This is a genomic window from Pseudomonas sp. 7P_10.2_Bac1 (assembly GCF_025465935.1).
Lineage (GTDB): Bacteria > Pseudomonadota > Gammaproteobacteria > Pseudomonadales > Pseudomonadaceae > Aquipseudomonas.
In genome coordinates, this window is record NZ_JANLNV010000058.1 from 173014 (window position 1) to 230684 (window position 57671).

Here is a 57671-nt window from a genome sequence, read left to right on the forward strand (position 1 = left end):
GTCTTCCTTGTAGCAGTAGGTACAACTCAAGTTACAACCGGTGTTGACGTTGAGCACCACGGTGTTGATTGCGGTGCGCTCGACCCGCTTGGCGGCGATGTCCGGGGTCAGCGGCGAGCCATCGCTCACCAGCTCCAGGGACATCAGCTCGCGCAGGGTCTCGGTGACCTCATCACCGTTAAAGCGTGCGGCCAAGCGCTGGATCAGGTCATCCGATGAGCAACCGGGGCCGCGCAGGGTATCGATGATGGTGCCGGTCAGTTCATCGCTGGCAAACAACGATGAGCTGGGGATGTGAAACAGCATGCGGTCGGCATCCACGTGCACTTCGTGCAAGTTGCGTTCGACCAGATTCAAGATTGCGCCCATGCCAAACCTCCAGTGCAAGCCCCGACAACCGGGCTTGCGATCATTCCGAAAAGTGTCTGTAGCCAGTACGTGCTGTGCTTGCGCGTGCTTAAGGAATGGGGGGGTTATTCCAGCGTTGCACGGTCACGATCATGTGGCCCTCGCCCTTGAGCGCGTTGCCGGCGTCATCCACGGCCGCAATCACTTTGAGGTTACCGGCGTTGTTGGTAGACATTTTTCGCGCCGGGTTGGGGCCTGCATCGCCCGGCGTGAACACGCCGGTGTCGGCCTTCATGATGCCGGCGAACTTGACGTCCTCGTCTTCGCGGGCCTGCTCGTTGAAGGGCTCCACATGCCATTGCGCGGGCACGATCCCGATACGGTACGGCTTGCCATCCAGCCCTTTACCCCAGGCTTCGGCATCAAAGCGGCCTTGGACCTTGGGCGTTGATCCGCCGCCACCGCCAATACGTGCCACCGAGAACTCGGGCACCACCTTGACCTCAGAGATCTGGTTGTACACCGCCAGGGCTGGCCCCTTGAGTGCGCCCACAGTGACTTCACGCAGGCCCGGTTGGGCATCGCCGGCGGCCTTGACCATCAGCTTGATACGCGATGGGCTCTGTTCCAGTACATCAAGTACCTGTACGCCCTGCCCCAGGTCCGGGGTCCCGCTCAGCCCACTGCCGATCAGGGTGATTTCGCTTTCGCTGCCGGTTTTTACGTAGCTCGGTTGCACCGCGAGCAGGCGCTGGCTGCCCTCTTTGGCCGCGATAAAGTCCAGTCCGCGTTCGTCATGATCCGCTTCAAACATGCGCCCTTGCAGAATGTTGTCCTTGGCCGCAAACACCTGGTGCATGTTCACACCGTCGATATTGACGTTGCCGCGCCACTCATAGCCGCTGTACAGCAACGCACTGCCGCTGCCGTTGAAGGGTGCACCGTCAGCGTACTGACCTTTTACCGTGACCTTGAAGGTGTCGTGACCGTCAGCGACCACACTCATCACACCGGACACCTCACCTTTGCCCGGTAGGTGCCCGCTAAAACTCCACTCGCCTGCCAGTGCCTCACTCTTGGGTGCAGTCTTCAGCCATTGTTGCCAGGCGGGATTGTCCAGCGGATAGCGTTCGGCCAGCAGTGGCACCATTTTATTGCGGGCCAGATCAAACCAGTCACGATCGCGTGACAACGCCTGATACTCCAGCGACGGCCATTGGCCAAGATGGAAGTTCACCAGCCGCTCCCATTCCTGAGCCGGGCGACGTTGCAGGGCAATCCGCGCGCCCGAGTGGCAGCGGCTGCACATTTGCGTGGTGTCTTCGTCGAAATGTTCGACCGTGTTCAAACGCCGCTCCAGGGCATAACGCACGCCGTCGGTTTCGCTAGGCGCCAGCCCCTGGGTATCGGCCAGGTACTTGACCAGGGTGCGACGGTCTTCATCGCTGATCTGCAAACCATGCATGGTCTGCATCCGGGCAATACTCATCAGCCAGCCTTCCGGGGTTTTGCGCTGGTGACTGATGCGGCTCAGACCATTGTTGGCTTCCGGGATATGGCAGCCCATACAGTTTTGCTGAAGGATGCTCTGGGCGTCGCGGGCAGCCATAACTTCCGGCGCATGCAACGCGACGCAAGCCGCCAGGGACAACAGGCTGGCGTTCAGGCCTGATCGGAGTTTTCTGTTCATCAACGTCGAACCTCGCACGGTGCTTTCTTATTGTTGTCGCTATCGTTTTGATGGTTTCTGGCATCACTGGCGGGCCACTGACACAGGCTAGAGAAACGTCTATAGCGAGTAATACACGGAGCGTGCCAGCTTAGTTAAAACCTTTTAAATCAGCCAGATACGGCCAAAAATGGTTTTTGAGCGCGGGTATTTCGAGCCGCGGAGCGTTTAATAACGCGACAGCTGTTGCACTCTGAGACGACGCCTCTGCACACCCTGCCTGCGAAAACCGTCTCAAATTCGTCGCAGATTGCGACATTCACCCCCCTCTTTGCTCATTAACAGTCGTCCATGTCCCTTTAAACACGGGGCCACAGCAAGCTGGCACAACCGTTGCGAAGCCCTCGTCACACTAATAAGACGAGGTTTGATCATGTCGCTTGCTGCTCTGCTACCCGCCACCACGGCTTTTCTCCAACGTGCCCCGCGCATGCTCATCGGCGGCACCTGGGTCGAGGCTGCCGATGGCCAGACCATGGCCCTGCATAACCCGGCCACCGGCGACGTATTGTGCGTGGTGCCCAAAGCCACGCCGGATGATGTCGACCGCGCGGTCCTCGCTGCCCGCCAGACATTCGATGATTCTGCGTGGAGCCGTACCCGCCCGCGGGAGCGGCAAAATCTGCTGTGGAAACTGGCCGACCTGATGGAGCGCGATGCCCAACTGCTCGCGCAACTGGAGTGCTTGAACAACGGCAAAAGTGCCGCCGTGGCCCAGGCCATGGACGTGCAACTGTCCATCGACTTCCTGCGCTACATGGCGGGTTGGGCGACCAAGATCGAGGGTTCAAGTGTCGACGTGTCGTTACCGCTGATGCCCAACGATCAATTCCATAGTTTTATTCGCCGCGAAGCCGTGGGCGTTGTCGGTGCCATCGTGGCCTGGAACTTCCCGCTGCTGCTGGCCTGCTGGAAACTCGGGCCGGCATTGGCTACCGGCTGCACCGTGGTGCTCAAGCCTGCCGATGAAACCCCGTTGAGCGCCCTCAAGTTGGCCGAACTGGTGCTGGAAGCCGGGTATCCAGAAGGCGTGCTCAACGTCGTGACCGGCACCGGCATCACTGCAGGCTCTGCGCTGACCCACAATCGGCTGGTCGACAAACTCACCTTCACCGGCTCCACCGCCGTGGGCAAGCAGATCGGCAAGATCGCCATGGACTCCATGACCCGCGTGACTCTGGAACTGGGCGGCAAGTCACCGACCATCGTCATGGCCGACGCCGACCTCAAAACTGCCGCAGCCGGGGCGGCCAGCGCGATCTTTTTTAATCAGGGCCAGGTCTGCTGCGCCGGATCGCGCCTGTATGTGCAGCGCAAGCATTTCGACAATGTGGTCGCCGACATTGCGGATATCGCTAACGCCATGAAACTGGGCAATGGCCTGGATTCAAGCGTGGACATGGGCCCGCTGATTTCCGCTCGCCAGCAGGAGCGCGTGGCGCATTACATCGAAATGGGCCGCGAAAGCGGTGCGACCATTGCCTGCGGTGGTGAGCAATTTGGCCCGGGGTATTTTGTCAAACCGACGGTGATTGTCGACGTTGATCAACAACACTCGCTAGTTCAGGAAGAAATCTTCGGGCCGGTGCTGGTGGCGATTCCATTTGACGACGAGGCCGATGCCCTGCGCATGGCCAACGACAGCCCCTACGGGCTGGGTGCGAGCATCTGGTCAAACGACCTGGGCGCGGTGCACCGGATGATCCCGCGCATCAAGTCCGGTTCGGTGTGGGTCAACTGCCACAGTGCCCTGGACCCGGCATTGCCGTTTGGCGGCTACAAAATGTCCGGCGTGGGGCGCGAGATGGGTCATGCGGCAATTGAGCATTACACCGAACTGAAGTCGGTGCTGATCAAGCTCTAACCTGCTGCACACCACGTGTAGGGGCCGCAACGCACGGCGGCTCCTACAGCGAAGGACGGTAACCCTGTGCCAGTAACCACCCACGAATACTGCGCGCTTGCTCTTGGGTCAAACTCGCCAGCACCTCTTGCACCGGTTCAAACCGCAGTCGCCGTAGCAAAGGCGCGATTTCAACCCCTTGTACATGCCAGACCCCCATGGGCTGGTCCGGGGTCATCACCACATCGGCTTCATCGATAAACCCGTCACGCAACACCGGCGCCCGCTCAATGCTCAACGCGGTGAAGTCCGCTTCGGCATGGGCAAGTTGTGCATCCGGCCAGTGGCGGCGCGCCCTCCAGAATGGCTGGTCTGGCCAGCGCTGTTCCTCGGCGTAAAAGTTGCGGCCAATGCGCGCAAAGCGCATGAACAATTGTTCGACCCTTTGCTGATGAAAACGCTGAGCCAAGGCCGCGCGCTCAGGCTTGAGCAATAACGTGTTGATTACCGCAGGAGCCTGCAAGGCGGATGACAGGGACTGAAAGATTCCGTTGCCAGACAACGGGTCCACGGCCATCGCCGCATCACCGACCCGAATCCAGTTGTCGCCACACACCCGGGCACACAGAGTCGCCGTGCTACTGCGGGCCTGAAATTGCTCATGCTGGGGCTCTGTATCGGCAAAAAACACCTGCGCCAGTGGCGATGCCAAGCGCTGCTGGCGGCACAAACCCGGCAACTGCGCTTTGCCCGGCAATTGCGCACTGGCCACATCCACAGTCCATTGCCAGTAGCACTGGCCATCGGCGCGGCGTGCCATCCACGCCCAGCCCTGTGCCAGGCTTTCTATGGCACTGGCAGTAGCACCCGGTGTGGCCTGCCAGCGGGTGAGCAGGCTGAGGGTTTCTGGCCCGCGCAACCCCTTGCCCAACGCAGGTGCCTGCCGGCCTCGTGCTTCTACCAAGAAGTCTGCCTGCAACGGGGCGCGTCCTTCGACGGTGATGCCATGCCCGGTCGCGGCAGTCGTCACCGACAACACGCGCCCTTCAATCACCTCGACCCCTGCCCGCCGCAAGTCTTCGCGCAACCCTCGGTCAAAGCGCGGCCGATCCAGCAGCCACTCGACATTTTGCGCGTGCTGCTGGCCATTCCAGGCCACCTGGCGCTGGGATGGCAACAACGCATCGGTGCATGCGTGATGCAGCCCCACGGCACGCAAGGCATCCAGGACCCGTACCGAGATACCTTCCAAAGCAGCAAACCGGCGCCACTCGCTGACCAGCGTGACCGGGTAGCCAAGCCGCCGCAAACCCATGGCCACGGCAGCACCCGCGGGTCCTGCGCCCAGCACCACGATCGCACTCATGACCCGCTACGCCGTTCACGCCCGTGAAAATGGGCATGGGTTTTCAGCCACTGGATCAGTTGCTCATGGCTCGCGTGTGGTTGGACGGTCATTTGCCCTGCCAGGTGGCCGCTCAAGGCTGCACATCCCAGGCTTGCCCCTGATTGTCCGGCACTGCTTGAACGCACGCAGGCGGCAAAATCAGCTTGCTCGGTATTGAGCCATGACCACTGGTCCTCAGCACAACGGGCGTCGCCGGTCACTCGCAGTACCTGCGCATAGCTGGCCGGGAACACGCCTTCACCCTGGGCCGGGCTAGCGGCGCATACCAGCACCCCGCGCGCCACGGCCAGCGCACAGGCTTCGCGCAACAGGCTACGGTCCTGACGCACGCCCAGGCTCAAATTGATCAGTCGCACGTTGTGCGTCAGCAACCAGTCAATTGCCGCCGCAATCTGCAAGGCGCTGGTGACGCCACGTTGGTCGAACACTTGCGCCACGCAAAACACCGCCTCGGGTGCCCGCTGCGCAATGGCCTCTATCACCGCGCTTCCATGGCCCAAGTGATCAGCCTGCACATCGCTTTGCAGCAGTTGGTCGTCGAGCAGCGAAAACCGGCGCCCAGCCACAACCTTTTGCCGTTGCGCGGGCGAATATCCGCTGTCGACTACGCCTATCCGTAGATCATGCCTCATGCAGCACCTTAGTTGATGTCAGTTGGCCATCCTGCAGATACAAGCATAGATCGGCATTGATCAGGGTTGAAGGTCGGTGGCTGATCAAGACGCGCGTACGGTGGGCAAACAAGCGGTCGATGGCCTCAATCACTTCGCGCTCAGTGGCCTCGTCAACGGCTGAAGTGGCCTCGTCCAGCACCAGGATCAACGGGTCTTGCAGCAAGGCGCGGGCAATGGCAATGCGTTGCTTTTGCCCGCCAGACAATTGCTGGCCGCGCTCACCCAACGGGCTGTCGAGCCCTTGCGGCAGGTCGGCAATCAAGCTATCGAGTTGCGCCAGCCTGGCAACAGCAGCTATCGCTTCGCGACTGGCCTCCGGCACCGCGTAGGCCAGGTTATCGGCCAGGCTGCCACGAAACAGCACAATGTCCTGGCTGACCACGGCGATGGTCCGACGCAGCTCCAGCAGGTCCAATTCACGCACATCGGTGCCGCCCAGCATGACCCGCCCTGACTGCGGGTCATGATGACGTTGCAACAGGTCGACCAGTGTTGACTTGCCGACTCCCGAGCCGCCGCTGAGGGCCACTTTTGCCCCGTAGGGGATGTACGCATTGATGCCATTCAGCGTGCTGGGGCGCCCAGGATGGCTGAAGTGCACGTTATCGAAAACCAGGTCGCCATTGCCGGGGAGTGGTTTGGGCTGCGCCGGACTCACAATCGCAGGCAACTCCCCACGTAACTCCATGACCCGCCCGAGGCTGACGGTCATGCGTTGAATCGCCACATAGAGACCAAGCAGGCTTTGTACCGGGCCGATGGCCATGCCCAGATAGGTCGAGAAGGCAATCAGCGCACCGAGTTGCCAGGTGCCCTGCACCACCCAATAGCCGCCGATTAAAAACACGCACGCGCGTGACAGCGACGTCAGTGTGCCCGGCACCGCCTGAGTGAAAAACTCGGTCACTTGCAGGCGCAGCAGTTGGTTCATGTAGCCTTGGCCGAGGCTGTGCAGACGTTGTGCTTCGCGCTGCTGCTGACCGGCGGATTGGATGAATTTCATCACGGGCAATGTCTCGACCAGAAACGATGAGACATCTGCCGAACGCTCACGCAATTGCCGCACATCACGCTCCACCTTGCGCCGCATCCAGCGCAGCCACAGTACATCGAGCGGAATCAGCACCAAGGCCAGTAAAGACAGCTTCCACGACAAGGCCAGCAGCATGCCCAAGGCCACCAGCAAACCGATGACACTGGACACAGCCGAGAACAGTGAATCCACGGCAAAACGTTGGATTTCGGCGACATCACCGTCGATCCGCGACATCAGATCGCCCATACGGCGCTGGCCATAGAACGCCGGCGGCAGGGTTTGCAGGTGTCGGTAGACGTCGTCACGCAGGGCAAACAAAATCCGCCCGGAGAGCCGCGTATGCAGGTAGCGGTTGATCCCCGACAGGGCCGTCCCCAGCAGTCCGGCGATGATCATCAGGCCGGCTACCGTGGCCAGAACTGGGAAATTACGTGCCAACAAACCATCGTCGATCAATTGCTTGGTCAGCCACGGCTGCACCAGCACCAGCAATGACGCACATACCGACAACCCCAGCAGCCCGGCAATCGCCCAGCGATGCGGTCGCACAAAGCTGTAAAGCCACTGCAAAGCCCGATGCAGAGCTTGCGGGTCGGGGCTTTCGATCAGCGCGGTGATCAGGCGCCGCATCACACGCGCAACTGTTTAAGTTTGCGGTACAGCGTCGCGCGGCTGATGCCCAGCGCGTCAGCGGCGGCAGAAACGTTGCCCTGATGGTTGTCCAGCGATTGGCGAATCAGCTCCAGTTCGTTCTCGCGAATGCTCCCGGCGGGCGGGCGTTCGCTGGCCGTCAAGTCATCGAGTACGTTATCGGGCAGGTGCTCCAGGGTGAGTTCGCGTTCGCCGGGCCCGCGCATGGCCAGCACGGTGCGCAGCACCATCTCCAGTTGGCGGATGTTGCCTGGCCAGTGATACCCGTCCAGCAGCCGCTGTAAATCTGCATGCACGGTGACCTCGGGCGCGTTCAATTTGCCCAGCAGACGCGTTATCAGAGCGCCGAAATCTTCGCGCTCACGCAAGGCCGGAAGCGTCACGCTGATGCCATTGACGCGATAAAACAGGTCTTCACGAAACTGTTGCTCCTGCACCCGCTGTTTGAGGTCGCGGTGCGTAGCGCAGATGATCGCCACGTCGATGTCCTGCTCTTCCCCGGCGCCCAAGGGCGCGACTTTGCGGTCTTGCAACACGCGCAGTAAACGCGCCTGCAAGGCCAGCGGCATATCGCCGATTTCGTCGAGGAACAAGGTGCCGCCGTGCGCCTGCTGCAGCCGCCCGATCATCCCGCCGCGGCGCGAGCCGGTAAACGCCCCGTCCCGGTAGCCGAACAATTCCGACTCGATCAGGCCTTCCGGGATTGCGGCGCAATTGACCGCGACAAAAGGCTTGGCGCTGCGGCTCCCAGCCGTGTGCAGGGCGCGGGCAATGACCTCTTTGCCGGTGCCGGTTTCACCCAGCAACAATACGGGCAGCTCATTGGCCAAGCCTTGGCACGCCATGCGCAAGGCGCGGGCATAACGGGCGTTGCTGCCGGCCAGGGCGTCAAGATCCGCCGTGAGTGCCTGTACTTTAGGCGCAGGGCGTGGCGCCGAGAAAAAAGCAGCTGAACGCTGGGGCGCGCTCAGGGTTTTATAGAAAAACTCGCCCTTGGCGGTTTGCAGGCTGCCGGTGGCGCCCTGTTGCAGGCGGGCCAAAAGGTGCAAGCCATCGAGCCCGAGAAACTCTTCACAGCGATGACCGATCAGCGCCGAGCGTTCAGCGTGCAGCAATTGGCAGGCCTGGGCACTGACTGCCAGGATCTGACCGCTCAAGCTGACCGCCAACAGGCCTTGCCACGGCGACTCCAAATACTGTCGACGGCTATGGAAGGCCAGCACGATATGCTCCGAGTAATTGGCATTGAACACTCGGCTTTCAATCTGGCTGACGGCCATGCTGAGCAACGCGGTGCTGTCGTGCACACGTCCCAGCGGGCCTTCACGGGTCAGGTCGAGCACACCCAGGATGTCACCTTGCGGGCAGTGAATCGGCACCGAGGTACAAGAAAAGTCACTGAGGCGATCCAGGTAGTGCTCGCCGCAATCGATCAGCGTAGGCCGTGCTTCGACCAGCGCTGTCCCCAGCGCGTTGGTGCCGCGTGCGGCTTCACTCCAGCAGGCACCGAGGGTGATGTCTTTCACACCGCTGCCCTTGAGGCGATCGGCACGGCCTTCGACAGCGAGGATGGTGGCTTCGGCATTGGCCAAAATGATCAGACCTTCCTTGCCCTGGCGCTGGGCGAGGTAATCGATGGCTGGCAGGGCGGCATCCATCAGCAACTGATTATTGGCCAGCAACAGTTCCAGGTTCGCGCCGGTTTCCAGACTCAGCTCATGCTGAGCACTGAATTGCACACCATGGTTGAGGCTACGTCGCCAGGAAGCATCTATTTCGGCACGCAGCACACCTCTGGGCACTTGGCCTTCAAGGTGCAGTTTTTCACGGGCCAATCGGGCTTCGTGACGAGATTTGGGCTGAATTGTTTTTATAAGAGTCATCAGGCGCTCCACAGCAGTGAGCTTTGCGATTTTTATTTTAGATCTGCGCACTGTTACCAATCTTTACGTTAACGTAAGGGGAATGGCAAGATTTGAAATCTAGTTAAGGACGATCACGGTATGCACCACATCCCCCCTTCCCTGCAAGACACCGCTGCGCCCGAAGGCGTTTGTTATGGCTGCGGCAGCCAGAATGCCCATGGCCTGCACATCAAGAGCTACTGGCATGAGGACGGCGTTCATGTGGTTGCTGAGCATCTGCCGGATGCTCGCTACTGCGGCTGGCCTGACCTGGTGTACGGCGGGTTGATTGCCATGCTGGTGGATTGCCACTCGAACTGGACAGTGATGGCCTATCACTACCGAGCGGAGAATCGTGAGCCTCACAGCTTGCCAAGGATCAATTGCGTGACCGGCAACCTGGGGATCAAGTTCGTCAAACCGACACCGATGGGCGTCCCGCTGACGCTGCGGGCCTGGGTAGAAGGTGATGTCGGACGCAAGACCCGGGTGATCTGCGAGGTGTATGCAGGAGAGGTGCTGACGGCAGTCGGAGATTCAGTTTTTGTCCGGGTCGATGCCGGGAAGTTGGCGAATGAGGCGCATGATCGCGACCAATAATTCACATTAGATTTGTTACTTAAATAACTGATAAATATGAATCTCTGTAGGAGCGAGCTCGCCTCGCGATCTTTTGATGATTTAAAAGATCGCGAGGCAAGCTCGCGCCTACAGATCGAGAAATCATGAATAAATATTCATGTTCGTGGTTGACGCATTTGGCGACCAATGGTCAGATGCGCGCCTGTTTCAGGCGTCCTTGGCCATCGTGCCCAGGGTGAAACGGGAAGCCGGTACGCCTTAGAGGTCAATCCGGCGCTGCCCCCGCAACGGTATGCGAGCGAAACATTCAATCGGCCACTGTGCTCTGTGCATGGGAAGGCGAATGTTTCATGACCCTCGTGAGCCCGGAGACCGGCCTGATCCAACATATGGCACTCCGCGGTGGGCGGATGCAGGCCTTGGCGCGCGCGAAGTCCTTCCGTGCCCGTCATTTTTCTGCGTTCACTTGCGTGCGTGTCCGTTTTGGCTCAACCCGACGGCTCACCCATGAACTCTTCAACTCTGTCGCCCCCTCCCGCCCCGTTTGTCTGGCCCGACCGTGAGGCTGCGTTTTACGCCGAGCATCTGGCAGCCTCCAATTATGTGGAGCGCGTGGGCGGCCGCCTGTTGGAGCTGCTTGGCCCACAACAGCAGTTGCTGGACATTGGCGCCGGTTCAGGGATTCTCGGCCGCCATTTGCTGATGCCGTGTGGTCAGTGGACGGTGGTTGAGCCCAATGCCTTCATGCGCAGCAGCATCGAGCATCTGGCAGGCCAGGCTCCAAGTGTGGAACTGGCCCTTCACGACGGGCTCTGGCAAGAACTTGCGAGCCTGCCAATCAGCCCTGTACCTACCGTGCTGTGCGCCAACATCCCGGTTGCGGACGGTCAGGCGCAGGTCTTTCTGGAACAGGTCCGACCGCTGGCCAAACGCACCTTGGTGTGGAACCTGCCCGCCCAAGAAGGCCCGCGCACGTATTGCCTGTCCGGGTTTCTGCCGCCGCAACTGCATGGCAGCGACATGACGCCCGGCTATCAACTGACCTTGGCCGAGCTGCCCGAGCGCTGGCAACCCGACCAGATTCACTTCACCGACTGGGCGTTCAGCACGCTGTTTGCCTCACCGGACGCCGCATTGATGCACTTCATGGAGAAGCTCGGCGCTCTGGATGGCGCGGCACAGGGGCTGCTTGAACGCCACCTGCAGGACAACCTACAAAAGGTTCCCGGGGGTTGGCTTGCCAGTGCCCCGAAACGGGCGGCCAGCCTGATCTGGCACGCGTAATAACTCCTATAAAAATGCCTTCGGAAGTTTCCATGCTTAACCCACGCAACGCTCCTTTGCGCCATTCGATTTGCGCAGCCGTACCGCTATGGCTAGGTACCAGCCTCGCGGCCTTCGCCGCAGAAAACCCATCGATCCTGCACATGGACTCCACCTTGGTCAGCGCACCGCGCGCCGGTGAGTCGCTCAAGGATGTCACCAGTACCGTGCAGGTGATCGACAGTGATCAGATCGAACGCTCGTCGGCGCGCAATCTCACCGATTTGCTGGCCGAGAACGCCGTGGGCTTCTTCAGTGAGTGGACCCCGGGCCAGACCTCGATCAACATCCGTGGCGGCAACACTGACGGCCAGGGCCGGGACTATCGCAGCCAGGTGACAGTGCTGGTGAACGGCCGCCGCGCAGGCACGGCGAATATTTCCAAACTGTCGCCGGCGCAAGTGGCGCGTATCGAAGTGATCCGTGGCCCGGCCTCGGTCATTTATGGCAGCCAGGCGATTGGTGGCGTCATCAATATCATCACCCGCAATGGCCGCAACACCGAAGGCGGCGGCGCAACGTTGCAAGGCGGCTCATGGGGCCTGGCGCAAGGCAGTGTGTACCAGAGCGGGAGCCAAGGCCCGCTGGATTATTACGTGGGCCTGGACACTGGGCGGCGCAATGACTATCACAGCGCAGACGGCACACAGAAAAACACCTCGTGGAAACGTCGAGGTGGCCTGCTGGCGCTGGGGTATGAGCTGTCAGAGGATCAACGCATTGATCTGACGCTGCGCTCCGATGGCATCTACGACGCGGGTTTTCGTGGCTCGCAATGGAACTACGGCAACTACGATAACCGCTACAACCAGTCGGCAGAGCTCAGTTGGACCGCCAAGCCAACCGATTGGCTGAACTGGTCTTCGCAGGCATATGCGTTTCGTGACATTGACGACTTGCACTGGGGCTCGCCGGTGCTGGGCAATGGCAGCCCCGGTTTTAGCAAGGACCATATTGAACGCCGCATTGAAGCGTATGGCATCAAGCTGACGCCGCAATTGTTGTTGACGCCAAGCACTGACCTGCTGGTCGGCCTGGACCTGGAAAAGAGCAAGCTGCGCAACGATCGCTTCCGCATTGCAGTCAACGGTTCGACCAGCAGCCAGGTCGCCCCGTATGACATCAACTCCGATGACCTGAGTGCTGCCCTGTACGCCGAACTCATCCAGCGCCTGATGGATGATCGCCTGACCTTGCGCGCCGGCGCGCGTTACAGCTACGGCCAGTCCAGTACAGTCAAGACCGACTATATGCCGCTGTTGGACGAGAAAACCCGCGACTTTGACAAGGTCACCTACAGCTTGGGCGCCGCCTATGAAGCCATGCCGGGCGTCAAGCTGCGGGCTGGTGTCTCGACCGGGTTTCGCGCACCGCTGGCAGGTGAACTGGCAGCGGATTTCACCACCATCAGCGGCACACAGACACTGGGCAATGCCAACCTCAAGCCCGAAACCAGCCTGCAATTTGAAACCGGCGTGACCCTGAGCAATGCCAACCAGTTCTTTGACCTGGCGTTATTCCAGAACCGCATCCAGGACCGCATCACCACCCAACCGGTCACAAAAAGCATCAGCCAATACGTCAATGGTGACGGCGACGCGGTGATTCGCGGCCTTGAGGCGCAATGGCAGTACGACTTGGCCAGCGCATTGGCCTTGGGTGACGAACGCATACTGCGGCTCAATACCAATGCGGTATGGAACTTCGACATGGACGACAAAGGTGCCGCCTCAACGTTGACCGGACCGTACCGCGACAAGATCCAGCGCATGTATCAATACCAGGCCAGCCTGGCGCTGACTTATGGACGCGAACGTGACTGGGATGTCGGCTTGAACGGTATTTTGCGCGGGCCTGTGTACTATCGCACCGAGGAAAAACTGCTTAACCCGGACACCAACTATGTGTACCGCAAGGCCCCGTTCTGGGTCTTCAACCTGCGCGGCAATTATCACCTGAGCGAGCAATTGAGCCTGTTTGGCGGTGTCAACAACCTGTTCGATATCGAGCGTAGCACGCTGTTTATCGCCACCGGCAACGACTCGCCGCTGGCCGATCCGCGTGCTTCCAATGGCGGTCTGGGTAACAGCAATCCGGGGCGCGAACTGTACCTCGGCGCGCATTACCGGTTCTGATGCGCATGCGCTGGCTTGTGCTGCTGTGCCTGCTGGTGAGTCTTGCTGCCAGGGCGGATGGCGGCTTTCCGCGGACCGTGGTCGATGCCCTTGGACGCGAGGTCACGCTCACGCACCCACCAAAACGGATCGTCGCCATCTTCGCCAGTAACGTCGAGATGCTGGCGGCGATTGGCGCCGGGGATGCCATTGTCGGTGTCGAGGCGTTTACCCGTTACCCCGCCGATATTGCCGAGCGGGCCAAGGTCGGCGGTCGCCTGGGCTTTTCCGTGGAGGCCATCGCTCGCCTTAAGGCCGATCTGGTGGTCATGACCCCTGCCCGTCAGGCCGCCACGCTGGTCGATCCGCTGCAACGCATTGGCATCCCTGCGCTAGTGCTCAACCATCGCGACCTTGAAGCCGTGCTGGCCAATATCCGCCTGTTGGGTCAGGCCACCGGCCATGAGGTGGGCGCCGAACAGTTGATCGAGCGCATGCAAGCGCGTCTTGATGCGGTGCAAGCACGGCTAGCCGGGCACCCCCCCGTGTCGGTGTACCTGGAAACCGGCAGCACTGATCGTGGCCATTACCTGACCCTGCGCGGGCACAACTACACCAGCGACATTTTGCGTTTGGCGGGCGGTACCAACCCGTTCGTGGGCAGCCGGTTAAGTCAGGTTGGCGGTGAGGCAGTGTTCCAGGCCAACCCTTCACGCATCATCGTTGCTGGCAGCCCGCAACAGGCGGCCAGCCTGGCAAAGCGTCCTGGATGGCACACCATGGCGGCGGTAGCTGCAGGCCGTATCGACAGCATACCCAGTGCCTTATTGCTGATACCCGGCCCGCGTGTGGTCGACGGTGTCGAGCAGTTGGCTGCGCTCCTGCACCCGGAATTGTTCCCACCCTTTGCCGAGCCCCCGCCATGAGTACCGTCAACAGACACTATCGCCTGCTGTGCCTGACGCCCTTGCCTGCGATTTTTATCGGTCTGTGGCTGGGGGCCGAACTGGCGCACTGGAGTGACTGGTGGGCGTTGTTGAGCGGGGATCAAACACCCTTTGCTCAGTTGCTGATGACCTGGCGTGTGCCCAGGGTGCTGGCCGCTTTTTGTGTGGGGGCATGTCTGGGCCTGGCCGGGGTGATTTTTCAGGGTGTGTTTCGTAATCCGCTGGCTGAGCCTTACTTGCTGGGCAGCGCCCCCGGAGCGGCAGTGGGCGCGGCCATTGCGTTACTGGTGCCATTGCCGGTGGCGATGTCGATCAGCTTGCCGCTGCTGGCGTTTCTCGGCGCATGGGGGGCAACCCTGCTGGTGCTGATGATCACCCGCCTGACCAAAATCAGCGACACCAGCGGCCTGTTGCTGGCCGGGATCGCCGTGGCTGCATTGCTCGGCGCCCTGCGCAGTCTGTTGTTACTGGCTTTGTCCGATGAAACAGTGAATTTGCAGGTGGTGTTGAGCTGGACTCTGGGCGGGATTCACACTCCGGACTTCCCGGCATTGGGTTTGCTGGCCTTGCTGACGGGGCTGGCCCTGCTCTGCGCACAGCGTCTGGCCCATGGCCTGGACCTGTTAGGGCTGGGCGATCATGTGGCTTTCAGTATGGGCTTGCGGCCGCAACGCTTTATCAATCTGTCGTTGTTGCTGGCCGCCGCGATTACTGCATTGGCAGTGTCGTGGGGCGGGCTGGTGGGCTTTGTCGGGCTGGTAGCCCCGCATGCGGTGCGGTGGTTGATTGGCCCCACCCACAAGCGCCTGATTGTCGCCAGCGCACTCACCAGCGGCGCCTTGCTGGCGTTGCTCGATGGTTTGGCTCGCAGTGTGTTGCCACCGGCAGAAATTCCTCTGGGGCTCCTGACGGCCCTGCTGGGTGCGCCGTTTTTTCTACTGTTATTGACCCGAGCGAGGCCTGCGGCATGAGTGCTGTTCCCGTGTTACAAGCCAAGGGCTTATGTGTGCACCACGCAAACAGGCCAGTGCTGAACAGTTTCGACATTGACCTGATGCCCGGTGAATTACTGGTATTGGTTGGCCCCAATGGCTCGGGCAAAAGCAGCGCCTTGCGCGCGTTGGCCGGAGTGCAAGCGCTGAGTGCAGGGCACGTTCAGTTGCAACAGCGTTGTCTGCATGCGTGGCCCGCAGCACAACGAGCGCAAATCCTGGCCTACTTGCCGCAAGACTTTCGCAGCCAGTGGGATTTGCAGGTCCAAGAGCTGCTGGAGTTGGGAACACGGCGTAATGCTGCCCGTGTTGGCCAGCCGTTGCCTGGCGCGTTGATTGAATCACTGGATATTGGCCATTTGTTGCAACGTCGACTGTCGCAGTTGTCTGGCGGCGAGCGAGCCAGGGCCGGGATTGGTTGGGCGCTGGCGGCCGATTCAGCGATATTGCTGGCCGATGAACCCACAGCCGCGCTAGACATCACCCATCAATTACAGCTCTTGAATTACTTGCGCAGCCGTCTCACGCAGTGCGCGCAGCTTCTGGTTCTGCATGACTTGGGGTTGGCGATGCGTTTTGCCGATCGGATTGCCGTATTGGCCGATGGTCAGCTACTGGGGCACGGTAGCCCGCAAGCCGTGCGCGAGGCTGGTTGGCTGGAGCAGGCGTTTGGGCTGGAGTTCGTTTGGCATGCCAGCGTTCATGGGTTGTTCCCGATTCCGCTGCAATAAACCTCTACGCCTTGGCCTCGGTTTCCAGTACCTCGCTGATCAGGTTGAACACCGTCTGTTTCACTGCGCTATTGAGGTCCACCCAGGCCAGACCGGTAGCGGCTGTATAGCCGCCCAAATCCAGCGGCCGTGAGATCACATTGGCGGGTAACGCACGCCCCGCGTTGGCCGGTAGCAAGCCGACGCCCAATCCCGCAGAAACAAGCGCAAGCATGGTGGTGAATTCGCCCAGTTCCGAGCCGATCTGCAGTTGCACGCCCTGGCCGCGTAACGATTGCATCAGCGCGTCGTGAAACCCGGGCGCGTAACGTCGGGCCAGAATAAACACCGGTACGTGCGCCAAGACGGCAGCAGGTAGACGCTCAAGGGCTGCCAGCGGGTGTTCGTTTGGCAGTGCGACCACAAAGCTCTCCTGCAAAACCTCACGGGTTTGAATGCCAGGGATCACGGCTGGCAAGCGCATCAGGCCGAAGTCGAGCTGACCGTTTTTCAAGGCGTTGGCCTGATCCGGGCCAGGCATGTCTTTGAGTTCCAGCTCAATGCGCGGAAAGCGTGCGTGCAAGGCGCGGATCAGGTTCGGTAAAAACGCTGGTAGCACCGACGAGACAAATCCAAACCGCACGCGACCAATCTCCCCTCGCCCGCTGGCCCGCGCGACATCCAGCGCATGGGCCGCCTGGTGCAGGGTCGCCTGGGCTTCGGGCAGGAAGACCGCTCCCACCTCCGTCAGCACAACAGAATGCCGATTGCGCTCGAACAGGCGCACACCCAGCTCCTCTTCAAGCATTTTGATTTGCATGCTCAACGCCGGTTGCACAATGGACAGACGCTGCGCTGCGCGCCCGAAGTGAAGCTCATGTGCTAGGACAACAAATGATCGTAAATGCTTGATTTCCAACAGTTAGCTCCACATGAAATACACGCACCGCAGTGCTTATCAGTGTTTTTGATCACGAGATCATCAATGACGATTGGACGCGTGCAATGACCTGCGGTGAAGTGGCGCAAACAACACGACCCCTGTAGGCCCGCCTGAGCGTTGTAACGCTCAAAAGAATGCGAAGCAAGCTCGCGCCTACTGGGAGTACATATCTGGAGCTCAGCATGTCATTCAATTTCAGCAGTTTTCGACTCGATGGCCGCCGTGCCCTGATCACCGGTTCCGGCAAAGGCATTGGTCTTGAGCTGGCACGCGGGTTGGGTGCGGCCGGTGCAAGCGTGGTAATCAACGATCGCAATATTGAAAAAGCGCGCGCTGTTTCCAGCCAATTACGTGATGAAGGGCTCAAAGCCGAGTTCGCCGTGTTTGACGTTACCCAAAGAGAACAGTTGCTCCACGCAATCAATGCCTTTGAAGCCGAAACAGGTGCCATCGACATTCTGGTCAATAACGCCGGTATCCAGCGCCGGGCGCCGTTGGAAGATTATGACGCCAATGACTGGCACGACCTGATGCGGGTCAATCTTGACGGTGTGTTCCATGTTTCCCAGGCCGTAGCGCGGCACATGATTGGCCGTGGGCGCGGCAAGATTATCAATATCTGTTCGGTGCAAAGTGAACTCGCACGCCCGACCATTGCGCCCTACGCCGCCTCCAAGGGCGCGGTAAAAATGCTCACCAAAGGCATGTGCGCCGAATGGGCCAGGCACGGTATCCAGGCCAATGGCCTGGCACCGGGCTACTTTGCCACCGAGATGAATCGAGCCCTGGTGGACAACCAGGAGTTCTCTGAATGGTTATGCAAACGTACGCCTGCGGGTCGCTGGGGCCGTGTCGAAGAGTTGTGCGGGGCGGCCGTGTTCCTCGCTTCTTCGGCGTCGGACTTCGTCAACGGCCAAACGCTGTTTGTCGATGGAGGCCTGACCAGCGTCGTTTGAACCTGCAACTAAAAAAACAATAACAAGGGCAACCCCATGAGCACTCTTAAAGAACACACACTGCCGCTGACGGGCGCCACCGAGCAGCCGACAAAAGCCAAAGGTTTTGCACCCAAACGCTGGCTATACCTGATTCCGGTAATTTTCATCACCTACAGCCTGGCCTATCTGGACCGGGCTAACTATGGCTTCGCCAGTGCCGCTGGTATCGAGCATGACCTGGGCATAACCAAGGGCATGTCATCGTTGATCGGCGCCTTGTTTTTCCTCGGGTATTTCTTTTTCCAGGTGCCGGGGGCGATTTACGCGCAGAAGTACAGCGTGCGCAAACTGGTGTTCTGGAGCCTGATTCTGTGGGGCTTTTGTGCAATGGCCACAGGGCTGGTTACCAACATTCCGATGCTGATGTTCATACGGGTGTCACTGGGAATTGTCGAGGCCGCCGTGATGCCGGCGATGCTGATCTTTATCAGCAATTGGTTCACTCGCAAGGAACGATCACGGGCGAACACTTTTTTGGTGCTGGGCAACCCGGTCACCGTGCTGTGGATGTCGGTGGTCTCGGGCTACCTGATTCAAGCCTGGGGCTGGCGCGAAATGTTCGTGATCGAAGGCGCACCTGCCGTGCTCTGGGCCTTCGTCTGGTGGCGCATGGCGCGTGACAAGCCAGAGCAGGTCAGTTGGCTGACACAGCAGGAAAAAACTCAACTGGCCGCCACCCTTGCCGATGAGCAGAAAGGCTTGCAGCAGGTGCGTAATTACCGGCAAGCCTTCACCAGCCCGGTGGTGATTCAGTTGTGCTGTGTACACGCACTATGGAGCATCGGCGTTTACGGCTTCATCATGTGGTTACCCAGCATCATTAAACAGGCGGCAGCGGCTGATATCGTAACCGTCGGTTGGTTGAGTGCCGTGCCTTATGTGGCTGCCGTGGCGGCGATGCTGGCTGTGTCGTGGGCATCGGACAAAACCCAGCAACGCAAACACTTTGTCTGGCCATTGCTGGCTCTGGGGGCACTGGCTTTCCTGGGCTCTTATTGGTTGGGCTCGGAGCATTTCTGGTTGTCATTCGGGCTGTTGAGCATTGCCGGTGCAGCACTTTACGCCCCCTACGGGCCATTTTTTGCGCTGATCCCGGAAATCCTCCCAGGCAATGTATTCGGCGGTGCGATTGGCCTGATCAACGCCTGCGGGGCCCTGGGCGCCTTTGTCGGCTCATGGATCGTCGGCTACCTGATCGGCCTCACGGGTAATCCTGGCGCAGCGTACATCTTCATGTTCGCAGGTGTGCTGTCGTCGGCGATCTTGATGGCCTGGGTCAAGGTGCGACGCTGAAGCAAAGCCTTTAACCCTGGCCAGTCATCGAGAACGGGTTGATCATCACCCCGTTCTCACGACTCAACCGTCCAGTTAAATGATGAGAATATGTCTCAAATGGATTACAAGGCCTGAGGAACGTTATAAAGTAACCTCTTATGACATTCCTGCCTGTGATCCTTAAATGCCAAACGCAATCCAAGCCCCACCCTCAAATCAACGCCTGTTATCCATTGACGCCCTTAGGGGCCTTGTCATTCTCTTCATGCTGCTCGACCACGTGCGCGAAACGTTCTTTCTGCATCGCCAAGTGGCCGACCCAATGAACATAGATGCTACTGAACCCGTACTGTTTTTTAGTCGCACCCTTGCTCACGTGTGCGCCCCGGTCTTTGTGTTGCTGACCGGTTTGTCGGCGTATCTGTACGGCGAGAAATATCAAGGCACTCGGGACGTTTCGGCCTTCTTGTTCAAGCGCGGGCTGTTTCTGGTGGTGCTGGAGTTCACGCTGGTGAACTTCGCCTGGACCTTCCAGTTCCCGCCCACTGTGATTTACATGCAGGTCATTTGGGCCATCGGCGTAAGCATGATTGCCCTGGCAGTGCTGGTCTGGCTGCCTCGCCCTGCCCTGTTTCTGGTCGCCGTGGTGATCATCGCCGGGCATAACCTGCTCGACAACCTGCACTTTGCCAGTGACTCTGCGATGCATGTGCCGTGGGCCATTTTGCATGATCGTGGCTGGATCGAATTTTCGCAGAACCTGCGTTTGCGCACCTCTTACCCGGTACTGCCCTGGATCGGGGTGATTGCCCTGGGGTATTGCCTCGGCCCCTGGTTCGCCCGCTCGGCTTCAGCCGCCCTGCGCCAGCGCTATCTGCTATTGGCCGGCACCGGCGCCTTGCTGGGGTTTGTAGCCCTGCGCTTGCTCAATGGCTATGGCGAAGCGCAATGGACGAGCTACAACAACTTCACACAAACCCTGATGAGCTTCTTCAATATCACCAAGTACCCGCCTTCATTGCTGTTTCTGACCCTTAACCTGGGCGTAGGCCTGCTGTTGTTGCTGGGCTTTGAGCGTGCCGGTCAGCAACGCTGGATCCGTACCTTGGCAGTATTCGGCGCAGCGCCGATGTTCTTCTACCTGCTGCACCTGTATGTACTCAAGGTCATTTACCTGGCCTGCGTGGGGGTGTTTGGCTTGAACCAAGGCGCTTACTTCGGCTATGACGGCATGGCTGCCGTGTGGCTGACAGCCATCGTGTTGGCGGCAGCGCTGTACCTGCCGGTGCGCTGGTTTGCTGCCCTCAAGGCGCGGCGCCGAGATATTTCTTGGCTGAAATACTTCTGATAGGGGGATTGCCTCTCAAGCGCGGCCTGTTGCTCTAACATGCCGCCAGCCCCCGTTTTGGCCTCAGACTTTATGGATATCCCGACATGCGCATTTCATCCCTGACTTTATTCCTGACCACTGCCCTGATCGGCTCATCCGCCCTGGCCCAGACTTACGAAGTGAAGATGCTCACGCGTAGCGCCAAGGCTGGAATGGTCTACGAGCCGGATTACCTGCAGATTGCCCCCGGCGACACGGTCCGATTTGTGCCCACGCAAAGTGGTCATAACGCCGCAAGCCTGCCCTCGCTCTGGCCCGAAGGCGCGCAAACCTTCATCAGCATGATCGATCAGACGTTCGAGCAGACGTTCACTGTTCCCGGCTTATACGGCGTTCAGTGCACGCCCCATCTGGCCATGGGGATGGTGATGCTGATTCAAGTGGGTGAGCCTGCGCCACAAACGGTACAACTCCCAGCGACCCTGCCCAAGCGCGCGCTGGACCGCATGAACGCCGCTTTGGCCAGGCAGGTTACGCAATGACCTTGATACCGGGTCGCTCAGTCTTTTTGCTGGCCTTGGCCAGCCCCATGGCCCTGGCGGATTCCGCGCAGTCGCGAGCCAATGGTTTTATCGAAGACAGTACGTGGAGCGTGCTCAACCGCACGGTCTACGACCGTCGCGATTACCAGCACGGTGCCAGCAACAGCAGCGCACGCAATGCTTACAAACCTAGATCCGAGCGTAACCGCTATGCCGAAGAATGGGCTTACGGTTTGATGGGTACTTTCCAGTCCGGATTTACTCAGGGTCTTATCGGTGTCGGTGTAGATGCCCACGCCTATCTGGGCGTAAAACTCGACAGCGGCGGCGGTCGTGCGGGCAAGGCACGTTTGCTGGGGCTGGACAATGAGGGGTACCCCAAGGACGACTACGGCCGAGGGGGCGCAGCGCTCAAGCTACGCATGTCCGACACCGTCGTTTCGTATGGCGAACAGCGGGTAAAGACCCCGGTGTTCAGCTCATCCGACAGCCGTTTGCTGCCAGAAACCGCAACGGGATTATTCATTACCAGCAATGAGTTCAGCACCCTGAAAATGGTCGGCGGCCACTTCACCGGGAGCACCGACCGCAACGCCAGCAGCCACAACCAGGAGTTTGTGGTGAACTACTCTAACGGCCCCAAAGGTGACGCTTTCGACCTGGCCGGCGTGGTATTCACCCCGACCAAACAGCTGAGTACCAGCCTCTATACCTCGCGCTATCAGGACACCTGGAACCAGCAATATGCGGGTGCCCTTTTCAGTCAACCCATCGATGAAAACCGCTCGCTGAGCTTTAACTTCAACCTGTACCGCACCACAGATCAAGGCAAGGCGTTATCGGGCGACATCGACAACACCACCTGGAGCCTGATGAGTACCTACGCTCAAGGTCCGCACAGTTTCAGTCTGGGGTATCAGAAGGTGCACGGGGATACGCCCTTCGACTATGTGACCCGTGGCGCCATTTTCATCAGCAACGCAGTGCAGCTATCTGACTTCAATGCGCCCAACGAGCAATCGTGGCAAGCCCGGTACGACCTCGACATGTCGCCCTGGAATCTGCCGGGTCTGATGTTCAGTGCGGCCTATGTTCGCGGCAGCCAGATCAACGGCACGCATGTAGACCCAAAAGGGGGTTATGCCTACCTGGGCTATGGCAAGGGCGGCAAGCATTGGGAACGCGATCTTGAAGCGCGTTATGTGGTGCAGAGCGGTACTGCCAAGGGGACGACGCTTTCGTTGCGCTATAACGTGCATCGCGGCAATGCTGCGCAGGCAGAGCTGGACGCTGACCAGATTCGACTGGCTGTGGAATACCCGCTGACTGGCAGGTTTTGAAGGCAATAACCGATTGAATGACGCGTTTGCAGGGCTGCGATCCAGATTTTGAGATCGCAGCTTTATGCAATGTCTACAGCTTCTGAGGTTCTATCAGTGCGCTGCGCCGTGATCATGCATGTCCATTTCCATAGGCATGGTGTTCAACGCACGCGCCTGAGCCTTGACCTCAATCGACTCTTTAGTGCCCTTGGCATCTTCCACAATCAGCGTCAGCGGGACTTGATCACCGTCTTTGACCTGGCCGACCAGGTCCATCAGCATCACGTGATAACCCTCAGGTTCGATGTTCACGGTCTTGCCCGCTGGCAACGCCACAAAAGGAACGGCCTGCATGCTCATGACGTCGTTTTTCATGGTCGATTCATGAATTTCCACGGTCTTGGCCACCGGGGATTTGACTTCAACCAGTTTGCTGTCAGTGCTTGCAGTGATATGCATGAAAGCACCGGAAGAGTGCTGACCAGGAACCGTCGCACGCACCCAGGCATCATCGATAACGGTCTGTGCAGAAACGTTAAGGCTCAGACCCAGTAACGACAGCAACATCAAGCGATTTATAGTTTTCATTAGGCGGGCTCTTTCAAAGGAAGCGGAGATCAGCAGACCGACATCACCGTCAGCAGGTCTTCAGTGCACTGCTTGGCCGTCAGTGATGGCGACAAGCCCAAGCGCAGCACACCACGTGTATCAAACACGAAGCTGGTGGCCGTGTGCGACAAGGTGTATGACGATCCGGTCGGGATCTTTTCGTAGAACACCTTGAACTCCTTGGCCGTGGCCGCGGTTTCTTCAAGGTTGCCGGACAGCGCGATAAAACTTGGGTCGAAGGCTTTAACGTAAGCATCAAGCATTTTCGGGGTATCGCGCTCCGGGTCCAGGGTGATGAACACCACCTGCAGGCGATCACCGTCCGGGCCCATCATTTTCTTGATTTGCGCAGCACGGGCCAATGCGGTCGGGCAGACTGCCGGACATTGGGTGAAGCCGAAGAAAATCATCGGCATCATTCCGCGAAAGCTGCCGAGCATCATCTCGTTGCCTTGAGCATCCCGTAGCTTGAATTTGCGGCCCAGAATCTCGTTACTCAGGTCTTTGCCGTACTTGTACGACAGACCACTGCCCGGATCACAGCCGGCGAGCAAGCCGAGACTGAGCAAGCCAAGACCGGCTACTACATGGCGGCGAGTCAGTAATGCATTCATGTCAGGTTCCTTTAAGCGGCCGGGCTCTTCAAGCCGGACCCTTGCCCTGCGCGATCAGCGCAGGTGTGCGCATTATTCGATCAATGGCAGTGCCACTAACCGCTTGCACACGATTGCTGTGGGATCAACGCGTTTCATAGACGCTGAATCTACCACTCTCATGCCCCTGTCGCACGGCAGGCACGCCCCGTTGTGGTGCGTCTAAACGCCCAACGCCAGCAAACTCGGGCAGCGCGGGCGCGGTGCGACAAATCGACTCACGCCAGGGCCTCGACCCAGTCAATACAGGCTGTTAGTCAATCTTCGGCTCAACCCTGATAAAGCGGTGTGAAGTTTCTCAAATTCAGAGCAGAAAAATACATCCAGCAAGCACGTTATGATTCGGTGCATGTTTTTTTCACACTCGCTTCACCCACCCCTTTTTAACGTGCTCACCGTGAGCGTCTCGACACCGATTCAGCTCAGCGAAAGGTGGGTATGGATAACATTCATAAAACAGACGAAAGATGCGCACTCGCAGGCTGCCGGGCGCTTTATGTTTCCCCTCAGGTCACCTCTTGAATGACGGCTATAAAACGCTGGATCACGCAACATCGGGCATTGTTGATTTTATTGTCAGTGTCAGCAGTCATGCTCTTGCTGGGCTTGGGCGCGCGCGAAGTTTGGGGGCCTGAAACCCGCTGGGCCAATATCGCGCTACAAATGCTGCAAAGCGGCGATTACCTGGACCCTTACCTCAAAGGCTCGGCCTATTACGACAAGCCCTTGCCATCCTATTGGTTGATCACTGCTACGGCCTCGGTGCTCGGCGAATTGAACCACTGGTCATTACGACTGCCTTTTGCCATTTGCGCATGGCTCAGTGTCTGGCTGATTTATCTGATCGGCGAACGATTGTTCAACAAAGACACGGGGCTAATTGCCGGGTGGATGCTGATCACCACTTTCTACTTTGTGTTCTGGGGGCGAGTGGCGACCGCCGACATATTGACCGTATGCGGGCTGTTGGCGGCCGTCTGGTGGTATTGGCGAGGCCCTGAAGACACACGTTTTAGCCGGTACTGTGTGTTCTTCCTGTTACTGGCCCTCACCTCTCTGTTCAAAGGGCTGATCGGCTTTATATTGCCGGGCCTGGTGTTGCTGCCCCACCTCCTCACTGAGCAACGCTGGAAGCGCCACTTGAATTTCCGGCTGTTTCTCGCGCTGGTTATTGCCTTGATGGTGTACCTCAGCCCTTTTGCACTCTCGCACCTGTATGGCGCGGCAAACTACGGCGAGAGTGGATTAGGTCTGGTGCTGCGTGAAAACGTGGTGCGCTTTTTTGCCCCTTTCGACAATCTGGGGCCGATTTACACCTATCTGATTTATTTACCCGTCTACACCCTGCCGTGGGCGCCGTTGTGGATGATCGGCTTGTGGGTGGCCATTCGCAATTGGCGACATATCGAGCCCAATAGCCGCTGGCTGGTCTGGGGCTTGGTGCTGGTGTTTGCGTTCTTTACGGCCAGCGGCAGTCGACGCAGTTATTACGTGCTGCCGTTGGTGCCATTTGCCCAGCTACTGGCCGCCTGGTGGGTGACGCGACACCTGCAACAGCGCCAAACAAAACTGGGCCGTGGCTGGAAAATAGGTTTCGGGCTGAGTGCCAGCTTGCTGATAGTAGTGTTCGGAGTGCTATCACCGTGGCTCAACGGCGGCGGTGGCGTAATTCAGTTTGGCAAAGACGTTCAAGCGCAGGCCAGCGCACAAGCACCGTGGGACGACTGGCGGATGGTCATGATAGAAGTCGACAACAAACTGCCTTTTTATGTGCAGAACGACAACCAGCCGTTTTATTTTGTGAGCGAGGATCAGGATTATCCCCGCCAAGGTGACAGCGCCGCCCTGTTTGCATGGCTGGATAAAACCAGCGGCCAGCACTTTGATCCGCAACGAACACTGATCTTCGCCCAACAGCACAGTGGGGACCCGCTTCCCTTGAGCTACTTGAGTGCGGATCATCAAGTAGTCAGCAGCAAAATGAACAATGGTGACCGCGTACTGCATCACCATGATGTGTTGAACGTCGCTTATATTCCCGCCGTCGGCGGGAGCTTCTAGTGGCAAGCTGCAAGCCGCTAGGCTTGTAGCTCGTGGTTAGCAGCTGAATTCAAAGAATCCTGTACAACAGACGCTCGATCCGGACCCGGCTGACCCGGCGCAGGAATTTGGCCACTGCTGGTGGGTAGTCGGTCAGGGTTTCGAGGTGTTTGAAGTGCTCGATGCGTTGGGTGTGGGCGAAAATCGATTCCAGCTCTTTACGCCGTGGCTCGAGCAACTCGCGACGCGGATCGTCGATCAGCAGGCCGTTTTCCAGGTCAAGGCGGAACGCTCGCGGGTTCAGGTTGTTGCCGGTCAGCAAAGTGTAGCGATCGTCGACCCACATGCCCTTGAGGTGATAGGTGTTGTCACCGTCACGCCACAGGTGCAGGTTCAACAGGCCGCTGTCGATCATGCGCTGATGGCTTTTGGCAAAACGGCGCAGGCTCAGTTCATACAGGTAAGGCAACGCGGCGATCACTTTGAACGGTTCGCTCGGCGGGATATAGAAGTCGTTGGCCGTCTTGTCGCCCACCACGATGTCGATCTTTACCCCACGTTCCAGCGCGCGGTTGATCTCGCGGGTCACGGGCAGTGGCAAGTTGAAATACGGCGTGCAAATAGTCAGTTGTTGCTGACTGCTGGCAATCAACTCACAGACCACCCGATTGAGCGGGTTGTTCTTACCCACGCCCAGCAGCGGGCTGACCGATAGGCCAAAGTGCCCAACCGTGCCTTCGGTGGTGTCGTAACTGGCTTTTTTCAGATGGCTACGCAAATTGCCAATGGCACTGCGCAAGCTGCGGGTGGTCGGCAGCGAAGGCAGGTCCAGGCGGTGCACGGCCTTGGCTTGAATCAGATCCTGATGAACAAAACGCTGCATCGCGTCAGCCAGCGCTTTGTTATTGAGCACGTGATAACGGTCAAAGCGATACTTGTCCAGCTTGTGCAGATACACGTTGTTAAGGCTGGCGCCGCTGTAGATCACACAGTCATCAACAATGAAGCCCTTGAGGTGCAAGACTCCGAACAGTTCGCGGGTTTGCACCGGGACACCGTAAATCGGTACTTGCGTGTCGTGGGCTGCGGTTTGCGCCTGATACCAGGCCGCATTGCCGGGTTGCTTGCCCGCCCCGATCAGCCCGCGCTGCGCCCGCAACCAATCGACCACAACCGCAATTTCCAGCTCGGGACGTGCGGCTTTGGCGGCATGCAAGGCATCGAGAATTTCCTGACCGGCCTCATCCTGTTGCAGGTACAAGGCCACCAACGTGATGCGATGGCGAGCGCCAGCAATGTGTTCCAGCAGACTACGGCGGAACTCGGCAGCACTGGGAAGGATGCTGAACGCATCGGCGGACAACGGAAAACTGCGCAGTTTAGGCAGTAAGGAGCGTTTGAAAAGCGATGGCATAGGGCTCGCAAAGGGTCGAATGCAAAAGACCGCACAGCTTACACGATTCTGGCGTCGAACCTGTAGGAGCCGCCGCAGGCTACGATCTTTTAATAATCAAAAGATCGCAGCCTGCGGATTATTCATGGTGCATAGGCGTTTTCAGCATCAGCACGCGGGCGATGTCCCGCGCACGGTCGGTGAGCAATTGTGCGGCCTGGGTGCAGGCGTCTTCCAGGCTCATGGGGCCACTGGTCAAAGCAAAGGCGGCATGGATTCCATGCGCGTACAGCGCCTGATAGCCCTCGCCCAATGTACCGGCCAGCACCAGTACCGGCACACCCTGGCTCTGGGCGATACGCGCCACGCCGAACGGGGTTTTGCCCCGCAAGGTTTGCGCATCAAAACGTCCTTCTCCGGTAATCACCAGATCGGCCCCCTGCACCGCTTCCGCCAGGCCGACCAGTTCCGCGACGACCTCAACACCTGCACGAAATTGTGCTCCCAAAAACGCTTTGGCGGCGAACCCAAGCCCGCCGGCAGCACCCGAACCCGGCTCATCACGCACATCCTTGGGCAAGACCTTGGCGCAGTGATCGGCAAAATGCCCCAGGGCCTGGTCCAGCAAGCGCACTTGTTCGGGGGACGCGCCTTTCTGCGGGCCAAAAATGGCTGAGGCGCCATGTTCGCCGCACAACGGGTTGTTCACGTCGGCGGCAATTTCAAAACGCACTTCAGCCAAACGCGGGTCCAGACCGGCAAGATCGATGCGCGCCACCTTGGCCAGTGCCAGGCCACCTCGTGCCAATGCCTGGCCGTGTTCATCGATCAGGCCCAGGCCCAGTGCCTGCAAGGCCCCGGCTCCTGCGTCGTTAGTGGCACTGCCACCGATGGCCAGGATGATCCGCCGGGCCCCGGCCTCCAAAGCTGCCTTGATCAGTTCACCGGTGCCGTATGTGCTGCTCAGGCAAGCATCGCGCTGGTCGCGAGCAAGCAACTGCAACCCGCTGGCCTCGGCCATTTCAATGATTGCCGTGTGACTGTCTGGCAGCCAGCCCCAGTTGGCCTCAACCGGTTGGCCCAGCGGGCCTTGCACCCGATTAACCCGCAGTTGACCGTTACCGGCAGCGACAATGGCGTCGACGGTCCCTTCGCCACCATCGGCCATAGGACACGTGATCAACTGCGCATCAGGCAGTACATCGCTCAAACCGGCAGCAATGGCATCGGCGACTTTTTCGGCACTCAGGCTGTCTTTGAACGAGTCGGGGGCAATCACGATTTTCATGGGCGAATCTCCAGTTCTTATGCCTTCCATGCTGCCAGTAATCAGCTGCAAACACGCCGGTCTGGTGCACAAGCAATCACAGGGTTTGTTGTTCATTTTTACAATCAGCGGCGCAGCCGGCTAACTGTGGGGCAGCAACTGCACTCCAAGGTAGAGCGCCAGCATGCCATTCAGGCTCAGCGGATCAACGCCACTCAATTCGGCGATGCGCTCCATGCGGTAGCGCAGGCTATTGCGGTGTATGCCCAGCGCATCGGCACATGGCTGGCTCTGGCCGTCATGCTCGCACCAACTGCGAAGGGTGGAGATTAGTTGGCCGTTATTGTCTTTGGCGACGACCTTGTGCAACGGCCCGAGCAGCTCTTCAAGGGCATCATCATTGCGATGACGCCAGAGCATGACCGGCAGACGGTAGCGATTGAGGGTCAATAATCGTGTGTGCGGCAACACATCGCGCCCATACGCCAGCAGGTCAGCGACCCGCCGGTAACAACGGCGCAAGCCTTTGAGCCCATCGGCCTGGCCGCCAGCAGCCACGCGAGGGACTTTCCAGCCCAACCCATCGAGGCGCTCCAGCAGGCGCAGGTCATCCAACGCAATGGTTGCAGGCCGGCACCACAGCAAAGAACCGGTTGCCGGGGTCACGCACCAACTGTCCGGATAACGTGATTGCAGCCAGGTACTCAAGGCTTCGGCGTTTTGCCCGGCGCTCAGTTCAAACAGGTAGGGAATCCGTGACAACTGGGGTTTGAGCCCCAACTGTTGGGCTTCATCAATCAGGCGCGGGGAGTCACCTGCATCGCTGAGCAACAACGCCACCAGGTCATCACAGCGCTGGCGCCGCCATTGCTGCTCCGCCTGTTGGTGACGTTGGCCTACCAGCATTTCGGCGGTCATGCGTACCAGTTCGGCATAGGTGCGCAGCAACTCCGGCTCACCGGTCAACCCGAGTACACCTATCAAGCGCTCGTCAAGCAGTAGCGGCAGATTGATCCCCGGTTGCACCCCTTTGAGGTGCTTGGCCGTTTGTGCGTCGATTTCGACCACCCGTCCGTTGGCCAGCACCAGTTGCGCACCTTCGTGCCGTGTATTGATGCGCTCCGGTTCACCGCTGCCTAGAATCAGGCCTTGGCTGTCCATCACGTTTACGTTGTACGGCAAGATGGCCATCGCTCGATCAACGATGTCCTGCGCCAGATCATGATCCAGTTCAAACATGGGGTGACTATCCTTGGAAACATTTGTTCATGGGCACAGGTGGCGCGCCGAAATGCTGTGCAGTAGCACAAAGACAGCAACGCCGAGGTGACCGAGACTCATGCAGCGATCAACGTTAACCTCGGATCGTGAAAAATCATAATAAAGAGAGACAAAAGATGTCACAGAGCGCCAACGCATCGCTGATCAGCGATGACGATAAAAACGCTATCTACAAGCGCATAACGCTGCGCCTGATCCCCTTTATCTTCATCTGCTACTTGTTCAACTACCTCGACCGGGTAAACGTTGGATTTGCCAAACTGCAGATGCTCGATGCGCTGCAATTCAGCGAGACTGTCTACGGGCTGGGCGCGGGAATCTTCTTTATCGGCTATGTGTTGTGCGGTGTACCGAGCAACCTGGCCCTGACCCGATTCGGTCCGCGACGTTGGATTGCGGTGATGATGATCACCTGGGGCCTGCTGTCGACCTGCTTGATGTTCGTGACCACGCCAACCCAGTTCTACACCTTGCGCCTGTTTACCGGTGCCGCTGAAGCGGGCTTCTTCCCAGGCGTGGTGTTGTACCTCTCGCAGTGGTTCCCGACCTTCCGCCGCGGCCGCATCATGGCCTTGTTCATGTCCGCCATACCGGTGTCGGGCTTGCTGGGCGGGCCTTTCTCCGGTTGGATCCTGAGCCATTTCGCGGCTGGCCAGGGCGGCCTTGCTGGCTGGCAGTGGATGTTCCTGCTGCAAGGGATTCCGACCGTATTGCTCGGCGCGCTGGCGATCTTCCTGCTGAGCGACAGCTTTGCCAATGCCAAATGGCTGAGCGCCCACGAGCGTGCCGTGCTGGAGGCTGACCACCGCCAGGACGCTGCCAACCGCCCTTCTACGGTGTCCGACTCATTGCTGGCCGTGTTCAAGAACCCGGCGATTTGGGCGTTTGGCCTGATCTACTTCTGCATTCAGAGCGGCGTGTACGCGATCAACTTCTGGCTGCCGTCGATCATCAAGAATCTGGGCTTCAGCGACGCACTGGTAATTGGCTGGATCAGCGCGATTCCTTACCTGCTTGCGGCTGTGTTCATGCTGTTGGTGGGGCGCTCTGCCGACTTGCGTAAAGAGCGTCGCTGGCACCTGGTAGTGCCCATGCTGATGGGCGCGATCGGCTTGATCATTGCCGTCAATTTCGCCACGCAACCGGCCATTGCCATTCTCGGCCTGACCATCGCGACCATGGGGGCATTGACCGGCCTGCCCATGTTCTGGCCAGTGCCGACCGCCCTGCTCAGCGCAGGCGCGGCTGCCGGTGGCCTGGCGCTGATCAACTCGATGGGCCAGATGGCGGGCTTCCTCAGCCCCTACCTGGTGGGGTTCGTCAAAGATGCGACCGGCTCGACCGATGTGGCGCTGTACATGCTGGCTGCGGTGATTGTAGGCGGCAGCCTGCTGGCCTTGCGCATGACTCGGGGCATGACCAACGCCTGAGGAATACCTGTTGCTCGCGATCAAGCCGACAACCTCGACTGGATCGCGAGCAAGTCCGCTGCCAGCGGATACCAGGGATGAGGTAATGAAACCTCCTACCTCTTTTATGTTATTGCCCTACTCCCTCCATAGCCTCAAGCTATGCACTTCCTAAAAATCATAAAGTGCGTTTCAACGAGGCTGTTGTGTCTAAAGGTATTGCTTTATCGGTTCTGGCATCGAGCCTGTTCGGTGTCATGTATTACTACACGTCCATGCTTTGGCCCCTGACCGGGGCGGAAATCTTCGGCTGGCGAATGCTGCTGACACTGCCCTGCATGACGCTGTTCATGTGTATCTCGGGGGACTGGCGGCACGCTGTAGTGATTGCCTCGCGGTTACGTAAACAACCTCGACTCTGGGGCGTTCTGGCGGCCTCCAGTGCGCTGGTCGGGGTGCAGTTGTGGCTGTTTTTGTGGGCTCCGCTCAACGGCCATAGCCTGGATGTTTCACTGGGTTATTTCCTCCTGCCGCTGACCATGCTCCTGACGGCACGTATCGTGTTCGGCGAGCACCTGTCACACCTGCAAAAAATAGCTGCCGCGCTGGCCACTATCGGGGTTGCCAACGAGGTCTACCGCGTGGGTGGTTTCTCATGGACCACACTGCTGGTTGCCATCGGTTATCCGGTGTATTTCGTGTTGCGCAAGCGCCTGGCCACCGACAACCTCGGCGGTCTGTGGTTCGACATGCTGTTATTGATCCCGGTGGCGTGGTGGTTCGTTCAAAGCGGCGAGCACGGCTTTGACGTAGCCAGCGAGCGCCACGCGCTGTACACCCTGATCCCAATTCTGGGGGGCCTGAGTGCGCTGGCCCTGATCAGTTATATCGTCGCCAGCCGGATGCTGCCGTTCAGCCTGTTTGGCTTGCTCAGCTATGTGGAGCCGGTGCTGCTGGTTATTGTCGCCCTGCTGTTGGGCGAAAGTATCAGTTCTGGCCAATGGCTGACCTATATACCGATATGGCTGGCGGTAATGGTGCTGATCTTCGAAGGGTTCAAGCATCTGGTGCGCCAACGCCGCTCTGTATGACGGGCGCGGGTTCGCCCGCTCCACGCCGCTTCAGGCAGGCAACCACAGCTTGAAGCGCGCCCCGCCCAAAGGCGACTGCTCAACATTCAAGGTACCGCCCTGGGCTTCCAGGGCGCGCCGACTGATCGCCAATCCCAGACCAAAGCCCCCGGTAGCACGGTCACGACTGCGGTCCAGACGATAGAACGGCTCAAAAACACGCTCGCGTTCTTGCTCGGGAATGCCAATCCCGTCGTCATCCACCCACATTTCACACCCCTTGGCGGTGAGGCTGACGCCGACCTGAATCCGTCGATCACAGTAACGCATGGCATTGCGCAAAAGGTTTTGCAGCGCGCGGGCGGTCAGGCGTGGATCGAGGGCGAAACGCTCCTCGGCGCCTTGCAATAACACGTCCAGGACGATTTCCGGGGTTTCGAGTTCTTCGTCAAAACTGCCCAGGATGCTGTCGATAAACTCGGCCAGCGATACCTCGATCCGCTCAGGCACCAACGCCGGGTTTTGCAGACGGCTGAACGACAACAATTCAAGTACCAACCCATCCAGCTCGCGGATATGCCCGACCAGTACCTGCAAGCGCTCACGACTGGCCGGCGGCAGGTCATCACACAACGCCAGGGCCAGACCGAAATCCAGGCGGGTCAACGGTGTACGCAGTTCATGGGAGACCGCATTGAGCAAATCACGCTGCTGGTTGAGCAGGTTCTCGATGTCCTGGGCCATAGTGTCAAACGCGCTGGCCAGGCTGTAGATGTTGGAGCGCGGGGAGATCTGCGTACGTTCGCTCAACTGGCCCTGGCCAATGCGCGCCGCCGTGCTTTTGAGTCGCTCAAGGTCACGCCAGTGCGGGCGCAGCCATAACAGCAGACCCGCCAGCAAGGCCGCCCCGATCAGCACGTTGATACTCCAGTACAACACGTTCAAGTCAAAGGGATCAGGCGGCATCACTAACTCGATTGCCTGCTCTCGATTCAGTGGCGATACCACTCGTGTACGCCAGCCCCATTCGCCGATCCGCAGTACGCCCTGCCCCTGGTGCAGCTGATGCTGTTCAGCCGTACTGAACTGCGGATCGGTAATGGGCAGCAGGTTGATCCGCAGCGGCGCAAATTGTGTATCAAGGTCACTGGCGAGCGCGGGCCACTGCGCTGTCGGCACATGATCAAACTGTTTGACCAGCAAGGCCTGCATGCCACGGGACATATCGACGTTGTACTTCATGAAGCGGTCGTGAAAGACCGTCACGATCATTTCCGGGATCAGGTAAATGGCCCCGGCAAAGGTCACTATCGTCACCAGATACAGGCGGATGAGAATTTTGAACACAGATCAGCATTCCCATTCCGAGCGGCTGAACAGGTAACCCTTGCCCCACACGGTTTTGATCTTGCGGGCTTCACCGGCGTCGTCATCAAACTTGCGCCGCAACTTGGAAATGGCCACGTCCACCGAGCGATCGGTGCCATTGAATTCGATACCGCGCAGACGCTGCAGAATCTGGTCGCGACTCAGCACTTCACCCGCATGCCGGGCCAACACCACTAACAGGTTGTATTCGCCGCTGGACAGTTCGATGATGTCGCCGCGCCATGTCACAGTACGTTCCGACAAGTCGATGCACAGGTTACCCATCAGGATTCGATCATTGGCAACCTGCGGCTCTATCAGGCTGCTACGCCGCAATAAGGTGCGTACACGCGCCAACAAAACGCGGGGATCGCAAGGTTTTGTCACATAATCGTCGGCCCCCATCTCTAGCCCCAAGACCTGATCATGACTATCGTCGCGCGCAGTCAACATCAGGATCGGCAAGCATTCCGAGTCGGCTCGCAGCAAGCGACAGACCTGCAAGCCATCAAGGCCCGGTAACATAAGGTCGAGAATTACCAGGTCCGGGGGGTTGCTTCTGGCACGATCACGGACTTGATCACCCCGTGCAATCACGTTGACCTGGTAGCCATTGCGCTCCAGATAACTGGCGATCAGTTCGGAAAGTGCAGCGTCGTCTTCGACCAGCAAGATAGTGGGCATAATAAATGCTTACAACCGGGGAAAACCCGAAGGATATACAACCTTACAAGGATAGGAGCAGAACCTTCACACTTTTTCACACACCTCCTACACAGCTTCACAACGCCTTTTGCGTGCTGCGCTTAGCATGCCAAGGTCTTTTACAGACTTACCCTGCATATATAAGAAGGCACGAACGTTGAAAAAGCTCTTCGTCCCGCTATGTCTCTCGGCACTGGCTTTAGCCCTTGTTGCCTGCGGTAAACCCCAGCCCCTTGAAGAAAAGACACCACTGGTCAAGGTCAGCACTGAAGTCATCGTCCCACAGACTCTGTCAATCAATAACGAGCTCAGCGGTCGCGTGGTGGCGCCACGTGTCGCCCAGGTCAGCGCCCGGGTCGCCGGGGTGGTTCTCAAACGCGCCTTCGAGGAAGGCAGCGAAGTCAAACAAGGTGATGTGCTGTTCATTATCGATCCGGCGCCATTACAAGCCGAACTGGACAGCGCTCAGGCAGCACTGCGCAAATCCGAGGCACTTGCGCTCCAGGCAAAACTCCAGGACCAGCGCTACAGCGCCTTGGTCGACAGCAATGCCGTGAGCCGTCAGGACTACGACAATGCCCGAGCGCAATCGCTTCAGGCACAGGCTGAAGTCGCGGCCAACAAGGCAGCAGTACAACGCGCGAAACTGAACCTGGGCTATGCCACCGTTACCGCACCGATCTCCGGGCGTATTGGTCGAGCGCTGGTGACTGAAGGGGCACTGGTGGGCCAGGGCGAGGTCACGCCACTGGCCCGCATCCAGCAGTTGGACCCGATTCAGGTCGACCTGATGCAGTCGACACGCGACCTCGATAACCTGCGCGATTCATTCCGCGCCGGAGAGTTGCAGCAAGTCGGCAAAAACCAGGCGCGCGTCACCTTGATCCGCGACAACGGCAGCCTTTACCCGGTGCCCGGCAAGCTGTTGTTTACCGATGTGAGCGTTGATCCGAGCACCGGACAAATCATTCTGCGCAGTGAGTTTGCCAACCCGGAGCGCGACCTGTTGCCGGGCAGCTTTGTCCGTGTGCGCCTGGAACAAGCGGTCAACAAGCAAGGGATCAGCGTCCCTCAGCGGGCCATTTTGCGTGACAGCGCAGGCGTGGCGCAGGTGCTGCTGGTCGATGCCGACAGCCGGATCAAGCAGCAGCCGGTGCAACTGGGTGGCGTGATCAATGACCGCTGGATCGTCAACGAAGGCCTCAAGCCAGGCGACCGCATTGTGATCGAAGGTCTGCAACACGCACGCCCCGGCGCACAGGTGCAAATTGATGACCCAACACCTCCCCCCACACACTCCACGGATCGGTGAGCATGCCGCAGTTTTTTATCGACCGCCCGATCTTCGCCTGGGTCGTAGCGTTATTTATTGTGCTGGCCGGTGCCTTGGCGCTTCCGCAATTGCCTGTGGCCAAATACCCGGTGGTGGCTCCGCCGCAGGTTGAAGTGTATGCGGTGTACCCGGGGGCCTCGGCGCATACCTTGGACGAAAGCGTGGTCAGCCTGATTGAGCAGGAGCTCAACGGCACCGACGGCCTGTTGTATTTCGAGTCCCAGAGCAGCCTTGGCAGTGCCAGCATTACCGCAACCTTCAAGCCGGGCACCGACCCGGAAATGGCCCAGGTCAACGTGCAAAACCGCCTCAAGGCGGTTGAGCCCCGTCTGCCACAGGCGGTCATTCAGCAAGGTCTGCAGGTTGAGAAGATATCCTCGGGCTTCCTGATGCTGGTGACATTGACTGCCGACCCGAGCAGCGGGCTGGATGAGGTCGCCCTCAGTGACTATCTGGCACGTAACGTCATGAACGAGATCAAGCGTGTTGAAGGGGTCGGCAAAGCCCAGCAATACGGCTCTGAACGCGCCATGCGGATATGGATCGACACGCAAAAGCTGATCGGTTTCAACCTCACGCCTGCGGACGTCAACGAAGCCATTGCCAGTCAGAACGCACAAGTGTCGGCCGGTAGCATCGGCGACTTGCCGGGGCGCTCCACCCAGGAAATCACCGCCACGGTGCTGGTCAAAGGCCAGTTGTCGAGCCCGCAAGAGTTCGGCGATATTGTTCTGCGCGCCAACCCTGATGGTTCCACCGTGAGGGTCAGAGACGTGGCGCGGGTCGAGATCGGCAGCCAGGAATACCAGTACGGCACGCGCCTGAACGGCAACTCATCCAGCGCCTTCAGCGTAAAGCTGGCACCCGAGGCAAACGCCTTGAGTACCGGCAACCTGATCCGCGCGAAAATGGATGAGCTGAGCCGCTACTTCCCCGAGGGGGTGGAGTACAAGATCCCTTATGACACCACGCCGTTCGTCAAAGTCTCGATCACCAAAGTGGTGTATACCCTGATCGAAGCCATGGTGCTGGTGTTTGCCGTGATGTTTCTGTTTTTGCAGAACATCCGCTACACCCTGATCCCGACGCTGGTGGTGCCGGTGGCGCTGATGGGCACCTTCGCCACCATGTTGGTTCTGGGCTTCTCGATCAACGTACTGACCATGTTCGGCATGGTATTGGCCATCGGTATTCTGGTGGACGACGCAATTGTAGTGGTCGAGAACGTCGAACGGATCATGGTCAGCGAAGGCCTGCCGCCCCGCGAGGCGACCCACAAGGCCATGACGCAAATCAGCGGAGCGATTATCGGTATCACCCTGGTGTTAGTCGCGGTGTTTATCCCAATGGCGTTCATGCCGGGCTCAGTTGGCGTCATCTACCAGCAGTTCTCGGTGGCCATGGCGACCTCGATTCTGTTCTCGGCGTTCCTGGCATTGTCACTGACCCCAGCTTTGTGCGCGACGCTGCTTAAACCCATTGCCAAGGGTGAGCACCACGCCAAAGGCGGTTTTTTTGGCTGGTTCAACCGCACATTTGATCGCCTGTCCGAAGGCTACGAGCATTGGGTGGTGCACCTGATCAAGCGCAGCGGGCGTTATCTGCTGCTCTACGGTGCATTGGTGGTGGTGATGGTAGTGTGTTTCGCCCGCCTGCCCTCCTCTTTCCTGCCCGTTGAAGACCAGGGCTTTATCATCACGGACATTCAGTTACCGCCCGGCGCCAGCCAGAACCGAACGATCACTGTGGCCAAACAGATCGAGGATCACTACGCGCAAGAACCTGGCGTCAGTAATGTCACCATGATTCTGGGCTTCAGCTTCTCCGGTAGCGGGCAAAACGCCGCATTGGCGTTTACCACGTTCAAGGATTGGTCCACCCGTGGCATCAAGGACTCCGCATCGGCCATCGCAGATCGAGCCAACGCTGCGTTTGGCGATCTCAAGGACGCCGTGGCGTTTTCCATCCTGCCGCCTGCGGTGAGCGGCCTGGGCACTTCCAGCGGTTTTGAATTGCGCCTGCAAGACCGCGGCAGCGCAGGTTATGACGTGCTGATGCAAGCGCGTACCGAGCTGATGGCACTGGCCGAAAAAAGCCCAGTACTGGCCAACGTGCGCGAAGACTCGCTGGCAGAAAGCCCGCAAGTGCAGCTTGAAGTCGATCGTAAGCGGGCTAATGCCTTGGGCGTCTCGTTTGCAGATATCGGCAATGTGCTATCGACCGCTGTGGGCTCGGCCTACGTCAACGACTTCCCGAACCAGGGGCGCATGCAACGGGTCGTGGTCCAGGCCGAGGGCGACCAACGCAGCCAGGTTGAAGACCTGCTGAAGATCAATGTGCGCAACAACCTGGGGAAAATGGTGCCACTGTCGGCATTTGTCGAGGCGCGCTGGATTCAAGGCCCGTCGCAGATGTCCCGCTACAACGGTTATCAGGCCGTGAGTATTTCGGGCGAGGCAGCCCCGGGGCACACGACCGGTGAAGCCATGCAGGAGATGCAACGCCTGGTTGATCAGCTACCTGCCGGTATCGGCCTTGAATGGACGGGCTTGTCGCTCCAGGAAAAGCTTTCTGGCTCCCAGGCTCCGTTGTTGCTGGGTCTGTCGTTGCTGGTGGTGTTCTTGTGCCTGGCCGCGCTGTACGAAAGCTGGTCGATACCCACCGCAGTCTTGCTAGTCGTGCCGCTGGGCGTCCTCGGTGCGGTGCTGGCCGTGACCTTGCGCGGTATGCCCAATGACGTGTTCTTCAAGGTGGGCTTGATCACCATCATTGGTTTGTCTGCCAAGAACGCCATTTTGATCATCGAGTTCGCCAAATCCCTGTACGACGAAGGCCATGATCTGGTGGAGGCGACCGTCAAGGCGGCCCGCCTGCGATTACGCCCCATTGTCATGACCTCGCTGGCCTTTATCCTGGGCGTTGTACCACTGGCAATTGCAACAGGCGCCAGTTCGGGTAGCCAGCAAGCCATTGGTACGGGAGTGATCGGCGGCATGATCGTCGCCACACTGGCGGTAGTGTTTGTGCCGGTGTTCTTTGTGGTGGTGATGAAAGTGACGCGCAGTAAACCCCGTAAGCGTTAAGTCGTGTTTCACGTGCTAAGGTTCGGCAACGCCCAGTCACATGGATTGTATTGACGATGCCGCATCTTGCACGGACTCACCCTCGCTTGACCGCCGGCACCCTGTTGGGGCTGGCGGTTGGCATCCTTAGCCCCGCAGCGTCGTTGACCACCAAATTTCTCCTGGGCTGGAACGCCGGTGTCTGGCTGTATCTGGTCTTGACGCTGTGGCTGATGCTTCGCTCCAAAGTGGGCGACGTCAAACGCACGGCTGAAATAGAAGACGAAAATGCCAGTATGGTGCTGCTTACCGTCAGCATCGCTGCGGTTGCAAGTCTGGCGGCCATTACTCTGGAACTCGCCGGCAACAATAAGCTCAGCCATTCACAACAACTGATGCACTACGCCTTCACTGGGCTGACCGTGATCGGTTCATGGCTGATGGTCGGGGTTATTTTCGGCCTGCACTATGCGCGGCTGTTTTATAACAATGAGGGAACGGAGCCAGCGTTGCGCTTCCCCGAAGGTGAGTTGAACCCCGATTACTGGGATTTCATGTATTTCTCGTTCACCCTGAGCGTCGCGGTGCAAACGTCGGACGTGGCTGTTGCCACCCGCAAAATGCGCAAAGCCGTGCTAGGGCATTCTCTGCTGGGCTTTTTGTTCAATACGGCGGTGCTGGGGTTTTCGATCAACATAGCCGCGGGATTGTTTTAAACCCCGCGGCCACGGTCTTACTTAGCTGGCTTCAAGTACGCCACGACGGATCTGGTCACGCTCGATCGATTCAAACAAGGCCTTGAAGTTACCTTCGCCGAAGCCGTCATCGCCCTTGCGCTGAATGAATTCGAAGAACACCGGGCCCATGAGGTTTTCAGAGAAGATTTGCAGCAGCAGACGCTTATCTCCCTCAATCGAAGAACCGTCCAGCAGAATGCCGCGCGACTGCAGCGCCTCAACCGACTCACCGTGGTTGGGCAAGCGACCTTCCAGCATTTCGTAGTAAGTGTCGGGCGGCGCGGTCATGAAGCGCATGCCGATTTTCTTGAGGGCGTCCCAAGTCTTGATCAGGTCGTCAGTCAAGAACGCCACGTGCTGGATGCCTTCACCGTTGAATGCCATCAGGAATTCTTCGATCTGGCCCGAGCCCTTGGACGACTCCTCGTTCAATGGGATGCGGATCTTGCCATCCGGTGCGGTCATGGCTTTGGAGGTCAGCCCGGTGTACTCGCCTTTAATATCGAAATAGCGAATTTCGCGGAAATTGAACAGCTTCTCGTAGAAGTTGGCCCAATAAGCCATACGACCGCGATACACGTTGTGGGTCAGGTGGTCGATGATCTTAAGCCCAGCGCCTATCGGGTTACGCTCAACGCCTTCTAGAAACACGAAGTCGATGTCATAAATCGAGCTGCCTTCGCCAAAGCGGTCAATCAGGTACAAGGGCGCGCCGCCAATGCCTTTGATGGCTGGCAGGTTCAGCTCCATGGGGCCGGTCTTGATTTCGATTGGCTGTGCGCCGAGTTCCAGCGCACGGTTGTAGGCTTTTTGCGCATTAGCCACGCGAAACGCCATGCCGCACACGGAAGGCCCATGCTCGGCTGCGAAGTAGGAAGCAATGCTGTGTGGCTCATTATTGAGGATCAGATTGATCTGGCCCTGGCGATACAGGTGCACGTCCTTGGATCGATGGGTGGCCACCTTGGTGAAGCCCATGATTTCAAAGATAGGTTCGAGCGTATTGGGTACCGGGGCGGCGAATTCGATGAATTCAAAGCCCATCAGGCCCATTGGGTTTTCATATAGATCGGCCATTTTGGCGCCTCATCAGAGTCATTTTTACAATTAACGGTTGGTTATTTGCCAAGAATGCTGAGGCACACAGGTGGCGCACAGGAGATTCCGCGTACACTGCGCGCCAGGAAATCTCCGTAGATCAGTTGAAACCCAAATATCTTCATTTTTCAATCTCTTACGCGGTGCTGACTCCTGAAGATAGAAGCCATTATTCTTGTATGCGTAAGCCGATTCTACATGGCGTAATCATGTTTGTCCTACGTCATGTGAAATAGCTCTCAACCAATGCTAGCCTTGTGTAGTGACTTTACCCTGCAGCGCCACATAGCCTTTCTCGGGATCTTGAATGCTATTAACGTTTAAACAGACCCGAAAATGGACCCATCGCTACGCGCTGGTTGTATTGAGCACACTGCTACCCGTTGTTCTGGGGATTGGCATCATCATCTGGCAGTCCAGCAGATCACTTGAGTTAGAAGCCCGCGCTACCGCTGAAGAGGCTGTGCGTCAGTTCAATCTGATGCTGGACAATGCCCTGTTGGCCGCTGACGCCGTATTGCCGTTTGCCGGTCAGCCTTGCGATCAGGTGGAATTGGCTTTACGCGAACAGGTGACCCGCCGCCCGTTTGTGCGCTCGGTGAATCTGGTCTGGAATAACGAAATTTATTGCACGTCGCTATTCGGCACTTTCAAAGAGCCTGTCGATGCCGCCAACTATAATCAGGGAGTCTTGTGGCTGATGCCTGGCAACCCGGTCACCCCCGACCAACCGTTGCTGGTTTATCGGCAGGAGCGAGATCAGGCTGGGGCTATTGTCAGTCTTTATGGGTTGCATTTGATCAATGTATTGAGCCTTATCAACCCTTACACGCAATTAATGTTTGCAGTGGGCAATAACTCGATAGACCGCTACGGCGTTGTGCACATCACACCGCCTGCGCCCTACCCTGTTGCGCCTGTGACAGTACCCTCCATGCAATATCCTTATCGCGTAATGGCCGGTTTTACTGAAGGCACTTTATGGCGATTTGTTCAGGCCCGGTACCTGGGGTTATTGGCACTGTTTATATTTCTGGGCTGCGTTTCGGGCGCAACAGTGGGCTGGCTGCAAAAACGCCTGTCGTTATCATCGCCTTCGAGCGAGTTGCAACGCGCACTGGATGCCGAAGAGTTTATTCCTTACTTGCAACCGGTAGTGCGCGGCAACACTAAGCAATGGGCCGGTGCCGAAGTACTGATGCGCTGGCAACATCCAACCGAGGGATTGGTACGCCCGGACTTGTTTATCCCACTGGCCGAGCACTCAGGGCTGATTGTGCCGATGACCCGCTCACTGATGCGCAAGACAGCCCGTTTGCTGGCGCCCCATGCCAACAGCATGGCGCCAGGCTTCCATTTGGGATTCAACATCAGTGCCCATCACTGTCACAGCCTTGAACTGATCGAAGACTGCCGGGAATTTCTGCAGGGCTTCCCCGCTGAGCGTATCAAACTGGTACTGGAACTCACTGAGCGCGAACTGGTAGTGCCCAGCGCTGTAACTCACCAGCTGTTCGCGCAACTACGGGCAATGGGTGTGATGATTGCCCTGGATGACTTTGGTACCGGCCATTCAAGCTTGAGCTATTTGCGAGAGTTTAACGTCGATTACTTGAAGATCGATCAAAGCTTTGTGGCCATGATAGGCGCCGATGCATTGTCCAGCCCTATTCTGGACAGCATCATTGACCTGAGCACCAAGCTGAATCTTGGGATCGTGGCCGAAGGTGTAGAAACTCAAGAGCAAAGTGACTATCTCGCGCTTAAAGGCGTTGAGTTTCTACAGGGTTATCTTTATAGCCGGCCGTTAAGCCCTGACGACTTCATCACCTCAGTAGTGGCACAACATCAAGCCCAGAGTTAAACCTGTGCGATGTTTGCCTCGTAAATTCAAATATCCGCTGGCGCACGGAAAATTTACAACTACACTTTGCTCAACTGTTTGAAGCCTCTTGGAAAGGTGTTTAAGAGTCTTCCTGTTGCGGCTGAACTGTTGTCTCACGGCCCTGTCTACCGACTGTATCGAACGTCTCATTAATTCACTTCGGCATGCTCAAGGCCGAAGCCATGACCGGAGTAATGACCTTGTCTAGACTTGCTGAATACCGTGCCGCCGAAAAGGCTCTTCAAGAGCAACTGGCCCAGCTGGAAACCTTGAAGAATGATGCAGGGCTGAAAAAAGAAATCGAGTTCGAACAAAAACTTCAGGCGCTTATGAAGTCCTACGGCAAAGGTCTGCGAGACATAGTTGCCATTCTGGATCCAAGCCCTGTGGCCGCGCGACATGCTACAGCGCCCAAGCAACGCAAGGCACGTACGTTAAAAGTGTATAAAAACCCGCACACCGGTGAGTTGATTGAAACCAAAGGCGGTAATCATCGCGGTTTGAAAGCCTGGAAAGAACAGTATGGCGCAGCCACTGTTGAATCCTGGGTTCACACTTAATGCTTTAGCATTATAAAAACCCTGCTCGTCAGGGTTTTTTTATGACGGACTATCAGTATCGTATCGCGCCCACACTCTTTGCCAGTTTGGCGATATAGGCACTCCCACGGTAACGAAAATGTTATAAATCATCGACCATCAATTGTCATAACTATGACCACCTTCACGCTCAATTCCAGTCAAATGTCTTTTTGCGGTATTTCCCCTGATGAAAGGCCAAATTAACCCGGCACCTTTCACAGTTTTTTCACACGCATCATCACAGGATAGAGGCTGCTAAAGGATTAGCGCCCCATGCCCGCTTCGGCGGGCTTCTTTTTGCCTGAAATTTGCCATCTCCCCGCCTCGGGTCGCCGCTGCACACACGCCGACATCGATCTTTTATTGCCTACGGGGTTCGCGCAGCTCGTCACATTCCGTATCATTCACCCATCGACTGTTTACCCATGCATCACATTCGGAGGGTTCATGAGCCTGCAAGATCTGAACAACGTCCCTGGCGTAACCGCACAACCGGATAGCGCTACCAATCAATTCGTTTTCAACCACACCATGCTGCGCGTTAAGGACATCCAAAAGTCCCTCGATTTCTACACACGCATCCTGGGTTTCTCGCTGCTGGAAAAGCGCGAGTTCCCGGAAGCAGAATTCAGCCTCTACTTCCTGGCGCTGGTTGATAAAGCCACGATTCCAGCTGACGATGCTGCCCGTACCGTGTGGATGAAGTCGATCCCTGGCATCCTGGAACTGACTCACAACCACGGCACCGAAAACGATGCCGATTTCGCCTATCACAACGGCAATACTGACCCGCGTGGTTTCGGCCATATTTGCATTGCGGTGCCTGATATCGTCGCCGCCTGCGAGCGCTTTGAATCCTTGGGCGTTGACTTCCAGAAGCGCCTGACTGACGGCCGCATGAAATCCCTGGCCTTTATCAAGGACCCGGACGCCTACTGGGTCGAGATTATTCAGCCGACCCCGCTGTAACGGTCAGACGCCAAAAACCCATGTTCACTCATGGGTTTTTTTATACCTGAAATTTGAACATTGTTCAGAATCGATCAAGCCCGTAGCATGAGATACGCCACGTATGTTGTATGGGTTGATTTGGATTCAGGAGATCTGCGCTTCTATGGTACGAACACGCAAAGAGATGATCGAAGACACGCGGCACAGGCTTTTGGCGGCAGGCAGGCAAGCATTTGCGAGTAAAGGCTATGCCGAGTCTTCAATGGATGACTTCACTGCCAATGTCGGCCTGACCCGGGGAGCGCTTTATCACCACTTTGGCGACAAAAAAGGCTTGCTTGAGGCCGTCATCCAGCAAATAGACGGCGAGACATCTGTGCGCCTGCGCGCCATTACCGCTCAGGCCCATTCCACCTGGGAAGGCTTTATCAATGAAAACATTGCCTACATGGAGATGGCCATAGAGCCGGAAATCCAGCGCATTGTCTTGCTCGATGGCCCGGCAGTACTGGGCAACCCTGCCTTGTGGTCGAACCAGAACGCCTGCCTCCAGGGCACCATGGAATGTTTGCAAAAGCTTAAAAACGAGAACGTCATCCGGGACATTGAGGTTCAAGCAACGGCCAGACTCTTGAATGGCGCGACATTGAGTGCCGCCTTATGGATCGCCGCTGACCCACAGCCACTGGCCGCGCTGGACAAGGCAAAAAGTGCATTCGTGGCGCTGGCCAATGGTTTGCTGAAGGATTCAAAGCCCCTCAACGCCGCCAAGGTGTAATCCATTTTTCGCTCATAAAAAAAGCGCAGCCTGCGGGCTGCGCTTTTGATGCCAGAGAAGCGTTGCCAACGCAACGCGACTCTATTGCCAAGCAATCAATCCGGCGCGGAAGTACGGATCAGGTGATCGAAAGCACTCAGAGAGGCTTTAGCACCCTCGCCGACCGCAATCACAATCTGCTTGTAAGGCACGGTGGTCACGTCACCGGCAGCAAAGATGCCCGGGATCGAGGTTTCACCGCGCGCATCAACCACGATCTCACCACGCGGGGTCAGCTCGATGGTGCCTTTAAGCCAATCGGTATTGGGCAGCAAACCGATCTGCACAAAAATGCCTTCCAGCTCGACGTTGTGCTCCACGTCGGTTGCACGATCTTTGTAGCGCAGACCATTCACTTTTTGTCCGTCGCCGGTAACTTCAGTGGTCTGGGCGCTGGTGATTACCGTTACGTTTGGCAAGCTGTTGAGCTTGCGCTGCAACACGGCGTCAGCACGCAATTTGGTGTCGAACTCAAGCAAGGTCACGTGAGACACGATACCCGCCAGGTCAATCGCTGCTTCAACACCCGAGTTGCCACCACCAATGACCGCAACGCGCTTGCCTTTAAACAGCGGGCCGTCACAGTGCGGGCAGTAAGCCACGCCACGGCTGCGGTATTCCTGCTCGCCCGGCACATTCATTTCGCGCCAGCGGGCACCGGTCGCCAGGATCACGGTCTTGGCCTTGAGCGAAGCACCACTGGCGAATTTCACTTCGTGCAGCTCGCCCGCTTTACCCGGCAATAACTTGTCGGCGCGTTGCAGGTTCATGATATCGACGTCGTACTGCTTGACGTGTTCTTCCAGTGCGGTGGCCAGTTTCGGGCCTTCGGTTTCCTGCACCGAGATAAAGTTCTCGATGGCCATGGTGTCGAGCACCTGACCGCCAAAGCGCTCAGCTGCGACACCGGTGCGGATACCTTTGCGCGCGGCATAAATAGCGGCTGCTGCACCGGCGGGACCGCCACCGATAACCAGCACATCAAAGGCTTCTTTAGCGCTGATCTTCTCGGCCTGACGCTCAATGGCGCTGGTGTCGAGCTTACCGAGGATCTCTTCCAGGCCCATGCGGCCCTGTCCAAAGTTAACCCCGTTAAGGTAAACACTTGGCACCGCCATCACTTGACGCTCGGTAACCTCGTCCTGGAACAGCGCACCGTCAATCGCCACGTGGCGAATGTTCGGGTTCAATACCGCCATCAGGTTCAGCGCCTGCACCACATCCGGGCAGTTCTGGCATGACAGCGAGAAATACGTCTCGAAGTTGAACTCACCTTTAAGGGAGCGGATTTGCTCAATCACTTCGACACTGGCTTTCGATGGGTGGCCGCCGACTTGCAGCAGGGCCAACACCAGCGAAGTAAATTCATGGCCCATCGGGATACCGGCGAAACGCAAGCTGATATCGCCGCCTGGACGGTTGAGCGAGAAGGATGGCTTGCGCGCATCGGAGCCGTTTTCCAGCAGGGTAATCTGACTGGACAGACTGGTAATTTCTTTTAACAGGTCATGCATTTCACGGGATTTCGCACCGTCGTCGAGTGACGCAACGATCTCGATCGGCTGTGTGACCCGCTCCAGGTATGACTTCAACTGTGCTTTTAGATTGGCGTCCAACATACGGGCGATCTCCTAACTGATTAATTCTGTGTCAAAAAAAACGCCCGAGCGAATGTCGCCCGGGCGTTTTGAGGGCGATGCTGCTTACAACTCAGGTGCGGATCACCGCCCTAGTCTTCACAGACTTAGATCTTGCCAACCAGGTCCAGCGAAGGAGCGAGGGTGGTTTCACCTTCTTTCCATTTAGCTGGGCAAACTTCGCCTGGGTGAGCAGCAACGTACTGAGCAGCCTTGATTTTGCGCAGCAGCTCGGAAGCGTCACGGCCAACGCCGCCGTCGTTCAGTTCAACGATCTTGATCTGACCTTCTGGGTTGATCACGAAAGTACCGCGGTCAGCCAGGCCTGCTTCTTCGATCAGTACGTCGAAGTTGCGGGAGATGGTCAGCGTTGGGTCGCCGATCATGGTGTACTGGATTTTGCCGATGGCTGGCGAAGTGTTGTGCCAGGCAGCGTGAGCAAAGTGGGTGTCAGTCGACACACTGTAGATTTCCACGCCGAGTTTTTTGAACTCTTCGTAGTTGTCAGCCAGGTCTTCCAGCTCGGTTGGGCAAACGAAAGTGAAGTCGGCTGGGTAAAAGAACACGACAGACCACTTACCTTTCAGGTCAGCGTCCGACACTTCCACGAAGCTGCCGTTTTTGTATGCAGTAGCTTTGAACGGTTTTACTTGGCTGTTGATGATAGGCATCGTTGACTCTCCGTCAGGGTTGAAAAGTTGATGGGGTGAATCCTAACAACTCATTTCGTATCTGGCTCATTGGTAAAGCTGATGCTGGCGATTGGTTTTGACTATCAGCCGACCCTATAAATAGTTAAAAACCAAATATGGACCGAGTGGCCGACTTTCAAGTTGACGTCGATCAGCTTCCAATACGTTTTTCCGCTGTCATGCTCATCCCGGCAAACGGGGTGGATTCAACATAGCGCATGGCTGACTTGATGTCTTTCCAGCCGACGTAATTCATCAGCGACTTCAAGTCCCAACCACTTTGATGCGCCCATGTTGCAAAACCGCGACGAAGCGAGTGGCTGGTGTAAAGTTCTGCCGCAATGCCTGCACGCTCCAATGCCTGGCGCAACAACGGGATCACGCTATTGGCGTGCAACCCCTCCTCGCCCAGGTTGCCCCAGCGATCAATGCCTCTGAACACTGGGCCACGCACCAGCGCCGATGCATTGAGCCACTCTATGTATGCCCGCACAGGGCATAGCCTCAGCAACGCCGGGGTTTGGAATGTTTTGCCCAGGTTGTCGCGATCACTTTTGCTGCGTGGCAAATACAGGGTGATGCCTGAACCCGCCACCGCTTGTACGTGCTCTATCTCCAGACGGCACAACTCGTCACTGCGAAACCCTCGCCAGAAGCCCAGCAGGATCAGCGCTGCATCACGTCTAGCGCGCAACAAAACCGGATGATCGCCCTTGGCCTGTGCGGCAAGCGCTTCACCTTCCAGCCAGTCGATAACTTTTTCCAGATGCTGCAATTGCAGCGGTACGGCCTGTTTCTCTTGCGCCGGGTGCAACGCGCGTATGCCCTTGAACACCTTGCGCACCACCGGCGACTTGGTCGGGTCCGCAAAACCTTGGCTGTTATGCCACTGGGCAATGGCCGACAGCCGCAACTTCAACGTGTTGATCGACAGTTGCCCGGCGTGAGCCACCAGGTAGCGCGCCACACTGTCGCTGGTCGCGGGCAGAAAACCGCCCCAGGTCACTTCAAAGTGCTCAATGGCCGCCCGATAGCTGCGACGGGTGTTATCGCGGGTCGCGGCGTTTAAGTAGCGATCCAGCTCGCTCATGCACTGCTCTCTGTGGTTTTCGTACTGAATCAGGGCCTGAAAAACACAATTCAGACACTGGCACGGGATAATACCAGTATATCCCGCCTCATATTTCACAGATAAAGATAAAATTTAGATGCTAGAATAGTACGTAATTACAGGGTACATACCACAGTACATAATCATAGGAGACTACCATGGCTCGTGGCGGCGTAAACAAGGCAGTGGTGCAAATTGCGCGCACGGCGATTCTTGCTCGTGGCGAACACCCGAGCATCGATGCAGTACGTATTGAAATCGGCAACACCGGGTCAAAGACCACGATCCACCGTTACCTGAAGGAGCTGGATGAGGCCGACTCGCGCCGCGTCATTCCGCAAGAACAGCTGGGCGACGAGCTTGGCGAACTGGTCGCCCGCCTCGCTCAACGTCTCAAGGAACAGGCGCAGGAACCAATCGACCGCGCCGAGGCGCAGTACGAACAACTCAAGACCGAGCTTCGTGAGCAGCTAGCACAGGCGCAACAGGCTCAAGAACACTTGCAGCAGCAGCTTGAAATCCAGACCAACGCCCTGCAGCAAGAGTCTGCCAACCTGGAGTCCACGCGCTCCATGCTACAAACCGAGCAGACACGCAACGCCGCTCTCAATCAGGCTTGCAGCGATTTCGAACTGCGCCTCAATGACCGCGACGAGCAAATCCGCTCTCTGGAAGAAAAACACCTTCACGCCCGTGATGCACTCGAGCATTACCGCAGCGCCGTCAAAGAACAGCGCGAGCAAGATCAACGTCGCCATGAAGGGCAACTGCAACAGATCCAGATGGAATTACGTCAAGCACAACAAAGCGCCCTGGTTCGCCAGGATGAAATCACTCAACTGCACCGTGACAACGAACGCTTGCTGAGCGAAAGCCGCGCATTGAGCAAAGAACTGAACCAGGCCAACGATCAGCAACACAAACTCAGCAACCTCAATGAACGCCTGAACACACACGCCAACCAGTTGGACAGCGAGCGCACACTCCTGCAGGAACGCCTGCGAGTAGCCAGTCAAGAGAGCCAAGCGTTAAAAGATGCACACGCTCAGACCCTGGAAGCCAACGCTGCGCTGACCCTTCGCGCCCTGAAAGCCGAAGCTGCGCTGGATAGCCTTAAGGCCCATCCACCCGCAGCCCCTAAAACCGAAGAAGGAGAGTAATTTCTCGACTGTTCAGCCTCGCAAAGACAGCAACTGCAGCGAGGCTGATGGCACGGCAAGCAATGCCGCCGACCCCATCCATAGACCGCGAAAAACCTTCGTTCAGCGACCGTTCAGCCAATGAAATCGATTCTTGTTTAGCAATACGTATCAGTATGTTACAAATTAGCCACTAATCATTCGTGACGCGGTGCTCTATTCATGCTGGTTCCATTTTTGATCATGCTGCGCGAAGGCATTGAAGCCGCGCTTATCGTCGGCATCATTGCCAGTTACCTCAAGCAAACCGGACGCGGTCAATGGATGCCAGCAGTATGGATCGGGGTTTTTCTCGCTGCCGCACTGTCTTTACTGGTTGGCGGCGGCCTGGAACTGATGAGCGCCGAATTCCCACAAAAACAGCAAGAGCTGTTTGAAGGCATTGTCGGACTGATCGCCGTCGGCATTCTCAGCTCGATGGTGTTCTGGATGCGCAAAGTCGCGCGCTCCATCAAGGACTCACTGCACACCTCTCTGGATCACGCCCTCACCGGCTCCAAACACCAGGTTACCGCCCTGATCGCCATGGTGTTCTTTGCCGTGGCTCGCGAAGGCCTGGAAACGGTGTTCTTCTTGCTTGCAGTGTTCCAGCAAAGCGAAGGGCCCGCGGCACCACTGGGCGCCCTGCTCGGCTTGATCCTGGCGATCTTCGTCGGCTTCGCGATTTACACCGGCAGCATGCGCCTGAACCTGGGCCTGTTTTTCCGCTGGACCGGCCTGTTCATTCTGGTGGTGGCAGCCGGGATCCTGGCCAACTCGGTTCAGGCCCTGCACGAGGCGGGACTGTGGAATTACCTGCAAGGCGTGGTCTTTGACATCAGCGGCACGCTGCCCATGGACGGCCCGCTCGGCTCTGTCCTGGCAGGCATGTTCGGTTATCAGGATGCGCCGACCGTCAGCGTGCTTGGCGCCTACGTGATTTATCTGGTGGTGGCCCTGGTGATGTTCTTTCGTACGCCGCCCGCCCCCAAGGCCACCCAACCTTCTTCAGTGACGAACCCATAAGGTCCTGCATGTCTACCCCTGCAAGCGGTACACCTCCTCGCGCGTTGCGCTGGGCGGTGGCCGGCTCAGTGATCGTAATGATCGCAGCCGGCGGTTTGTTCTATTACGCCTCGCAACTGGCCGCCGCCAAACGCAAGGTTCACAGCAATGAAATCACTGTGACGATTCATCCCCACAGCTGCGAGCCCAATGAACTGACGGTGCCTGCCGGCTTTAATAGCTTCCGCATCGTCAACGCTTCACAACGCGCCGTGGAATGGGAGATTCTGGACGGAGTGCTGGTCGTTGAAGAGCGCGAAAACATTGCTCCAGGCCTGAGCCAAGTGATCAATGCCACACTCAACCCTGGCGACTATGCGATTACCTGCGGCCTGCTCAGCAACCCGCGCGGCACACTCCATGTAACGCCTACCGCCGAGTCCGAAGCCAAAGCCAAGGCACGCCCATCGATGGTGGCGTTTATCGGTCCATTGTCCGAGTTCCGGGTGTATTTGAGCAGCCAGAGCAGCGCACTGATCAAAGCTATCGATGCCCTGTCGCAAGCCATCAGCCAGGGCGACCTCACCCAGGCGCAAGCGCTTTATGCCCCGGCACGTGAGGCCTATCAACGCCTGGCACCAGCGGCACAACGCTTGGGCGAGTTGGATAACGCCCTTAATGCCCGCGCTGACTATTTTGAAAAACGAGAACAGGACCCAGGCTTCAGCGGTTTCCATCGCCTCGAATACGGGCTGTTTGATCAGCGCAGCACCCAAGGCCTGACCCCTGTTGTTGAACAATTGCAAGCCAATGCCGCACTGCTCAAGCAGCAACTGCTGGCCCAGTCATTACCGCCCGAGCAATTGGTCAATATTGTTTCGCGCACGTTGCACAACCTGGCCGATACCCGCGCAACCAGTGGTGAAGAAGAACGCTACAGCCATATCGACCTCAACGGTTTTGCCGCCAACCTGCAAACCACGCGCAAAGTGGTTGATCTGCTGCGCCCGCTGCTGGCTAAAAATAACGCCGATCTTCTGCTCAACATTGATAACGCCAGCACCGCACTTGAAAACGAACTCAACACCTTTAAAACCGCACAGGGCTACGCGACTTACGACACGGTAAGCGCTGCCCAGCGTCAAGAAATCAGTAACAAGGCCAAGGCTCTGGCCGATGCACTCGATGGAATCGATCCAGCCCTCGGCCTTTCCGGCCTGTAATTGCAGACGAGACGCACATGAGCGATTCAGACAACACCCAGAATGATATCAACCTGCAACGTCGTCGCGTTCTGCTCGGCATGGGCGTGGCTGGTGCAGCACTGGCAGGTAGCGCCCTGAGCTGCCCGGCAATGGCCGCCAGCGGCGCAACCAATGCGCAGGTGACTCAGGCACCTAGCAGCGACAAAACACAAGACCACCACGATTTCTACGGCCAGCATCAAAATGGCATCGTGACCCCTCGCCCGGCAGCAGGCATGGTGGTCTCCTTCGATGTGCTGGCCACCGATCGCGCAGACCTTGAGCGACTGTTCCGCACCCTGAACGAGCGAATTGCGTTCCTGACCAAGGGCGGTCCGGTGCCGCAAGTCGACCCCAAATTGCCGCCTACCGACTCCGGCATCCTCGGCCCTGTAGTCACCCCCGACAACCTGACGATCACGGTATCTGTCGGTGAATCGCTGTTCGATGAACGTTATGGCCTGGGCAGTGTCAAACCCAAGCATCTGAGCCGTATGCAAGGCTTCCCGAACGACGCACTGGAGCCCGCTCTTTGCCACGGCGACTTGAGCCTGCAATTTTGCGCCAACACTGCCGATACCAACATTCATGCCCTGCGTGACATCGTCAAAAACCTGCCAGACCTGCTGCTGGTACGCTGGAAGCAAGAAGGCACTGTACCGCCACAAGCACCGACCAAACCGGGTGTGCCGCCGCAGAGCGCACGCAACTTCCTGGGCTTTCGCGATGGTTCGGCCAACCCGGACTCCAACGACAATGCCCTGATGAACAGCATCGTCTGGGTCCAGCCTGGCAGTGACGAGCCAAAGTGGGCGGTCGATGGCAGCTACCAGGCGGTACGCATCATTCGCAATTTCGTTGAACGGTGGGACCGCACGCCACTGCAAGAGCAGCAAAGCATCTTCGGCCGCAACAAGGCCAGCGGCGCCCCAATGGATGGCCATCACGAAACCGATGTGCCGGACTACAGCAAAGACCCCGAGGGCAAAGTCACCAAGCTGGATGCGCACATCCGCCTGGCCAACCCGCGTACCGCTCAGACCAACAAAAACCTGATTCTGCGTCGCCCGTTCAACTACTCGAACGGAGTCAACAAGAACGGTCAGCTGGACATGGGCTTACTGTTCATTTGCTACCAGAGCAACCTGGACAACGGTTTTATCGCCGTACAGACCCGGCTCAATGGCGAGCCTCTGGAGGAATATCTCAAACCGATTGGCGGAGGTTATTTCTTCACCCTCCCGGGTGTGCGCGACGACAAGGACTTCATTGGGCGCTCGTTGCTCAATGCGGCTGCACCTACGACTCGAACCTGATCTCACCCCCAACCTAAACCTAAAACAAACCGGAAAAGTCCCATGAAGAAGACGCCGCTTGCACTGTTTATCGCTCTAGGTTTGCTCCACACCCCGCTCTCGGTATTCGCGGCGAATGCACCACTGGACCTGGTGCAACCTGTTTCGGACTACAAAATTTACGTCACCGAAGAAATCGACACGCTGGTGACGGAAACCCAAAAGTTCACCGACGCAATTAAAAAGGGCGACCTGGACACAGCCAAGAAGCTCTATGCACCGACTCGCGTGCATTACGAGTCGATTGAGCCGATTGCCGAGCTGTTCAGTGATATCGATGCATCCGTCGACTCCCGGGTTGATGACCACGAGAAAGGCGTGACCGCTGAAGACTTCACCGGTTTCCACCGCATCGAATACACCCTGTTCTCCGAGAACACCACCAAGGGCCTGGATGCACTGGCTGACAAGCTCAATGCAGACGTCAAGGACTTGCAAACCCGCGTTGCCGATCTAACCTTCCCACCAGAAAAAGTCGTAGGCGGTGCAGCTGATCTGATGGAAGAAGTGGCTGCGACCAAGATCTCCGGCGAGGAAGACCGCTACAGCCACACCGACCTGTATGACTTCCAGGGCAACGTAGACGGCGCCAAGAAGATCTTCGACCTGTTCCGCCCGCAAATCGCAGCGAATGACAAAGCATTCGCTGAAAAGGTCGACAAAAACTTCGCCACCGTCGACAAGATCCTGGCCAAGTACAAGACCAAGGACGGTGGTTTTGAAACCTACGACAAGGTCAAGGAAAACGACCGTAAAGCGCTGGTCGGCCCAGTCAACACCCTGGCCGAAGACCTGTCCACCCTGCGCGGCAAGCTGGGCCTGGATTAATAGCTGCAGGATCGGCGCCAACCTGTGTGATCTGCGTCACAGATCGACAGGTTGGCGCTGTATTTCTTTGTTCGTTAAAAAAAGTCCTTTTTTTGTTTAATGATTGACTTGGGTCATTGTTTAAAATCGCTCGAACCCCATCCGCAATAATCGATGTATTCCCCCCACTCTAACTTGCAAACCACGCAGCCCAGGCGCTACACGGGGTTTCCTGAATAGCACCTGTCTAGTCATTGAAAAACATGGCAATTTGTTTCAACTTTCATAGGCTTTTCACACCTCTGCGTTTAACGTATGCGTCAGCTTTTGGGAAAAACCAAAATAGTTTGTAAGAAAAATCATGTAGATAACGTAGTTCGATGACTTTACCTTCGTCAGTTTTAGGCTTTAATGCCTGTGGGCGTAGTCTATATAGTGCGCCTGAACAGGCCGACTTCTCAGACGAGTCATCTTGAGCCATAGCAACTGACTGGAACGAATACCTTGAAACCCTACCCTATCCAGTGCGTGTCGATCGTCATTCCGGTCTACAACGAAGAACAGAGCCTGCCCGAATTGCTGCGCCGTACCGAAACAGCCTGTGCCCAGCTAACCCAAGCTTACGAAATCGTACTGGTCGACGATGGCAGCCGGGACAAATCGGCGCAAATCCTGCAAGAAGCTGCTGAGCGTGAAGGCAGCCCAGTAGTCGCGGTAATCCTCAACCGCAACTATGGACAACATGCCGCAATCATGGCCGGCTTTGAAAACTCCAAGGGCGACGTGGTCATCACCCTGGATGCTGACCTGCAGAACCCTCCTGAAGAAATTCCGCGCCTGGTTGCCCAGGCAGCCTTGGGTTACGACGTGGTCGGCACCGTGCGCAACAACCGCCAGGACTCTGCCTGGCGCCGCTGGCCATCACGTCTCATCAACCTGGCCGTGCAACGTTCCACTGGCGTTGCCATGAGCGACTACGGCTGCATGTTGCGCGCCTATCGCCGCTCGATTGTCGACGCCATGCTGGCGTGCCGCGAGCGCAGCACCTTTATTCCGATTCTCGCCAACAGCTTTGCCCGCCACACCACCGAGGTGTTGGTGCAACACGCCGAGCGTGAACACGGTGATTCGAAATACAGCCCGATGCGCTTGATCAATCTGATGTTTGACTTGATCACCTGCATGACCACAACCCCCTTGCGCCTACTGAGCATCATTGGTTTCAGCATGGCCTTGCTTGGGGTTATATTCGCGATTTTGCTGATCCTGCTACGCCTGATTTTTGGGGCTACCTGGGCTGGCGACGGTACATTTGTGCTGTTTGCCGTGCTGTTTGTGTTCACCGGCGGCCAGTTCATTGGCATGGGCCTGCTGGGTGAATACCTGGGGCGCATGTACAGCGATGTGCGAGCCCGCCCACGGTTCTTCATTGAGAAAATCGTGCGCGCAGAACCTGCGACAGATACTGCTCCAACTTGCAACTCGTCTTCTTCTACTTCGACACAGGTCTAACCATGAGTTTGAAAGCCGTTGTTTTCGCCTATCACGATATTGGCTGCACAGGCATCGAAGCCCTGCTCAATGCAGGCTATGAAATTGCTGCCGTGTTCACCCATGCTGATGACCCCTCGGAAAATAACTTCTACGGTTCTGTGGCCCAACTGTGCGCCCGTAAAGGCATTCCGGTACATGCGCCGGAAGATGCTAACCACCCGCTGTGGATCGAGCGTATTCGCAAGCTGAATGCCGACTACATCTTCTCGTTCTACTACCGCAACCTGTTGGGCGAAGAACTGCTGGCCAGCGCCAGCAAAGGTGCGTTCAACCTGCACGGCTCCCTGCTGCCACGCTACCGTGGTCGCGCTCCGGCCAACTGGGTACTGGTCAACGGCGAAACCGAAACCGGCGTGACCCTGCACCGCATGGTCAAGCGCGCGGATGCCGGTGACATCGTTGCCCAGGAACGCATCAGCATCGAGCGCAGCGACACCGCGCTGAGCCTGCACGCCAAACTGCGTGACACCGCTGCCAAGTTGCTGGCTACAACCCTGCCAGCCCTGCCTGAAGGCAAGCTCAAGGAAACCCCGCAAGACGAATCCAAGGCCACTTACTTTGGCCGTCGTACGCCGGCTGATGGCCTGCTGCAGTGGAATCGCCCTGCTGAAGAACTGTTCAACCTGGTCCGTGCTGTGACCCAACCTTACCCAGGTGCTTTCTGCGCCGTGGGCGAGCACAAACTGATTGTCTGGGCCAGCGAAGTGGTTGCCGGCAACGAAGGCCAGGCACCAGGCAACGTGATCAGCTGCGACCCGCTGCGTATCGCCTGCGGTAAAGACTCGCTGGTAATCACCGCCGGTCAGCGCAACGACAACGGCCTGTACCTGAGCGGCCCGCAACTGGCCCGCGAACTGGGTCTGGTTGACGGTTCCCGTCTGCGTGGCAGCGAATCAGGCCGGCCGGCCCGTCGCACCCGCGTTCTGATCCTGGGTGTTAACGGCTTCATCGGTAACCACCTGTCCGAGCGTCTGCTGCAAGACGACCGCTACGAAGTGTACGGCCTGGACATCGGTTCCGACGCGATCGACCGCCTGCGCAGCCACCCGAATTTCCACTTCGTGGAAGGCGACATCAGCATCCACACCGAGTGGATCGAGTACCACATCAAGAAGTGCGATGTGATCCTGCCGCTGGTGGCCATCGCGACCCCTATCGAATACACCCGCAACCCGCTGCGCGTATTCGAGCTGGACTTCGAAGAAAACCTCAAGCTGGTTCGCTACTGCGTCAAGTACAACAAGCGCGTGATCTTCCCGTCCACGTCCGAAGTCTATGGCATGTGCCAGGACCAGAACTTCGACGAAGACACCTCCAACCTGATTGTTGGCCCAATCAACAAGCAGCGCTGGATCTACTCCGTATCCAAGCAACTGCTGGACCGCGTGATCTGGGCTTACGGCACCAAAGGCCTGAAATTCACCCTGTTCCGTCCGTTCAACTGGATGGGCCCGCGCCTGGACCGTCTGGACTCGGCTCGTGTTGGCAGCTCGCGCGCCATCACTCAGCTGATCCTGCACCTCGTGGAAGGCACCCCGATCCGTCTGGTTGACGGTGGCGCCCAGAAGCGTTGCTTCACTGATGTGGCTGACGGCATCGAAGCCCTGGCACGCATCATCGAAAACAAAGACGGCAAGTGCGACGGCCAGATCATCAACATCGGCAACCCGGAAAACGAAGCCAGCATTCGTGAACTGGGCGAAGAATTGCTGCGTCAGTTCGAAGCGCACCCGCTGCGTGACAACTTCCCGCCGTTCGCTGGTTTCCGCGATGTTGAAAGCCAGTCGTTCTACGGCACCGGCTATCAGGACGTCAGTCACCGCAAACCAAGCGTTGAAAACGCACGTCGCCTGATTGACTGGACGCCGACCACCGAACTGAGCGAAACCATCGGCAAAACTCTGGATTTCTTCCTGCGTGAAGCCATGGTTGAAATCGCGGAAAAACGTTAATGCAAGCTGGACTACGTATTGATGTCGATACTTACCGAGGCACCCGTGAAGGGGTGCCGCGGTTACTCGAACTGCTCGACGAAGCAGGCGTAAAAGCCACATTTTTCTTTAGCGTGGGGCCGGACAACATGGGCCGCCATTTATGGCGCCTGATCAAACCCCAGTTCTTCTGGAAAATGATGCGTTCCAAAGCTGCCAGCCTGTAT

General features: G+C 57.8%; 48 protein-coding genes and 1 riboswitch (2 of these 49 only partly in view). Of the genes, 30 read left to right on the top strand and 18 right to left on the bottom strand.

Going from position 1 to position 57671, the window contains the following annotated elements:
• Nucleotides 1-369: the beginning of a quinohemoprotein amine dehydrogenase maturation protein gene (peaB, locus tag NTD86_RS10510; RefSeq protein ID WP_262202135.1), read on the bottom strand. It extends 1062 nt beyond the left edge of the window; the window shows 369 of its 1431 coding nt (coding positions 1-369); it begins with the start codon at nt 367-369; its stop codon lies off the left edge, out of view.
• Between the two features lie 88 nt (nt 370-457).
• A complete protein-coding gene (gene peaA, locus NTD86_RS10515) occupies nt 458-2038 on the bottom strand; it encodes a quinohemoprotein amine dehydrogenase subunit alpha (protein WP_262202136.1) in 1581 nt (526 codons plus the stop codon).
• 412 nt (nt 2039-2450) lie between these two features.
• On the opposite strand from peaA, the gene NTD86_RS10520 reads away from it, so the two are divergent.
• Nucleotides 2451-3941, top strand: a complete 1491-nt coding sequence (locus tag NTD86_RS10520; RefSeq protein WP_262202137.1) for an aldehyde dehydrogenase family protein — start codon at nt 2451-2453, stop codon at nt 3939-3941.
• 43 nt (nt 3942-3984) lie between these two features.
• Here the strand turns inward: NTD86_RS10520 and NTD86_RS10525 are convergent, their stop codons facing one another.
• Genes NTD86_RS10525 through NTD86_RS10540 form a run of 4 tightly spaced genes read right to left on the bottom strand, consistent with a single transcriptional unit; the run spans nt 3985 to nt 9572 of the window.
• Entirely contained in the window at nt 3985-5286 is a 1302-nt protein-coding gene (locus tag NTD86_RS10525; protein WP_262202138.1) for a tryptophan 7-halogenase, read from the bottom strand.
• A complete protein-coding gene (locus NTD86_RS10530; RefSeq protein ID WP_262202139.1) occupies nt 5283-5960 on the bottom strand; it encodes a S8 family serine peptidase in 678 nt (225 codons plus the stop codon). Before NTD86_RS10530 ends, NTD86_RS10525 begins: the two co-directional genes overlap by 4 nt.
• Nucleotides 5950-7668, bottom strand: a complete 1719-nt coding sequence (locus NTD86_RS10535) for an ABC transporter ATP-binding protein (protein ID WP_262202140.1) — start codon at nt 7666-7668, stop codon at nt 5950-5952. The genes NTD86_RS10530 and NTD86_RS10535 overlap by 11 nt, the downstream gene beginning before the upstream one ends.
• Nucleotides 7668-9572 carry a sigma-54-dependent Fis family transcriptional regulator gene (locus NTD86_RS10540; protein ID WP_262202141.1) on the bottom strand — a complete coding sequence of 635 codons (1905 nt, stop codon included), beginning with the start codon at nt 9570-9572 and terminating at the stop codon, nt 7668-7670. Before NTD86_RS10540 ends, NTD86_RS10535 begins: the two co-directional genes overlap by 1 nt.
• Before the next feature lie 120 nt (nt 9573-9692).
• Between NTD86_RS10540 and NTD86_RS10545 the strand changes: the two genes are divergently transcribed.
• The 6 genes from NTD86_RS10545 to NTD86_RS10570 all read left to right on the top strand — a co-directional run bounded on the left by NTD86_RS10545 (nt 9693) and on the right by NTD86_RS10570 (nt 16282).
• On the top strand, nt 9693-10193 hold the full coding sequence (locus NTD86_RS10545) for a PaaI family thioesterase (protein ID WP_262202142.1): 501 nt from the start codon (nt 9693-9695) through the stop codon (nt 10191-10193).
• A 174-nt stretch (nt 10194-10367) separates the two neighbouring features.
• A riboswitch (cobalamin riboswitch) is annotated at nt 10368-10571 on the top strand.
• Nucleotides 10572-10682: 111 nt separating this feature from the next.
• Nucleotides 10683-11459: an rRNA adenine N-6-methyltransferase family protein gene (locus NTD86_RS10550; protein ID WP_262202144.1), complete on the top strand. Its 777-nt coding sequence runs from the start codon at nt 10683-10685 to the stop codon at nt 11457-11459.
• A 32-nt stretch (nt 11460-11491) separates the two neighbouring features.
• On the top strand, nt 11492-13633 hold the full coding sequence (locus NTD86_RS10555; RefSeq protein ID WP_262202146.1) for a TonB-dependent receptor: 2142 nt from the start codon (nt 11492-11494) through the stop codon (nt 13631-13633).
• Nucleotides 13634-13638: 5 nt separating this feature from the next.
• Nucleotides 13639-14538, top strand: coding sequence for an ABC transporter substrate-binding protein (locus NTD86_RS10560; RefSeq protein WP_262202147.1), 900 nt, complete (start codon nt 13639-13641; stop codon nt 14536-14538).
• Entirely contained in the window at nt 14535-15530 is a 996-nt protein-coding gene (locus NTD86_RS10565; RefSeq protein WP_262202148.1) for a FecCD family ABC transporter permease, read from the top strand. The genes NTD86_RS10560 and NTD86_RS10565 overlap by 4 nt, the downstream gene beginning before the upstream one ends.
• Nucleotides 15527-16282 (top strand): ABC transporter ATP-binding protein, encoded by a 756-nt coding sequence (locus tag NTD86_RS10570; RefSeq protein ID WP_262202149.1) that lies wholly within the window; start codon nt 15527-15529, stop codon nt 16280-16282. The genes NTD86_RS10565 and NTD86_RS10570 overlap by 4 nt, the downstream gene beginning before the upstream one ends.
• A 4-nt stretch (nt 16283-16286) precedes the next feature.
• Here the strand turns inward: NTD86_RS10570 and NTD86_RS10575 are convergent, their stop codons facing one another.
• Entirely contained in the window at nt 16287-17180 is an 894-nt protein-coding gene (locus tag NTD86_RS10575; protein ID WP_262202150.1) for a LysR substrate-binding domain-containing protein, read from the bottom strand.
• A 206-nt stretch (nt 17181-17386) separates the two neighbouring features.
• Here NTD86_RS10575 and NTD86_RS10580 point away from each other — a divergent pair, with 206 nt between their 5' ends.
• The 5 genes from NTD86_RS10580 (at nt 17387) to NTD86_RS10600 (ending at nt 22689) form a co-directional block, all read left to right on the top strand.
• On the top strand, nt 17387-18160 hold the full coding sequence (locus NTD86_RS10580; protein WP_262202151.1) for an SDR family NAD(P)-dependent oxidoreductase: 774 nt from the start codon (nt 17387-17389) through the stop codon (nt 18158-18160).
• A gap of 36 nt (nt 18161-18196) precedes the next feature.
• The gene (locus tag NTD86_RS10585; protein ID WP_262202152.1) at nt 18197-19495 is read left to right on the top strand and encodes an MFS transporter; all 1299 of its coding nucleotides are present in this window, start codon (nt 18197-18199) and stop codon (nt 19493-19495) included.
• Nucleotides 19496-19661: 166 nt separating this feature from the next.
• Nucleotides 19662-20825 carry a DUF1624 domain-containing protein gene (locus tag NTD86_RS10590; protein ID WP_262202153.1) on the top strand — a complete coding sequence of 388 codons (1164 nt, stop codon included), beginning with the start codon at nt 19662-19664 and terminating at the stop codon, nt 20823-20825.
• Nucleotides 20826-20911: 86 nt separating this feature from the next.
• Complete coding sequence (locus tag NTD86_RS10595; RefSeq protein WP_262202154.1) at nt 20912-21349, top strand: pseudoazurin; 438 nt, start codon at nt 20912-20914, stop codon at nt 21347-21349.
• Nucleotides 21346-22689, top strand: coding sequence for an OprD family porin (locus NTD86_RS10600; RefSeq protein ID WP_262202155.1), 1344 nt, complete (start codon nt 21346-21348; stop codon nt 22687-22689). The genes NTD86_RS10595 and NTD86_RS10600 overlap by 4 nt, the downstream gene beginning before the upstream one ends.
• Nucleotides 22690-22782: 93 nt before the next feature.
• Here NTD86_RS10600 and NTD86_RS10605 read toward each other — a convergent pair whose 3' ends face one another.
• On the bottom strand, nt 22783-23259 hold the full coding sequence (locus tag NTD86_RS10605; RefSeq protein ID WP_262202157.1) for a copper chaperone PCu(A)C: 477 nt from the start codon (nt 23257-23259) through the stop codon (nt 22783-22785).
• A 29-nt stretch (nt 23260-23288) separates the two neighbouring features.
• On the bottom strand, nt 23289-23894 hold the full coding sequence (locus NTD86_RS10610; protein ID WP_262202158.1) for an SCO family protein: 606 nt from the start codon (nt 23892-23894) through the stop codon (nt 23289-23291).
• 561 nt (nt 23895-24455) lie between these two features.
• Here NTD86_RS10610 and NTD86_RS10615 point away from each other — a divergent pair.
• Nucleotides 24456-25994, top strand: a complete 1539-nt coding sequence (locus NTD86_RS10615) for an ArnT family glycosyltransferase (RefSeq protein WP_262202159.1) — start codon at nt 24456-24458, stop codon at nt 25992-25994.
• Nucleotides 25995-26043: 49 nt separating this feature from the next.
• Here NTD86_RS10615 and pssA read toward each other — a convergent pair whose 3' ends face one another.
• From pssA to NTD86_RS10630, 3 genes are all read right to left on the bottom strand, one after another.
• Nucleotides 26044-27387 (bottom strand): CDP-diacylglycerol--serine O-phosphatidyltransferase, encoded by a 1344-nt coding sequence (pssA, locus tag NTD86_RS10620; RefSeq protein ID WP_262202161.1) that lies wholly within the window; start codon nt 27385-27387, stop codon nt 26044-26046.
• Nucleotides 27388-27505: 118 nt separating this feature from the next.
• Nucleotides 27506-28654, bottom strand: a complete 1149-nt coding sequence (locus tag NTD86_RS10625) for a glycerate kinase (protein WP_262202162.1) — start codon at nt 28652-28654, stop codon at nt 27506-27508.
• A gap of 120 nt (nt 28655-28774) precedes the next feature.
• Nucleotides 28775-29872 (bottom strand): sugar diacid recognition domain-containing protein, encoded by a 1098-nt coding sequence (locus tag NTD86_RS10630; protein ID WP_262202163.1) that lies wholly within the window; start codon nt 29870-29872, stop codon nt 28775-28777.
• A 158-nt stretch (nt 29873-30030) separates the two neighbouring features.
• Here NTD86_RS10630 and NTD86_RS10635 point away from each other — a divergent pair, with 158 nt between their 5' ends.
• Together NTD86_RS10635 and rarD are read left to right on the top strand one after the other, a co-directional pair.
• Nucleotides 30031-31344 carry an MFS transporter gene (locus NTD86_RS10635; protein ID WP_262202164.1) on the top strand — a complete coding sequence of 438 codons (1314 nt, stop codon included), beginning with the start codon at nt 30031-30033 and terminating at the stop codon, nt 31342-31344.
• A gap of 185 nt (nt 31345-31529) precedes the next feature.
• Entirely contained in the window at nt 31530-32414 is an 885-nt protein-coding gene (gene rarD, locus NTD86_RS10640) for an EamA family transporter RarD (protein ID WP_262202165.1), read from the top strand.
• Between the two features lie 30 nt (nt 32415-32444).
• On the opposite strand, the gene NTD86_RS10645 is transcribed toward rarD, so the two are convergent.
• Nucleotides 32445-33740 (bottom strand): ATP-binding protein, encoded by a 1296-nt coding sequence (locus NTD86_RS10645; protein ID WP_262202167.1) that lies wholly within the window; start codon nt 33738-33740, stop codon nt 32445-32447.
• Nucleotides 33741-33743: 3 nt separating this feature from the next.
• Nucleotides 33744-34445 (bottom strand): response regulator transcription factor, encoded by a 702-nt coding sequence (locus NTD86_RS10650; protein ID WP_262202168.1) that lies wholly within the window; start codon nt 34443-34445, stop codon nt 33744-33746.
• A 127-nt stretch (nt 34446-34572) separates the two neighbouring features.
• On the opposite strand from NTD86_RS10650, the gene NTD86_RS10655 reads away from it, so the two are divergent.
• Genes NTD86_RS10655 through NTD86_RS10665 form a run of 3 tightly spaced genes read left to right on the top strand, consistent with a single transcriptional unit; the run spans nt 34573 to nt 39577 of the window.
• On the top strand, nt 34573-35778 hold the full coding sequence (locus NTD86_RS10655) for an efflux RND transporter periplasmic adaptor subunit (protein ID WP_262202169.1): 1206 nt from the start codon (nt 34573-34575) through the stop codon (nt 35776-35778).
• Between the two features lie 2 nt (nt 35779-35780).
• Nucleotides 35781-38882 (top strand): efflux RND transporter permease subunit, encoded by a 3102-nt coding sequence (locus tag NTD86_RS10660; RefSeq protein ID WP_262202170.1) that lies wholly within the window; start codon nt 35781-35783, stop codon nt 38880-38882.
• Between the two features lie 56 nt (nt 38883-38938).
• Nucleotides 38939-39577, top strand: a complete 639-nt coding sequence (locus NTD86_RS10665) for a DUF1345 domain-containing protein (protein WP_262202171.1) — start codon at nt 38939-38941, stop codon at nt 39575-39577.
• Between the two features lie 21 nt (nt 39578-39598).
• On the opposite strand, the gene hppD is transcribed toward NTD86_RS10665, so the two are convergent.
• Complete coding sequence (gene hppD, locus NTD86_RS10670) at nt 39599-40675, bottom strand: 4-hydroxyphenylpyruvate dioxygenase (protein ID WP_262202172.1); 1077 nt, start codon at nt 40673-40675, stop codon at nt 39599-39601.
• A 328-nt stretch (nt 40676-41003) separates the two neighbouring features.
• Between hppD and NTD86_RS10675 the strand changes: the two genes are divergently transcribed.
• From NTD86_RS10675 to NTD86_RS10690, 4 genes are all read left to right on the top strand, one after another.
• Nucleotides 41004-42560: an EAL domain-containing protein gene (locus tag NTD86_RS10675; protein ID WP_262202173.1), complete on the top strand. Its 1557-nt coding sequence runs from the start codon at nt 41004-41006 to the stop codon at nt 42558-42560.
• Between the two features lie 221 nt (nt 42561-42781).
• The gene (locus NTD86_RS10680) at nt 42782-43141 is read left to right on the top strand and encodes a histone-like nucleoid-structuring protein, MvaT/MvaU family (RefSeq protein ID WP_262202286.1); all 360 of its coding nucleotides are present in this window, start codon (nt 42782-42784) and stop codon (nt 43139-43141) included.
• 468 nt (nt 43142-43609) lie between these two features.
• On the top strand, nt 43610-44131 hold the full coding sequence (gloA, locus tag NTD86_RS10685) for a lactoylglutathione lyase (RefSeq protein WP_262202174.1): 522 nt from the start codon (nt 43610-43612) through the stop codon (nt 44129-44131).
• 145 nt (nt 44132-44276) lie between these two features.
• Entirely contained in the window at nt 44277-44891 is a 615-nt protein-coding gene (locus NTD86_RS10690) for a TetR/AcrR family transcriptional regulator (RefSeq protein WP_262202175.1), read from the top strand.
• A 95-nt stretch (nt 44892-44986) separates the two neighbouring features.
• Here NTD86_RS10690 and ahpF read toward each other — a convergent pair whose 3' ends face one another.
• The 3 genes from ahpF to NTD86_RS10705 all read right to left on the bottom strand — a co-directional run bounded on the left by ahpF (nt 44987) and on the right by NTD86_RS10705 (nt 48349).
• Nucleotides 44987-46549 carry an alkyl hydroperoxide reductase subunit F gene (ahpF, locus tag NTD86_RS10695; RefSeq protein ID WP_262202177.1) on the bottom strand — a complete coding sequence of 521 codons (1563 nt, stop codon included), beginning with the start codon at nt 46547-46549 and terminating at the stop codon, nt 44987-44989.
• Between the two features lie 125 nt (nt 46550-46674).
• Entirely contained in the window at nt 46675-47238 is a 564-nt protein-coding gene (gene ahpC / locus NTD86_RS10700; RefSeq protein ID WP_055104338.1) for an alkyl hydroperoxide reductase subunit C, read from the bottom strand.
• 172 nt (nt 47239-47410) lie between these two features.
• Nucleotides 47411-48349 (bottom strand): site-specific integrase, encoded by a 939-nt coding sequence (locus tag NTD86_RS10705; protein WP_262202178.1) that lies wholly within the window; start codon nt 48347-48349, stop codon nt 47411-47413.
• A 179-nt stretch (nt 48350-48528) separates the two neighbouring features.
• Between NTD86_RS10705 and NTD86_RS10710 the strand changes: the two genes are divergently transcribed.
• The 8 genes from NTD86_RS10710 to arnD all read left to right on the top strand — a co-directional run.
• A complete protein-coding gene (locus NTD86_RS10710; protein WP_262202179.1) occupies nt 48529-49530 on the top strand; it encodes a DNA-binding protein in 1002 nt (333 codons plus the stop codon).
• 201 nt (nt 49531-49731) lie between these two features.
• Nucleotides 49732-50574: an iron uptake transporter permease EfeU gene (efeU, locus tag NTD86_RS10715; RefSeq protein WP_262202180.1), complete on the top strand. Its 843-nt coding sequence runs from the start codon at nt 49732-49734 to the stop codon at nt 50572-50574.
• 8 nt (nt 50575-50582) lie between these two features.
• Nucleotides 50583-51776, top strand: coding sequence for an iron uptake system protein EfeO (gene efeO, locus NTD86_RS10720; RefSeq protein ID WP_262202181.1), 1194 nt, complete (start codon nt 50583-50585; stop codon nt 51774-51776).
• A gap of 17 nt (nt 51777-51793) precedes the next feature.
• The gene (gene efeB / locus NTD86_RS10725) at nt 51794-53113 is read left to right on the top strand and encodes an iron uptake transporter deferrochelatase/peroxidase subunit (protein WP_262202182.1); all 1320 of its coding nucleotides are present in this window, start codon (nt 51794-51796) and stop codon (nt 53111-53113) included.
• A 42-nt stretch (nt 53114-53155) separates the two neighbouring features.
• Nucleotides 53156-53980 (top strand): iron uptake system protein EfeO, encoded by an 825-nt coding sequence (gene efeO, locus NTD86_RS10730; protein ID WP_262202183.1) that lies wholly within the window; start codon nt 53156-53158, stop codon nt 53978-53980.
• A 483-nt stretch (nt 53981-54463) separates the two neighbouring features.
• The gene (gene arnC, locus NTD86_RS10735; RefSeq protein ID WP_262202184.1) at nt 54464-55471 is read left to right on the top strand and encodes an undecaprenyl-phosphate 4-deoxy-4-formamido-L-arabinose transferase; all 1008 of its coding nucleotides are present in this window, start codon (nt 54464-54466) and stop codon (nt 55469-55471) included.
• A 2-nt stretch (nt 55472-55473) separates the two neighbouring features.
• Nucleotides 55474-57465 carry a bifunctional UDP-4-amino-4-deoxy-L-arabinose formyltransferase/UDP-glucuronic acid oxidase ArnA gene (arnA, locus tag NTD86_RS10740; RefSeq protein ID WP_262202185.1) on the top strand — a complete coding sequence of 664 codons (1992 nt, stop codon included), beginning with the start codon at nt 55474-55476 and terminating at the stop codon, nt 57463-57465.
• Nucleotides 57465-57671 carry the start of a 4-deoxy-4-formamido-L-arabinose-phosphoundecaprenol deformylase gene (arnD, locus tag NTD86_RS10745; protein WP_262202186.1) on the top strand. The gene runs 678 nt beyond the window's last position, so 207 of the gene's 885 nt are visible here — the first part of the coding sequence; its start codon is at nt 57465-57467; the stop codon falls past the right edge of the window. The genes arnA and arnD overlap by 1 nt, the downstream gene beginning before the upstream one ends.

Bases quoted from the DNA above. Each gene is read 5' to 3' on its own strand.
- peaA (WP_262202136.1), bottom strand. From the start codon at position 2,038: ATGAACAGAAAACTCCGATCAGGCCTGAACGCCAGCCTGTTGTCCCTG.
- NTD86_RS10520 (WP_262202137.1), top strand. From the start codon at position 2,451: ATGTCGCTTGCTGCTCTGCTACCCGCCACCACGGCTTTTCTCCAACGT.
- NTD86_RS10525 (WP_262202138.1), bottom strand. From the start codon at position 5,286: ATGAGTGCGATCGTGGTGCTGGGCGCAGGACCCGCGGGTGCTGCCGTG.
- NTD86_RS10530 (WP_262202139.1), bottom strand. From the start codon at position 5,960: ATGAGGCATGATCTACGGATAGGCGTAGTCGACAGCGGATATTCGCCC.
- NTD86_RS10535 (WP_262202140.1), bottom strand. From the start codon at position 7,668: ATGCGGCGCCTGATCACCGCGCTGATCGAAAGCCCCGACCCGCAAGCT.
- NTD86_RS10540 (WP_262202141.1), bottom strand. From the start codon at position 9,572: ATGACTCTTATAAAAACAATTCAGCCCAAATCTCGTCACGAAGCCCGA.
- NTD86_RS10545 (WP_262202142.1), top strand. From the start codon at position 9,693: ATGCACCACATCCCCCCTTCCCTGCAAGACACCGCTGCGCCCGAAGGC.
- NTD86_RS10550 (WP_262202144.1), top strand. From the start codon at position 10,683: ATGAACTCTTCAACTCTGTCGCCCCCTCCCGCCCCGTTTGTCTGGCCC.
- NTD86_RS10555 (WP_262202146.1), top strand. From the start codon at position 11,492: ATGCTTAACCCACGCAACGCTCCTTTGCGCCATTCGATTTGCGCAGCC.
- NTD86_RS10560 (WP_262202147.1), top strand. From the start codon at position 13,639: ATGCGCTGGCTTGTGCTGCTGTGCCTGCTGGTGAGTCTTGCTGCCAGG.
- NTD86_RS10565 (WP_262202148.1), top strand. From the start codon at position 14,535: ATGAGTACCGTCAACAGACACTATCGCCTGCTGTGCCTGACGCCCTTG.
- NTD86_RS10570 (WP_262202149.1), top strand. From the start codon at position 15,527: ATGAGTGCTGTTCCCGTGTTACAAGCCAAGGGCTTATGTGTGCACCAC.
- NTD86_RS10580 (WP_262202151.1), top strand. From the start codon at position 17,387: ATGTCATTCAATTTCAGCAGTTTTCGACTCGATGGCCGCCGTGCCCTG.
- NTD86_RS10585 (WP_262202152.1), top strand. From the start codon at position 18,197: ATGAGCACTCTTAAAGAACACACACTGCCGCTGACGGGCGCCACCGAG.
- NTD86_RS10590 (WP_262202153.1), top strand. From the start codon at position 19,662: ATGCCAAACGCAATCCAAGCCCCACCCTCAAATCAACGCCTGTTATCC.
- NTD86_RS10595 (WP_262202154.1), top strand. From the start codon at position 20,912: ATGCGCATTTCATCCCTGACTTTATTCCTGACCACTGCCCTGATCGGC.
- NTD86_RS10600 (WP_262202155.1), top strand. From the start codon at position 21,346: ATGACCTTGATACCGGGTCGCTCAGTCTTTTTGCTGGCCTTGGCCAGC.
- NTD86_RS10605 (WP_262202157.1), bottom strand. From the start codon at position 23,259: ATGAAAACTATAAATCGCTTGATGTTGCTGTCGTTACTGGGTCTGAGC.
- NTD86_RS10610 (WP_262202158.1), bottom strand. From the start codon at position 23,894: ATGAATGCATTACTGACTCGCCGCCATGTAGTAGCCGGTCTTGGCTTG.
- NTD86_RS10615 (WP_262202159.1), top strand. From the start codon at position 24,456: ATGACGGCTATAAAACGCTGGATCACGCAACATCGGGCATTGTTGATT.
- pssA (WP_262202161.1), bottom strand. From the start codon at position 27,387: ATGCCATCGCTTTTCAAACGCTCCTTACTGCCTAAACTGCGCAGTTTT.
- NTD86_RS10625 (WP_262202162.1), bottom strand. From the start codon at position 28,654: ATGAAAATCGTGATTGCCCCCGACTCGTTCAAAGACAGCCTGAGTGCC.
- NTD86_RS10630 (WP_262202163.1), bottom strand. From the start codon at position 29,872: ATGTTTGAACTGGATCATGATCTGGCGCAGGACATCGTTGATCGAGCG.
- NTD86_RS10635 (WP_262202164.1), top strand. From the start codon at position 30,031: ATGTCACAGAGCGCCAACGCATCGCTGATCAGCGATGACGATAAAAAC.
- NTD86_RS10650 (WP_262202168.1), bottom strand. From the start codon at position 34,445: ATGCCCACTATCTTGCTGGTCGAAGACGACGCTGCACTTTCCGAACTG.
- NTD86_RS10655 (WP_262202169.1), top strand. From the start codon at position 34,573: ATGCCAAGGTCTTTTACAGACTTACCCTGCATATATAAGAAGGCACGA.
- NTD86_RS10660 (WP_262202170.1), top strand. From the start codon at position 35,781: ATGCCGCAGTTTTTTATCGACCGCCCGATCTTCGCCTGGGTCGTAGCG.
- NTD86_RS10665 (WP_262202171.1), top strand. From the start codon at position 38,939: ATGCCGCATCTTGCACGGACTCACCCTCGCTTGACCGCCGGCACCCTG.
- hppD (WP_262202172.1), bottom strand. From the start codon at position 40,675: ATGGCCGATCTATATGAAAACCCAATGGGCCTGATGGGCTTTGAATTC.
- NTD86_RS10675 (WP_262202173.1), top strand. From the start codon at position 41,004: ATGCTATTAACGTTTAAACAGACCCGAAAATGGACCCATCGCTACGCG.
- gloA (WP_262202174.1), top strand. From the start codon at position 43,610: ATGAGCCTGCAAGATCTGAACAACGTCCCTGGCGTAACCGCACAACCG.
- NTD86_RS10690 (WP_262202175.1), top strand. From the start codon at position 44,277: ATGGTACGAACACGCAAAGAGATGATCGAAGACACGCGGCACAGGCTT.
- ahpF (WP_262202177.1), bottom strand. From the start codon at position 46,549: ATGTTGGACGCCAATCTAAAAGCACAGTTGAAGTCATACCTGGAGCGG.
- ahpC (WP_055104338.1), bottom strand. From the start codon at position 47,238: ATGCCTATCATCAACAGCCAAGTAAAACCGTTCAAAGCTACTGCATAC.
- NTD86_RS10705 (WP_262202178.1), bottom strand. From the start codon at position 48,349: ATGAGCGAGCTGGATCGCTACTTAAACGCCGCGACCCGCGATAACACC.
- NTD86_RS10710 (WP_262202179.1), top strand. From the start codon at position 48,529: ATGGCTCGTGGCGGCGTAAACAAGGCAGTGGTGCAAATTGCGCGCACG.
- efeU (WP_262202180.1), top strand. From the start codon at position 49,732: ATGCTGGTTCCATTTTTGATCATGCTGCGCGAAGGCATTGAAGCCGCG.
- efeO (WP_262202181.1), top strand. From the start codon at position 50,583: ATGTCTACCCCTGCAAGCGGTACACCTCCTCGCGCGTTGCGCTGGGCG.
- efeB (WP_262202182.1), top strand. From the start codon at position 51,794: ATGAGCGATTCAGACAACACCCAGAATGATATCAACCTGCAACGTCGT.
- efeO (WP_262202183.1), top strand. From the start codon at position 53,156: ATGAAGAAGACGCCGCTTGCACTGTTTATCGCTCTAGGTTTGCTCCAC.
- arnA (WP_262202185.1), top strand. From the start codon at position 55,474: ATGAGTTTGAAAGCCGTTGTTTTCGCCTATCACGATATTGGCTGCACA.